Origin of the sequence: Acinetobacter calcoaceticus (genome assembly GCF_051947995.1) — a bacterium.
Taxonomy (GTDB): domain Bacteria; phylum Pseudomonadota; class Gammaproteobacteria; order Pseudomonadales; family Moraxellaceae; genus Acinetobacter.
The window spans coordinates 307,255-364,925 of sequence record NZ_JBLVVH010000004.1 but is presented as its reverse complement, the minus strand read 5'-3'; the positions used below and the strand labels follow the sequence as shown (position 1 = coordinate 364,925).

Below are 57,671 nucleotides of genomic sequence, written 5' to 3'. Positions count from 1 at the left end.
GAGCCGTAATGAGCCAACATCTATCACTACCTAAAGACAAAATCCGTTTCCTTCTGTTAGAAGGTGTGCATCAAAATGCCATCGATACCTTAAACGCAGCGGGTTATACCAACATCGACTACCACAAAACTGCGCTTGAAGGCGAAGCTTTGAAAGAAGCGATTAAAGACGCTCACTTCATTGGTATTCGTTCCCGTACTCAATTGACTGAAGAAATCTTTGCAGCTGCGAACAAACTGATCGCGGTTGGCTGTTTCTGTATTGGTACCAACCAAGTTGATTTAAAAGCGGCAATGTCTCGTGGTATCCCTGTTTTCAACGCACCGTATTCAAATACACGTTCGGTTGCAGAACTGGTTCTTGCTGAAACCATTTTGTTACTTCGTCGTGTACCTGAAAAATCGAAAGATACACATGCGGGTGGCTGGAACAAATCTGCGGTGGGTTCTTTTGAAACTCGTGGTAAGACTTTAGGTATCGTCGGTTACGGCTCGATCGGTTCACAACTTTCTGTTTTGGCAGAAAGCTTGGGTATGAAAGTGATCTACTTTGATGCTGTGACTAAATTGCCATTAGGTAATGCACGTCAAGTTGGCTCTTTAGATGAACTTTTAGAAACTGCGGATGTGGTGACTTTACACGTTCCAGATGTTCCATCTACGCGTAACTTCTTCAAGAAAGAACAGTTCGCGAAAATGAAAAAAGGCTCAATCTTCTTGAACGCAGCACGGGGTACCTGTGTGGTGATCGAAGACTTGGCGGATGCAATCAAAGCGGGCCACATTGCAGGCGCAGCGGTTGACGTATTCCCGAAAGAACCAAAAGCCAATGGCGAAGAATTCCAGTCTCCACTTCGTGGCTTAGACAACGTGATCTTAACCCCGCACGTGGGTGGTTCGACCATGGAAGCGCAAGCCAACATCGGTCTGGAAGTTGCTGAAAAATTCGTTGCATACTCAGATAAAGGTATGACGCTTTCTGCAGTGAACTTCCCAGAAATCGCATTGCCACTTTCTGATGGTCAGCACCGTTTACTGCACATCCACAAAAACGTACCGGGTGTGTTATCGAAGATCAACACCCTATTCGCTGAACAAGGCATCAACATCTCTGGTCAGTCTTTAATGACCAAAGGTGATATCGGTTACCTGGTAATGGATGTTGACGCATCTGCATCTCAAGAAGCGCTAGATACCTTGAACCATGTTGAAGGTACCATCCGCGTTCGCGTATTGTTCTAATTTATAGTTAGAAATATGCTGAAAAAGCCACAGCTGATGCTGTGGCTTTTTTATGGGCATTTGAATTATTATGTGAATATTATACCGAATGTAAAAAAATAAGATGTCTAGCCCTGTACTGAAAACACCTCTGCATGCTTTATTGCTGTTGATGATTGCCATGTTATGTGTACAAGGCAGTGGTTCTTTAGCCAAAATCCTGTTTCAAAGCTTTCCCGTACTGACAGTTTCTGCCATGCGACTGTTTTTTGGTGCGATTATTCTGGCTTTCATTTTCAAGATCTGGACCATTAATTTCAAAGTGGTCCGCTGGAAAGCCATTCTGACTTATGGTGTCGCACTGGCAGGCATGAATGCCCTGTTCTATTTATCACTTGAACGCTTACCTCTGGGTTTGGCAGTTGCGTTTGAGTTTATCGGTCCCTTAAGTGTGGCGCTATATCATGCCCGGCAAAAATACGACTTTATCTGGGTCGGTTGTGCCATTCTCGGTCTGGTTTTGCTGTTCCCTTTGCAACAGGCCCAGCAAGGTCTCGACCTGATCGGGGTATTGTTTGCTGTCAGTGCAGGTGCCTGTTGGGCACTGTATATTATTGCCGGACAAAAGCCTTCCGGCATCTCAGGCAATCATACCGTTTGCCTAGGTATGTCAATTGGCATGCTGTGTCTACTGCCTTTCGCGCTCTTCTCAGGAGCAGTCGATCGGGTATTTGAACTGCCGAATTTATATTATTTTATTGGCCTTGCAATTTTAGCCAGCGCTCTGCCTTTTACCTTGGAAATGATTGCCTTACGGAGTTTAACCCCGCTGAGCTTTGGCACCTTAATGAGTCTGGAACCTGCGGTAGCCGCACTCTCAGGCTTTATTTTCCTTGGTGAAGTATTACTTTGGAATCAATGGCTTGCTTTAGGTACGATTATCATTGCTTCGATTGGCTGTACCTTTACCACGCAACAAGCTCGACAGCAGAAAGAGGTGAAATAAAAAATGTTATCTCCTCACACCCATAACATTTACCAGCGCCTCGGATAGCTCCCATGAAAAACCACCAATTAGTCGCTGTGATGTACATGGTTCTATCCATGCTGTCTTATCAGATCAGTGCCTCATTCGCCAAGCAATTGATTGCCACACTTGACCCGCTCACCGTGACGATTTTAAGACTCTGTTTTGCCACCATTCTGGTTGCAGTGATGTTCCGTTCCTGGAAAATCATTTCCAAATTAAAGGAACTCAAATGGCGAGATTTACTGTGCTATAGCGCTGCCTTGTGCTGTATGAATATTCTGTTTTACACCTCTTTGGGCAAACTGCCTCAAGGGATTGCGGTGGGTTTAGAGTTTATTGGCCCACTCGGTTTAGCCCTACTCTCGATTAAACAGCGCAGTGACTATATTTGGGTGGCATTTGCGATTTTAGGTATTGCTTTAATGGTGCCGTGGCACGATGCCAATGCCCAAAATTTTTCCTATATCGGTGCAGCGTGTGCTCTGAGTGCCGGTTTGTTCTGGGCGCTGTATATTTATTTTGGGCATCGTGTGGTCCAGCAAAACATCGGCATGCATGCCCTGACCATTGCCATTGGTTTATCTGCGCTGACCCTGCTGCCTTTTGGGCTCTGGAATAATGCACCTGTACTTCTGGATACCCAATATTGGGGTAAAGCACTGGTGATTGCACTGCTGGCCACAGCGATTCCTTATGCACTGGATTTAATGGCCCTCAAACGTCTCAGCAAACTCAGTTATGGGACACTTTCCAGTCTTGCGCCTGCATTAGCAGCCTTAGCAGGTCTAGTCCTGCTGCATGAACGAATCAGCCTGATTCAGTGGGTGGCTTTGACCTGTATTATGGTGGCTTCGATTGGGGTCACCTTACGTGGCAGTCAGACAAGCTAGAACCGCATTATAGAATTTTAGCTTTCTTCTCCCCTGTTTTAAGATCGGCTTAAATGGGCAACTTATTCCACTGTAAATAAGCTGCCTGCACTGACTCTGAATACATTATCCAAAAATGGCATTGACTGTCAGAAAAAATACAGAGGGGCCCAGTAAACAGCCCAATCCGGTATAAAAAGTTGCGACTAGTGCGCCGTAGGGCACCAGACGAACATCGGTACCGGCCAATCCTGCTGCCGTACCGCTGGTGGTACCTGCCAGTCCACCAAAAACCATGGCTGAACGGGGACTTTTTAAATACATAAACTTTGCCAGTAAGGGTGTACCCACCATAAAGAACACTGATTTGATCAACCCAATTGCAATGGATAATGCAATCACATCTGAACTTGCACCAATGGCTGTGCCTGTAATTGGGCCCACAATATAAGTCATCGCGCCTGCGCCAATCGTGGTCATCGAAATCGGGTCTCGATAGCCCATGGCCCAAGCCACCATCACACCAATCACAAAAGGCACAATACAACCCAGTGTCAGTGCAATGAGACCCATTCTACCGGCCTTTTTGACTTCTTTTACATCGACTTCAAATGCAGTCGAAGCAATCGCCAGGTCACGGATCATGGCACCGCCCAATAATGCAAAACCAGAAAAGATGGCAATATCGGAAATACCTTTGGTACCTTGCGTATAAACGCCTGCAAAATACGCCACCACCAGTCCTAAAGTAATGGCAATTGCAGAGCTTTGCAGCTTTCCTTTGGTCAAATATTTTGAAAGCAGATGCGATACAAACATCATCAAACCTGTGACCGCAAGCGCTGTCACCAAAGCATTTTTTGTGAATACCGTAATTAACTCGTCCATTGTTAAATCCTTTTGTTATTCGTTATAGGAATGATGTTTTAGGCGGTTTTCTCAGTACCCTCTATAGTCCATTCATAGGTTTCATAATCACCACTTAAGCGATTTAAATAACGAATTACCAGCACTGTGCCGACCAGTGAAGCAACCGATACAATCAATCCCAGCATCCCGCCTGAAAGTGCAGCCACGACGTTCTGCCCAGCTGACATTGCCACCACGATGGGAATATACATACCTGACCAGTACAAGATCCCAAACTGTGTCACTTGGGGTAAATAACCTTTTTTTGCCAACAACTCTTTAGAGAGAATCAACAAAATCATTGAAATCGCGACGCCACCGACATTGGCTTTGACACCGATCAACATGCCGAGGGTATTACCCAGATAATCACCGAGCAGGTGACAAATCGCCAAAATTGCTGTTCCATATATAATCATTGTAAATCCCTCATATCCTTGGGTTACTTGGTTTTTTTAAATCATATTCCCATAGAAATCTGATTTTCCTGTTGTTTTTGCATGGCCATCCGAATGCTATCTATGCGCGTTCCCTGAAATGACAATACGGTTCCATCTTTAAATATCCGGCGTGCAAGTGTGGTAAGTACCGTGCCGGGTAAAGCTTCGACCTGTAACCGGACACCTCGTTCCCATGCAGCCTGAAGCGTACTTTCCCAATCCACAGTACGGCTCATATTAAAAGCCAGATCATCCGCGATCTGTTCTGGCTTGCGCAAGATACGTGCCGTGGTACCACTTAAATAACCAATTTTAGGTTGCTTTAGAGTCACTCCCTCCATCGTTGTCGCAAGTTGCAGTGCTTGCTGGCTTAATAATTCACAGTGCGATGGCACCGCTACATCCAGTTTCCTTGCCATGACACCCTGCTGCTTCGCCAATACAGCAACTTGATTCATGGCTTCAAAACGTCCTGAAATCACGATCTGGTTATGCGCATTGATATTCGCGATATATACCTGTGGTGTTGTTGCCGCAACCTGTTTTATCCATGCCTCAACTGTTGAACGATCTGTACCAAGCAACGCCGTCATGCCATAGCCTGCCGGATAAGCGTTTTGCATGAGTTCACCGCGATAAGCGACCAGACCGACGGCATCTTCGTACGCTAAAACGCCTGCAACCACTGCAGCTGACCAAGCACCAATCGATAGCCCCGCAACATAGTCCGGTTTTAAGTTTTCAGCACTGAGTAGCGCTGAACTGATTACGCCAGAAATGAGGAGGCACAACTGTACCGCTCGTGTCGATTGCAATGCCGCTGCACTGTCCAGCAGCAACACATTTTCTTTGAGTGCATCCGAGGCACGCTCAAGGTGTTCTTTCACCAGCGTACTTTGCGGCAGATCGTTCAGCATATTGCTTCTTTGCACACCTTGCCCTGGATAAACCCAAATTGAAGCCATGATACCTATTCCCTAATGCCATGGATTTTCGACTAAAACAGCCCCATCGGGCCGTTTTAATAGTACTTTCCTGCTATTCCGTGCCCATTCTTTTAAGGCCAATCCGCCTTGGGGGAGCTGTAGCTGGATATCCACATTCAATCCTGCCTGCTGAAAAGTTTCGAGTAGCTCAATCGCCTGCTGTTTGGCAAAAGGCTGTTCCGTGCGAATCAGCAAATCGATGTCACTTTGCGCAGTGACGGTTGCAATCCCCGTTGCCAGCTCAAAGCCAAAACTTCCTGTATATCCCCAACATCCTGAAAAGTTTTTCATAATGCTGGAAATGCTCTGCAAACGTTCTGCCAGATGCTTAAACTGATGTATATCTACCTCAGTCAGCGCTTCTGGCTTGAGTTGTCTGATGATCGTCGATCGTGGCATCACGGCGGCGTATCGTTGATGACGAAACTGACCTCTGATCCCCACCGCAACCTGATCTGCAGCAGTTATAGCCCGTCGAACCACCACCGGATCGCCACGCTGTAATACAGCCTTCACCCACAGCGGCACATCTCCAGCCAAAGCATCGGCTGACATGCCCCACAATAAATCATGGGCTTCAAGCTTAAGTTTCATGACCATTGCTCACGTAATAATTCACGCACCCGCTTAGACATTTGACGATTTTGGCCGTGAAGTCGATGTTCCAGTCCTCTCGATTGCTCGGCATTAATGGCTTGAAATGCTCGCGCAATTACCTGCTTCGCTAACAAAAGATCATCGTTTGTCGGTTGTTCAGGATTCTCAACAGATAAAAGTTCGGATAACAGTCCAAGCGAGGCATAACTCTCGATGTCATAGGCCATAGGGGCAATACTGGCCGCCAATTGTTCAAGCTCATCTACTGATCTTAAGGTGACGCGAGCTGCGGATTCTTTCCCCATGGCATGTACCATAACACCTGAGTCTTTTAAGGCAATCATACGATTGGCTTGGTAACCGTGCGCCAAAAAAGCCCCTGACATCGATTTGCCTACCAGTAAACTCACAATAGGATGTCCTGCCAGTCTGGCTCTGGCATAGCTATCTACTGCACCTGCTAATGCTTGATGGATACCCAGCAATTCTTCACGGCGCCCATAAGCCTGACTGGGTACATCCACCACACATAAAATGCCACGTTTCGTATCAGTATTTGCGTCCGCCTGAATCACCTCATCAACGGCTTTAGCCAAGTTCCAGCCTTCCACCAGCCCAACTTCACCCTGCCGTGCTCGCGGGAACGGATTATTGCTGTCCTGAACCACTGCAATGACACGTACTGCCTGTTGATCAAGCTGTCCGTCCGCCACCCAGACTGAAGCCGGGAAACCTTGAGCCACCTGAAAGCCCTGTGTGACTGCCTTAAACCAGTGTGCGCCTCGGGTGGAGGCTGTTAATGTCTCAACTGCACTATTCATGCCGACTCTCCCTGATACAAAGCCTGAACCTGTGCTGGCGTGATTTGCTCCGCAGTATCCACCTGTTGAAGCTGTGCTAAATAAAACGGGTAATTTGAACTTCGATGTTGAAGAGGCAAACCTTGCTGCAAATAATCAATCACTTGTTGTCGAATTTTATTGCGGTCATCATCCACATATGCATCGGCCAGAGCACTGGCAAAGCGTTGGCTGCCACCGGTAATACTCCAGATAAACGGACGATCTTTGGCGTTATATTCCTGTATGCCCGCTTCTTGCTCAATCACTTGCGGGCCATTGAGTCCCAAACGCCCCTCTTGTGTCATCACGATATAACTGCATAATCCGGCAGCAATTGACATCCCGCCAAAGCAGCCCACACTCCCCGCGACCACCGCAATGACGGGCTGATACTGACGTAAATTCACGATAGCAGCCTGAATCTCGGCTATTGCAGCCAAACCCAGATTGGCTTCTTGCAAGCGAACACCACCCGTTTCTAACAGTAATACGGCAGCAGTGGGAATGCCATTGAGGTTGTCTTCTACCGCCAGCTCCAAGGCACCCGCAATTTTGGCGCCACCGACTTCACCCAGGCTCCCGCCCTGGAATAAACCTTCAATCGAAACTAAGACTACAGGACGTTGTTGAATGGTCCCCTTGGCAATCACGACCCCGTCATCCGCTTGCGGCACAATATTTTGCTGAATCAGCCAAGGTGACATGACCCGTGCAAATGGATCAAGCAGTTCTCGAAAAGAGCCATCATCCAGCAAAGCTTTGGCACGTGCTCTTGCACTCAGCTCAATAAAATCCTGTTTATTGAGCAAATCCTGAATGTCAGTCATGTTCAATCTCCTCAAATGCCTGTTCCAGACGTAAGCGAACCACCCCTGGGGTAGCACCAAAATCATGGATCTCAATGTTGACGGCAGGAGGGATCTGCGCCGTAAAAATTCGTTCAAATAAATTCTTCCAGCGCGTAGCACTGCCATCCACCGACGTGACCACCTGAATAGCGGTTTTTCCGGGCTCCCCAGGTTGCATCAAAATTTCCAGGTCACCCGATCCTACACAACCGACCAAGGCTTGTTTTACAGGGGGCTCTGCGGCCATAAACTCAAAATGAAGTGTTTCCATACTCAAACTCCCGCTTTATTCCTGAACGATGATTGCTCAACACGATCGATAAATAATGTCGCGGCCAATAAATCTGCAGCACCGCCAGCGGAGGCTCTCATGCGCAGCAAGTCAATCTCTAAAAGATGTAATGCACGTCGACCTTCCAGACTTGAACTGCCGCCCAGATCCAGTACCTGCTGTGCCCCTTGTTGCATCCGTTTTAAACCCTTCGTGCCTGAACGATAAAGCACACAGGTATCGCTCAGATCCGTCATCATGGCCAGCAAGGCATCTAAACGGGCAAAGTCTTCTTTCATCGGTTTCTGGCGACTTTGCTTCAGTTGCTTTAGACCTAAATTCACAATGGTCGGAAAGCCTTGTTGTGCCTGTAGCTTTGCACCTGAAATACCTAGTTTTTGCTGTACCTGCTGCCCATGGCTTAAACCCTGCTCGGGAATAAAGCGATCCTCAAGCCGGGCAATCTGCCCTGCCAGCTGACATAATTCAACCGCAGATAAATATTGCTGCTTCGCGCGTGCCAAGGCTGCCGCAGTGACCATTAGACCTAAGGCCCAGATGGCCCCCCGATGTGTATTGACGCCCTCTGTCGCCAACATCATGGCCTTTTCACCTTGCCGACCAATTTCACCAATCTCTTCACGCAAAGCTAAACAAACTTTTCCATGATGCATGGCTGCTTGAGCCATTGCCTCGAACATGGGCTGTAAACTTTTTGCCGAACGCTCCATTAATGCCAAGGTCAGGTCAGCATGCGCCCCACTGCCACGGCGATCAACCAGTGCCGGTTTTGGTGTCAGATTGACTTCATCAATCAGAGCCTCTACCGCCATCCCTGCCAGAAGCTGACTATCGCTGAGGATTTGATATTGAACTTGTGCCATCATTACCAACTCCTGAATTTTGCAGGGGGTTGATATAAGCCATCTGACCACGTCACCAAGTCGGCAATATTTTTTGCCGCTAACAGTTCACGTGTGGCATCGGTATGGCGAATGCCTAAATCCTCAGGAAATGCCACTAAGCCTTCGCTTCTTAAACGCGCTGTCGTTTTAGGGTCTTGGCTTAAACCAATACTGGTGACACCTGCCACCGCAGCAATCATGGCTTGACGCTCTTCCTGGCTACTGGCTTTATACAGATAAGCAATGCCTTCTTCGGTCAGTAGATGAGTGACATCATCACCATAAATCATGATCGGTGCTAAAGGTAGGCCTGCTGTTTTAGCCACATCAATCGCATCAAGGCGATCTACAAAAGTCGGCTTACCACCCTCTTGGAAGGTTTCCACCATTTGAACAACTAACTTTTTACCACGTGCCAAATAGGTTTCTGTTTCATTGGCGCCCTGCAAACGCATATCCAGCCACGCTGGCGTATCGTGACGCCGACCACGTGGATCATGCCCCATGTTTGGTGCACCACCGAATCCTGCCAAACGCCCCTTGGTCACAGTCGAAGAGTTGCCCATGCCATCAACCTGCAATGTCGCCCCGATAAACAGATCAACCGCGTATTGACCTGCAAGTTGACACATCATGCGGTTGGAACGTAACGCACCATCACGGCCGGTAAAGAAAATATCAGGGCGAGCAGCAACATAATTTTCCATCCCCAGCTCGGTACCGAAGCAATGTACGCTTTCAACCCAGCCTGTTTCGATGGCGGGAATCAGGGTTGGGTGTGGATTCAGTGTCCAGTTCCGACAGATTTTCCCTTTTAATCCTAAAGACTCACCGTAGGTGGGTAAAATCAGTTCAATTGCTGCGGTATTAAAACCAATGCCATGATTTAACGATTGCACATTATGCTTTTCATAAATACCGCGAATCGCCATCATCGCCATGAGCACATGCACAGGCTTGATATGTTTTGGATCACGGGTAAACAGCGGTTCGATATAAAAAGGCTGGTCTGCCACCACCACATAATCCACCCAGGAGGCAGGAATATCGACACGTGGCAACTCTGAGACATCGTCGACCAGTTCATTGACCTGAACAATGACAATGCCATCGCTAAATGCGGCAGGTTCAATCAGCGCAGGAGAATCTTCAGTACTTGGGCCGGTATAGATATTGCCTTGACGATCTGCCATAAAGCCTGCAGAGAGCACCACGTTGGGAATCAAATCGACTACAAGACGTGAATACAGTTCAATATAAGTGTGAATTGCACCCACTTCTAACAGGCCATCTTCAATCAGCTGACTGATTCTTAAACTCTGCGGCCCCGCAAAAGAAAAATCCAGCTTACGCGCAATGCCTTTTTCAAACAGGTCAAGATGTTCTGAACGGCCTACACTCGGCATGATCATATGCAGATCATGCAATACATCCGGATTGGTTTGCGCTAAAGAACGTGATAAAAAATCGGCCTGTTTCTGGTTATTACCTTCGAGTACCACTTTATCACCGGGTGTGATCAGTGTTTCCAGGACTTTGATAATGTCTGAGGTGGGAATGACGACACCATCGGTGTAAGGCTTGACCATATCCTGCTTGAGTTGTTTGGCCTGACGTCGCTTGTTCCACACCCCTTGTTTATTCTGAACTGAACCTTCCATGTATGCTTACCTATAGATCACAGTTTTATTCTGAATCTATAAAAGCGCTTTATGAAATTTTGATCAATCAACCTACCGTGCCAGTTATTAACCTCAGGTTAATGATTGCTGAGCAAGGAGGATAATCCTAGGGCGGATAGTCTCGATGATGAATCAGCTTCCACTCAAGATCTGATAGCCCAAACGGCAAATCAAGATACTGACCAGAATCAGGAATAAAATACGGATAAAGCCACTGCCATATTTTAAAGCCAAGCGGACACCCAATAATGAGCCTGCAATATTGGCAACCGCCATCATCAAACCTAAGGCAAACAGTACATGACCTGTGGGAACGAAAAAGCTTAATGCCGCCAGATTGGTCATTAGATTGCCAATCTTTGCCAATGCCGAGGCATGTAAAAAATCGACCTGTAGAAAACGAATAAAAAAGAAAATAAAGAAACTGCCTGTACCTGGACCGAAGATGCCATCATAGAAACCAATGGCTAGACTCCCCATTGCAGCCAGTAGCAGTAACTTTGGCGTGATCTGTTGATCGACATGGACTTGCCCAAACTGCTTTTTGGCGAAGGTATAAATCGCAATCACAATCAGCATGACCAAGACAATCGGTCTTAAAATATGTGTCGGGATCAGAGAGACACAGGCGGCACCAATAAAGGAACTGATAAAGGCGAACAGTGCAATCACACCCAACAGCGACCATTGCAATTTCACCCGTCGTACAAATGAAAATGCAGCCGAGCCTGTCCCAAAAATGGATGCCAGCTTATTGGTACCAAATAAGGTGGCAGGTGCGGTTTGTGGTAAGGCACCCATCAAGGCGGGAATCTGAATCAACCCACCTCCACCGACGGCGGCATCAATGGTTCCGGCACAAAAAGCAAAGAACACCAGTGTCAGAATCAGTTCCCAATCCATGGACAATATCCTTATAGATTTAACAAACGTTTCGGTACCAGACGTTTTTTATCCGTGATTTCAGCCAGACCCAGGCAACGTTCGCCATTAAACACCAGCACTTCGGGCGCAGCTTCATGATCAATATTGCTTTCCTGACCATTGCCGAAATATTTTTCACGGCCTTCTGGCAATTGCACGCGCGGAAAATGCTCAACAGGTGCATACACCGGTAACAATAAAGCATCGCGCTGTTCTTGGGTCAGACTTTCAAGATACTCAATGGTATAGCTTGGATTAATCTCAAAATGTCCGGTTTGGGTACGATGTAACTTGGTGAGGTGTCCACCGCAACCCAAAGCCTCACCAATATCTTCACCCAATACGCGAATATAGGTACCTTTCGAACAGGTCACATCCAGCGTCAGGCTATCTTCGGTAAAATCCACTAGAGTTAAATCATAAATGGTTACTGGACGTGCTTCACGTTCAATCTCAATCCCTTTGCGCGCCAGTTCATACAATGGACGGCCTTCACGCTTCAATGCTGAATACATCGGCGGAACTTGCTGAATATCGCCTCTGAACTGTGCCAGCACCTGTTCAATACCTTCTGCCGTTAAAGCCGGTACTTCTCTCTGTTGGAGAATTTCACCTTCAACATCACCGGTCGCCGTGGTTTGTCCTAACTTGACCGTGGTTTGATAACGTTTGGTTGAATCGAGTAAATAATGTGAAAATTTGGTCGCTTCCCCCAAACAGATCGGCAATAACCCGGTCGCCAATGGATCAAGTGCCCCTGTATGGCCCGCCTTTTGCGCATTAAACAGACGACGCACCTTTTGTAGTGCCGAGTTAGAACTTAAACCTAAAGGTTTGTTTAATAGGAATACACCGCTTAAATGGCGGTAAGCACTTTTTTTCATAAAAAGAAAAGTCAAAGCATAAAGACCTATTTTAGCAAAACTAGGTCGAGGATTTAGAAAAGGATTGGCTTTTAAACATAAACAGACATAAAAAAATGCGCCAAAGGCGCATTTTTTTGCTTTACAACAAAGTTAAAATTAACCTTGTTTACGAGCTGGTAACTTTTCACGAATACGTGCAGCTTTACCAGACAACTCGCGTAGGTAGTAAAGTTTAGCACGACGAACGTCACCACGACGTTTCACTTCGATCTTAGCAACGATTGGAGAGTGAGTTTGGAAAACACGCTCAACACCAACACCGCTAGAGATTTTACGAACTGTGAAAGCAGAGTTTAAACCACGGTTTTTCTTCGCGATTACAACACCTTCAAATGCTTGAAGACGCTCACGGTCACCCTCTTTTACTTTAACTTGAACGATAACTGTATCGCCCGGTGCAAAAGCAGGGATGTCTGATTTTAACTGTGCATTTTCAACAGCTTGAACTAAAGGATGTTTACCACTCATGTGGAATCTCCAATATGTGCGGGAGAGAAGAGGTCTCTGACGCCGCTGGGAATAGAGGCTAAAGCGCATATTTCCCGTTTAACTTTCCCCTTAAGACAAACGTCTTAAAGAGCCTATTTTTAACTTAAACAATGTTTAAGTAGAACTCGAAGCAAAGCTTCTCGTTGAGTACGAAGATCAACTGATAGCAGTTTAACCTTTCGAATTTTTTAACCATTTCATTTGCTGTTTGCTCAACGCTACTTTTTCAACCAGTTCTGGTCGACGATCTAAAGTCCGTTGATAACGCTGCAAAAAACGCCATTTCTCAATATTGGCATGATGTCCTGATTTAAGTACCTCAGGCACATCCAGCCCTTCAAAATGGTCAGGCTTGGTATATTGTGGACAATCCAGCAGACCATCCACAAAAGAATCTTGGATCGCAGATTGCTCGTCAGTCATGACATTCGGCAAACGGCGAATAATACTATCCAGCAACACCATGGCAGGAAGTTCACCACCCGATAAAACGTAATCCCCGATTGACCATTCCTGATCAACATAATGCTGAATTAAACGCTCATCGACACCCTCATAACGTCCACACAATACAATCAAACCATCATAATCAACGAATTGTTGTACTGCCTGTTCATTTAAGGTTTTACCTTGCGGTGACATATACACCACTGGGGCATGAACACAGCCTGCTTGTGAAGCAAGTTGTTTGGCATGATTAATTGCTTTTGCCAAAGGCTCAGCCATCATCACCATACCAGGGCCACCACCGAAAGGACGTTCGTCCACCCGTTTGTAATTGCCCTCAGCAAAATCTCGTGGGTTAATGCAAGTCACTTGCACGATGTCACGCTTTGCTGCACGTCCGCTAATCCCGTACGCTGTAATCGCTTCAAACATTTCAGGAAACAATGTGATGACTGCAAAAAACACCGCAGACTCCTCTATTTTCCTGCTGCGCTACTTTCCCCAAAAGGATTAGTAGTCTACGCCCCAATTGACGTAAATACGACCAGCTTCAAGATCAACGCGTTGTACCACATCTTTATGCCACGGAATCATTCGCTCTTCGGCATCAACACTGTCAGCAGTCGCTTTGACCACCATGACATCATTGGCACCTGTTTCAAACAGTTCGTAGATTTGACCGAGATTGACTTCCTGTTCATCCTCTCCAAGACCCAACACGGTTAAGCCTTTAAGATCAGACCAGTAGTACTCGTCTACATCTGCTTTTGGAAGCTGAGATTTGGCAATCCAGATATTTGCGCCAACCAGATGTTCTGCACCCGTGCGATCATTTACGCCTTTTAATGCAACAACCAGGCCTTTGCCATGTGGTTTCCAACGTTTCACATCTATGGTTTGCCAACCTGCCTTGGTCTCAATGTACCAAGGAAGGTAGTCAAACATATTACTCATAGGTTCAGTATTTGAATAAACCCAGAGCCACCCATTCAATCCATAAGCTGAACGTAACTGTCCAATCTGAATACGATCTTCTGGCACATTCTGTGTCGATGTCATGGGCTACCTACTACGATTACGCAGCAGTTGCAGCTTTTTTAGCTTGAGCAGCTAAAGAAGCAACGCGCTCTGAAGGTTGAGCACCTTGAGCAACCCAGTGAGCAAAACGGTCAGCATCTAAACGAACTTTTTCAGCTTTACCTTGTGCAGTTGGGTTAAAGAAACCAATACGTTCGATGAAACGACCGTCACGTGCGTTACGGCTATCAGTTACAACGATTTGATAGAATGGACGTTTTTTTGCACCACCGCGCGCTAAACGAATCACAACCATGAGAACAACCTTATAATTTTTACGGATTATCCCTGCGCCGACCACCGGCAACACTTCAAACCCCTTTCATAGAGGGCGATATTCTACGTTAAATCGACACTGAAATAAAGATTATTTTTCGGCTTATCCACAGCTTTGAATTTAATTGATAAAATCTGCTGGCTCACCAGTCTTCCTGCCCGAGTCCACAAGCTTGAGCGGTGATATTTGCAGGTGTTTGGGTCTTACATTTAATTCCCGCACTGGTCAAAAGCAAAGAATAATTTCGGGGATTTTCACTCACCGTTTTTAAAGACCATGTTTGCGCATTCAGCGTTAAGGTCATGGTAAATTTCTGCTTGCCACTGCTTGCATCCAAAGGTAACAACAGACTGTTATTGCTTGCACTCGCTACCGAATAATAGGGTCCCTGATTGGTCGAGGTGCCTTTTAGCACAAAACCATCGTAACTAAAGTTACGTGCCCGGTGTTTTTCCAGCAGTTCTGCAACCTTAAGCATTTCCTGTTGTGCCGTAGACAGTTCTGCACGACGGATATAGACCTCATAACTCGGTATCGCGATCGCTGCGATAATTGCAACAATCGCCACCGTAATCATCAGTTCAATTAAGGTAAAGCCCGCCACGCCAAGCTTTACCAGAGCCAGTCTATGCCATTCCAAAGAGCAAGCGTGTATATCTCTCCCTCTCTTTGGAGCAAAATGATGGCATCTCTTGCTTTTATTCATTACGTTCATACCAAGTCAGTGGAACCAGTTGGCGACGCATGGTATTCGCAGATAATTTGCTACTTCCGATTTTATCCTTGGCATTCGGATTAAGTAACTGACGGGTAATTCCATTTTTGTCATTGAGTCCGATACCCGCGCCCACCATCGATTCAACAATTCCATGCCCGGCGCCAAAGCTCATCGTGCTATTTTTTACATCTTGTTCACAAACCCCAAAAGGTAAGCAATAACGTTGCACTGTCGTAGCACCATTGGCTTGAATTTTACAACCATTTCCTGCAGTGGTATTTGGATTATAAACACTGACATAGAGACTTTTGTTCATCACGACCATTTCGCCCAGAACTTTACTTCCGGCCTGGCTGCTTAAAGCCGTCTCATTGCCCTGGTCATCCAGCTCTTTTCCAACCACGCTATTGGCTTGTACATACCAGCCATTTGGAATCATGGCCTTGACTTGCACCAGATTTTTACCTTTTAGATCACTGGCTGTCAGCATCGCTTTAAGATCCGTTGCCAAAAGTTTTGGTGTGCTACTACTATTACCGATCGAAAAGTTGCTGCGCACCACATCCCGGTCAAAAAGATTATAAACCGTACTACTTGAGTTCTTATCGCTATATGGCAGGCTGCGGTTTCCTGAGGCGATACTCACCACGGCAAGAGGTTGTTCATAACCGTAAACACTAAAGTTTGGTGCTTCATAGAAACGGCTATTGCTATCTTTAAACAACATCGTATAACTGCCACATCCACTATCTTTGGTTCCAAGATCCTTATTCAAATCGATCCGCCAGACTTGTCCTCCCAAGTCACCAAAATAAAGATGATCAGCCAGTCCATCCCCGTCTCGATCCACTGCATTGATCCGGCTCACCACACTATATAAGTCTTTCATTTTCATGCCATGGTTGCTATCTCCAGAACCACATGATGTGCTTTGATTATCGCCGCCTGCATACCAGATCAGGTCACCATTGTCTGCATCGAACATATATACCATACGTCCTTTGGTGGCATTTGAAATCACTGGTGTAGTTTTTTCATATTCCATATCATAGCCACCGCCAACAACCATGACGCGTTTTGCTGCACCGTTATACATAATGCTGGTAATAGTCGGTTTAGACCAGCTTTGCCCCATCGCAGCTAAAGCCGTATTGGTTGTGGTTTTATAGGTTCCATCAGCTTGCAGACTAATAATGCGATTGCGATCCGGATCAATATGAAATTTAAGTTTGGGTTGACTGATGTCGCTGAGATCCAGGGCGTAATAACTGCGTCCTCCCATACGTAAACCACCATAGGCGATTTGCTTGCCTTTCGCGACAACTTTACCATCGCTCTTGATCTCGCCCACAGTCGCCACAATCTCACTGCTGACACTGCCACTACTTACTGCTTTCATGCCGTAAGCGTATTCGCTATACATGGTCCAGGCACCATCGATCCCATAAGCCATATCGGCTTTTACGCCAGCTGGTTTTTCCAGAAATGCTTTGCTTTGCTGGGTGTTTTCCAGCATTTCATTCGGTACGAAAGCAAAACTTTCTTCACCAGTTTTGGCATCAACGACATGCAGCACACCTTGGGTGGTGCCAAATAACATATAGTCCTTACGCTCTTTAACACTGTTGTCTGCATTAAAGACCGCTTCCTGAGTCAATTTAACCGGTGTTGAATGCAGGTTCATACCCACTTTCCAGTTGGTCCGGTTTGCTTCTGTCAGATCTGCTGTGGTTGCCGCATTCCCCACGTTATACCCCAACAGATTCATCAGCAGATAGCCTTTATCATCGGAACGGGCTGTTGTATCTGAGCCACATTTGATGTCCAGATATTTATTATTAATTGTCTTTAAGGCACCCACTTCAGTGAATTGATAGGCGGTGGTATTGTCAATTTGCTGACAGTCGCGATTAATCAGGACTTTACGCTCTGTAATGATCGGCTTGGTCGGATCTGAATTATCCGTTTTATTTTTCAGATTTTTAAGTTTGGCAAGTAACCCGCCCTTATTCCAGTCCTGTACATCATAGCTGTTTGCTGAAATATCCCAGGCATCTTTCAGCTTATTCACCGAGTTGTCTGTTTCAACGTAGTATTTTTTGAAGTTCCCGATCCAACTGGCTTTTTCAGTCGGTTCAAACATACTTTTATACACATCGTTACTCATGCGATAAGGCGTAAGCGGATCTTCAGGTATCGTCTGCAACCCAATCGGATCACCATCGGTTACACCTAAATTATCGTGAAAATCCTTAATACTTTGCGCAATATTCTGGCTATTGGCGGCGTTATACCAGCCCCCACCACCAATCACCCCCCAACGCGCCATATTCTTGATGTCTTCTGGATTACGCGGCAATAAACGATCTAACAAACTGGTAATTCCTGTGGTCAGGCCACTTCCAATCAGACTATTGGGTAATAAACCATCCAAGAGGGAACCAGTTACACCCAGCAAATCTCTTACCGCTTTAGGCACAATACCTGTTAACAACTGATCCTGTGCAACATTGGTAGTTGAAATCTGGGTTAGGCCTTTCGTATCCGTACTATTTTCTTGTCCAGCGATATATTCAGGGAGTTGTAAGAAAGAGCGATCAAGTCCAATCACGGCCGTCTTAATTGGATTGGTTTTTAATGCACGAATATCACGTGCATAGGCACCGATACACTGCCAGGTTGCGAAGTCAGTATTGTCATTTGAATTTTTATTATTACCTAGCGTGGTTGGCTTCAAGTCTGTTGAATTACATCTAAAGTTCCAACTATCATTCAAACGGCCATCTTTATATTGAACATTTAAACTCTGAGAGTTATCCAAAGAGCGCGCCATTAAACGTTCCATTGCGACCTTAGTCGCTTCGGATTGGCTGCCTTTAGGTTGTAATAAAGAGTCAGTTAAAGTCGGTGCTATTGTCGGTACGCCGCCCGCAATGACCATTAAGCCATTGGCATCGCATTGTGGGGCAGTTGAAGGTGCCTGATAAAAATTACCGTTACTTTTAATCAGTGGATTAATTGTACTGTTATTCTTTTGGCTATCAGTAAAACCGCTATATTTCGCATTTACATCAGAGCGATATTCATAATATATCTCTTGTGATCCTACACTTAATATCCCTAACACATTGAGCAAATTCGCATCAACAGATTTATAGCCATTCGTATCTAGACTACCTAGACCTAAAAAACCAACATCATCCCAAGTTGCACATGTTGTACCATCTGTCTCCCATCCAGTACATTTATAACTAGTTGGAATTCCCAACCCTCCTATTTTAAGAAGATAATTGCGTTTTCCATATTGTCTTGCTCCAGTCCCTTTGGTGGTATTGCCAAGTAAATAAGCTCCTGTTTCTGCATAAGTACTTGCCATTGGATTATTACCACCTAGCCCCAGCATATTCAAAACATCTTTTAATGCATTGTTAGTGTTTTCTAAATTTAAGAGTTCACCCACTGCATCAAATGGATTCTTTAAAACTCGCCCAAGCGTCGCCACCACATCATTCAGCAAACCACCCACCAGTTTAGGAACAATCGTCAATAAACTTTGTAAATTAAATTCACCTTTTGAGTCCATATTGGCACTGGCAATATAATCAATGATGTGCTGACGATGGCTCTGTGTTTTACCGTTATAGGTATAAACATCACTCAGTAACTTAGGTTCAAAAACAATTGCGCCAGCGCGATCATTGGCTATATGGTTATAAGGTGAAATTGATAAACCGACCATGGTGCTATCAGGTATCCGTTCCATATCTGGCAGCCCCGCCTCACCCTTCTTACCTTTTAATACATCCGTCAGTGCCATCCGGACACGCGAATTCTTATCGTAGCAACGATAAATTCCCACAGTAGATGAATTGGTAATGGATTTGAGCAAACTAATATCAATCAACGGATCGCAGGTTTCACGAATATATTGTTCTGCCGATAATCCTGTTTTTACGCCTAACAAACCATTCAATAAATTATCCAACAGCTTGACGGTTGCATCTGTGGTCACGACCGTACAAGATTGGCGAGGAAATGGATACATCGTATTCGGCTGTTCAGTTTTGATTTCAGCAATCGAATCTAAAATTCCTTGTCCCTGTCCATTGCCGAGCACACCTTTCAAAATCGCCTGATTAATCAGATCAGTGGCCTCTTTTGTGACATTAATGAGATCGGTCTGACCCGCAATTTTTATACCGAGATTTAATCCATTTTTGCCTAGTACATCGGTAACACCTTGATCTACACACAGTGGATAATCTTTCACTAGATCCAAAAGACCAGCTCCCCCCATACTACGAGACTGGTCCACCATCAGCATTAAACGTTTTTTATTACCAGCGGCAGGTTGATAAATTTCAATATCACTGGCTGATGCCACCGATGAAAGAATGAGAAGGCTGGACAATACTGTACAGCTTAACAGCAAGCCTTTAACTTTATTCTTGTGCTGACCTTCATATCTTTCTAGTTTCTTCATCTTCTTATTATTCATGGCATTTCTCCCTTATGAACCTGTTGGTTCAAAGTCAGACAAGAAACGATATTCTGCGACTTGTATGTTATATATCGGTTTTTCTGTATTTTTTTTAAGACAGCTGGCAACCTCATTGACGCCGTTATTATCTATGCTCTTGGTCAGGCAACCTTTGTCAGGATCATTGTCTGCTTTAAATAAAGCATCAGCCGTTAACAACCCTTGCATCACCGACACCACATAGACACGCAAGCGAATATTGTTCTCGGTCTTTGCCCCGGTTACCTCTGTACCACGGGATAGATCAGCAAAAGGTTGGGTCGGTGTTAACTGTCTTTTGATATAGACCTGAGTCACCACCTGTTTACGGCCACTTGAGGTTTTTGCCGAGGTTTCAGTACATGCACCCGCACCAGAGCTATTAATGTTAAAAGATTGGCTGTTTAACCGATAACCCGCTTTACTCAAGGCAAAGGGATCTGCTCCTGAAAAGCAAAATACCAGCTCTGCATCTTTGTTATTTTCATTTTTAAAGAACCCGACCACACCATTTGCAGAAGCAAGGTTCTGCTGCGTGTTTGGATCTTGAAAATACATCAGGGCTGCATCCGCATTCTGGGCCAGCAAAGTCTGGATCTGATGATTACTCACCAGCTTCAATGAACTAATACTTTGACGTATCGCCAGCGTCCCAATAATCGTAATCATTAATAAAATCATGAGTACAACAATGAGTGTCGCACCACGTTGAGCCTGAATCATGTTCCAGTCCCCCCATTTGTACAGGTCGTGGTTTTACTGCTATCACAACCTTCTGAAACCCAACCCATTGCATTGCGTAAAGAGACGGTTTGACTCACGACCTGACGTAAATAATTATCCTGATAGGCTGGTATCAGCTTGACGGAAGTCCCCAAGACCTGAAATGGTTCTTTATTGCGTTCTTTAATAATCGACTGGTTGCCCGTTTTGTCATCAGAACGAACCAGCACGCCTAATTGAATGGCATGGACATGCGGTCGGACAAGTTGTGTTACCCCATCAATATTTTTTGAAGTTGCCTTTAAAGCCATATAGTTTTTAATATCGGCATAAGCCAAGGTACTGTTGGCACTATTCAGATCACCATCCATATACCCCAAACGCACCTGAAAGAAATCGACATTGGGTAAAATGACCTGACTGTCTGCCCAGGCAAGTTTCAAACGATCTGTTGCGGTTTTTGCATCAAGTGAAGTCTGACGATATTGGGCTGCTTGGCAGCGCAGGGATTGACGTGAATCCTTTGCGGTTGATCCCACATAATAACGCTGTACCACAAATGTCCCGCTACTCACGTCTTTGCCCGAACAGTCCAGTCCGCCTTGGGGTGCTTGGTAACGGATGAGTAACTGGTCATTGGTCAGCCCCGTCACATTGGCATTGCCAAAACTGGTAAGCTGGTTATTGGCAAAGCAATCTGCACAATTCAAATCAATTTTTTCACCGACATTGTTTGAAGTCAGCAAAATTCCGGCATAACCAATCTGGTCATTGACTGCAGGTACAGGTGAGCTCAGATTGGCTTTACGGATATCATCTACAATAAAATTCAGACCTAAACTGGCGTTGTCCTGAATATGTGCCATGGCTTTTTGCAATTTATAACTGGTGATTCCGGTAATAAAGAGTTGAATGGCCGCTGCAACAATCAGTAGCCCTAAAGTGAGTGAGATCATCAACTCAATCAGGGTAAAGCCAGATTGGCTGTTGCTATAGGTTTTACAGTCTGCGAGGCTTTTATTCATTTTAATACGCCTCCAGAAACAGGCAGTGTGATCCTGAAACATACGCCCCATCTTTAATACATGAGGCAATTCCATCATTTCCTGCCAGATTGGTTTCATCCCAGGCGACATAAATACATTGTCGGTTATTACCAGTTGGGCATTGATCTACAGCAAGATTCATCCCACTGTCTTTGGCTTGTAGGGCTGCATTCTGTAAATCCTGTATCGCAATTTTTTCAGGTTTATCCGCTACATTTGATACTGACGTTTTTGGGACTTCTACCGCTGCAACCTTGTATTTTCCAGCCCGGGTTGCCTGTGGATTGGCACGCATTTTCTCTGCCAGATCACGTGCAATGGTTAAGGCAATCACCTGTTTATTGGCCTCCAGACTGGAATCCACCGCCCGTAATTGCAAGGCCGCAAAACCCAATACGCTGATCGCCAATAAGACCAGCGCGACCAAGACTTCGACCAGCCCCACACCCTGTTGTTTTATATTCATGGGCAGGCTCCTTCCGTGATAATGGTATCCCCGATTACCCCCACCCGAACACAATAAGAAAGACCTTGGCGCACCAACATAAAGTCTTTTTGTGCAGCAATACTGCCATTCGATCTAAAACTGAGACTTGTTGCAGAGGTATTGGTTTGAGACACGCCATTTTCTAAACGGGCAATAAAAATGCGTTGTGTTTCAGTTTTAGGAATCGCAATTGCAGTTGCACAGTCTTCGAGTGATAAAGATGCCAGACATAGGCCTGTAGTCTGGCGAAGTAAAACGGCTTGGCTTCTTGCTTCTGACACCTTCATGGTCAGTTCACGTACGGAGGACTCTAACTTTTGGCGGTTATACATGGCAGCAAATGAGGGAGCCGCCATTAAAGCAATGATTGCCAAAACAGCGATAGTGATGATCAGTTCAATCATCGTAAATCCCGAGCAAGGTTTAACCTGTGCACCAGATAAAGTGCGATGCTCCACGTCGTAATGGGCTTGTTGCATACAGTCCTCCATATGCACAAATCTTTTTGTTGTAACAGCGCTCTCAAGTATTTTAAGTAAGTAAAATCAATTCATTATATAAATGAGAGAAGCACTATTTTTCGTGATTGTTTTCATGTTTAGTTATCAATTTCAACCTAAAATACACGAAAAGCTACCATTAGGGGATAAAAGGTATGGAACAGCAGATAAGTGATAATTTGATCACATTTACTTGTTATTATTGTTAATAATGTTAAATGAATTAAAAAAATATTCATAAAAAAAGCAAACCCCAATGGTTTGCTTTTTTATCTGGCTATTACAGTTATGAGATTACCGACCATCCCAGTTGCTGGTTGCTGATGGAACACATGCCGTACCGCCATTCTTATCAGAACCTTTCGTCCAGCAGCGCTGCCCGCGATGGTTTAAAACCAGATGTCCATCCCCTGTCTGTGCGCCAGTTGGAGTAGCAATCAATGTCCATGTGCCTGCAGTAACATTGGATAATGCCAAAGTATATAACGCTGCACCGCCCGAAGTTGGCAGTGTGCCCGGGTGTCCGACATCGGTAATTCCTATTGGTGTGGTACCATCGGATTTTAAAAAAGTAAAATTTGCTATTCTGTAGCGTTGTAAACGTCCGGCAAGCTCGATCATGTCTGCCTGCGCATCAACACGCTTGGTTCTCCGAACATATTCTTGATATGAAGGGTAAGCAATCCCAGCTAAAATCCCAATAATCGCCACAACTATCATTAACTCAATTAGTGTAAAACCCCGGTTTTGCTTTACCATGTTGATTCGACTCCAGATCCTGAACAGTCCAAGGCAATCGTGGTATCCTGTCTTTTACAGCGTAGACCATTACTGTTCAGAACAAAACTCCAGTTTTTTGCATCAGCAGCTTGTGCTCGAATAATCCAACTTTGCCCATTAACGCCACTCGCGTAGAGCGTTTTTGTCGGATCATCACCATCTTGCACAGTAATTGTATATTTGATTGCTGTGCCTGTCGCGCCAGCAGGTAACACCACTTGATTCGTCGCCGGAGAAGCATTGGGTATGGTCGAAAAGTTAATATAATTAAAATTACGGCTTTTGTGCTTTTCCAGCTCTGTTGCTAAGCGCTGTATTTCTTGCTGCGCTTGAGAAGCCTGAGCACGGCGGGCATAGACCTGATAACTTGGTATCGCTATTGCCGCCAAAATAGCGACAATAACCACCACAATCATCAGTTCAACTAAAGTAAAACCCCTCGGTGGCGTGAATCTATTCTTTAACATGACTCATTCCTATCTTGAACGTTCATACCAACGCTGAGGGATCAGACACATTTTACTACTGCCTGCCGAGATAACGCCATTATTCGTCATCGCTCCACGGTTACCGGTTGAAACACAGTAATTTTTATTGTTTTTTCCATCTCCTGGCCCAGGCCCGCCGTTTCCGCCCCCACCACTGCATTCTTGTTTGGTCGGATCACAATCAGCAGTATCATCCACAACCGCAGTATATTGAATGCCTGCGCCTAATGAACAGCCATCACCTGTACTACAAGCAATACCTGAACCTGATGCCACAGTCTTGTCACATTGACCATATGGCATACAAAACTGATTTAAGAAACTTTCACCTTTGACACCAGCGCCACAGTCTCCCGATAAACCAGGTTTACTTCCATCAAACGTCGAGACAAACAGACGATTATTTATAGCAATAGGCGTGGCAAAAACTTTAGCACTTTGTAGTTTGTTGGATTGAAAACGATAAAACCATCCTTTCTTCGCATAAGGTGCAACCAATGTTGTATTGTCATTTCGATTGCTTGCTTTAACTTCGCCTAAATTGCCATTGTCTAAATCTGCAACCGTAACTGTCGTCGTTGCATAGCTATAACCAGAATTATATAAATTACGGGCAGCAACATCTTTATCATAAACATTATAAACAGCATCATAATCATAACCGGTAGTGCCAACCGTATAATCCTTCAATGGTGTACTTCTGTTTCCGCTACCAATTGAAACGACTGCAAAAGTCGTTCCTGCATAATCATAAATTGAAAAAGCTGGCATTTCATAGAAGCGAGGACTTGTACTTGTAGTTCCAGAAGCTTTATGTAAATTCAACAATAAACGCGGTGCTTTTGCAAAACTTGCAACTGAACTGGCTTTATTATCTAAATCGATACGGAATAATTGTCCACCTAAATCACCAAAATAGAGGTGATCAGCTAAACCGTCACCATCACGATCTTCGGTGCGAATTTCACTGACTACACTATATTTCAGATCATCTGATTTTAAACCAATTACCCCAGTTGTTGTATTGGTGGCATTGGCACTCGCCCACCACAACGGCGTACCATCATCAGCATCAAACATATAGACACCACCACCAATCTGATTGGTTTGATTATATGTATCACTTTCATAACCGCCATTATTGGCATTACCATCGGCGCCACCCGCATCGTATCCTCCGCCTACAAACATTACACGTTTACGCTTGCCAGCCCAATTTACCCAGGCAATAGTCGGTTTTGACCAGCTCTGCCCCATTTTTGCCAGTTCAGAATATGCCTTACCTGTTGGATTAGTATTGTTATAGACTTTTCCTTCTGCAGGAGAAATCTGGAACTTCAATTTAGGATCATTTATATTTTGCAGATCTAAAGCATAGTAACTTCGACCGCCCATACGTAAGCCACCATACACAATTTGTTTACCTTTCTGGTTGATTCCTTTACCAGAACCGACAGTTAGGTTACCCGAACCATCTATCACATACTCGGTATAGGCAGTCCAGGGCCCATCAATCCCATAATAAAGATTTGCCATGCCGCCGGTTGTCGTATCATATTTTTGGAAAGCTTGTTTTTGTTTCTCAATCATTTCATTTGGGACAAAAGAGAACTTTTCTTCACCTGTTTTAGCATCTACGACATGCAATAAACCCTGTGTCGTACCAAATAGCACATAATCTTCACGATTTTCTGAGCCTATAACACCCTTGGTATAAGTTACCTTGCCTTTATTGGTTACCAACAGTGGCGATGAATGCATGACTGCACCAATCTGGCGTAACTCAGGTGCTGAGCTAAGTGAAGTGGTTGTAATTGTATCTGGCTTGGCTGCGTCGACACCGTAGCCTAAAAGCAACATCAGATAACCACGATTTGCATCATTTCGATAAGTTGTGTCAGTTAAATCAGCACTCGTCACACGTCTTAAACTTGAACCTGTAACAAATGTTGCAGAAGTGCCAGTTCCACTTGCAATACGGTTGGTTAATAATTTACGGCTTTCTGTCGCCTCCCCTGCAGCAATTTTTAATTTTAGTTGAGACCAGGCTCCTCCTCTAAGCGCAAACTTGGTACTTCCTGGCGTATTTTCATCCGCATCTTTAATTGCTTGTTCATTACTTACAGCCTTAGACCACAAGTCATAGTTATCAACGATTCGTCCTGTAGTATCCGTAATTTTATTACCGCTTTTATCTTTTAAAACGCCACTAATAACATTGTATTTTTTCAGGTTTCCAGCCCAAAGTTGATAAGGTTTATCCGGTGTCGGCTGGAATTGAGGGAAATAAGCCTGCTTTTGTAGTACAGCTGGATTCAGACTATCTTTAGGAATAGTCGGTGAACCTGTCGTTACTGCTGGAATATCTGTACCCATTTCTCCTAAAAAAGCATTTACACTGTCGACAATATCTTGTGATTCGTTACCAGCATACCATCCCCCTTCAGCCTTAACTCCCCAACGTGCGGCTTCTTTTTGATTAGGAGAAGCGGTTGATTGATCAATATTTGTCAAATTTTGTTGCTGAGTTAATTGCTTACTATAAGAGGGAATTTTATTAAAACTCCCTCCAAAGCCAACAACTGCTGTCTTAAACTTAAGGGCCTTTGGGTTTTTTGTCGCATCTAAAATTGCCAAAGATAATTTACTCGTACAGTCCCATGCCGCACTGTTATCGCCGCCACTGTCATTACAAGTAAAATCTGAACCGTATGAACCCAATGCGCTTTGCATTAAGGATTGAGTTGGATCATTATAATTAGGATCACCATCCGTTAAGACATAGACACCTTGGCCACTACACTTTTTTATGTCATCTGTTTGAGTTAACGAAGTCGGGGATTCATATAATGTTTTAGCATTATTTTTTGTAGTTATATCAGAGTAATTAAAACCACTAGCACTATTTGGATCGACCCCTATATAATAAAAACCACTATATCCATTCATTGTTCCACTATTTTGTTTAATATAGCCATTGGGTACTGTTCCATTAGTCCATCCACTCCATGTTCCATTACAACTACCATTCGCAGCCCATGAATTACAGACTTTATAATAATTAGTACCATTACTCACCATCCCAAAATAAACTTGTAAGTCAGTCCTTGCAGTTGTTGTTCCCATTAAATACGAAACAACTTCTGCATAAGATCTGGCTGTTGGAGTCACGGTATTTGCAGAAAAGCCAATAATTGCATCAATTAAGATTTGTCTTTGTGTTTTACCGCTATAAACAGCATCAAGTCTTCTTGCAGGTACGACAACCGCTCCTCTGATCAGTGTTTTAGGTTCACCTAAAGTTGACAATCCTATTACCTTATCGTCAGACAATTTTTGGATTTTTTTGGTACTATTTCCATATAATAAATCTATCATTCCATCTTTCAAACGAGTAATCCGATCATAATACTTCGTACCATCACTACCTAAACACCATTGTCTTCTGTAACTAGGTCCACCTGATATTGGAGCTTCCGTTGTATAATTACGCCCTCTATCTGACACTCCTGCTGGTAGATCACAACCATATCCATTATTATTACTATAATATCGACTCATACTTCCCGAAATATCCAACATAAACATTAAGGTAATTTCACCTGATTTTGCTTCCTGATAGATATCAATATCGCTGGCTTGAGTAACACTGGTGCTCACCACTCCTGTAAACAACCCTGCAATACTCATGGCGAGTAATTTTTGACGATAAAATGTGGTTTTACGATTCTGTTTCATATTTTTATTCATCTCGTTTTACTCCCCGTTTAAGAGAAATTCTGAGTTATGTTGTATTCACTTACTTGCGTTGTGAAAGGCACATTTAAACTGGTTAGACATTCCGTAACGTTTTTCAAAGGATTATCTTTTACCGCCACAGCATTCTCATCAATTACAGGCGCCGTCGTCCCATCTGGAATAGTGAGCTCACTCATATGTTCCTGTAAGCATGTATTAATCTCTGAACGGTCAACATTGGTTAAACTGGGCATAAGCGAAACAGCAAAAACTTTGACTAGTTTTGCATCCTCAATTTGTCCTGTTTTGTGATCCACGCCTTTTGGACGACCATAAAAAGGAATATTCTGAGTTACTGTTGAAAACTTTACTGCAACCTGAGTCATGACTGTTTTACGGCCACTGGTAAACCAGTTCCCACTCGTATTGGCCGCATCACAATAGCCATCTGACCCCAAACTGTTATTGGTAGGCTTCTTCGCTCCATCTTCCCAAATCATCAAACTGGCACGATTCAAATCAAAGAAACTCGTTTGATCGCCACGAAAACAAAATACAAGCTCTTTATTCTTATCATTTGCACCGCTGATATAACCAAACATCCCATTGGCACCCAAACTTTGAATCAGCTGATCCGCTTCTTCTATATTAAAAAAAGTTGCATCTGAGTTCTGCATGACCAACTGCGAGACTTGGCTATTGGTTGCAATATTCAGTCCTACCATACTTTGCCGGATCGCAAGTGTTCCGATCACAGTAATGGCCAATAAAAAGATCAACACAACAATTAAGGTTGCGCCAGTTTGATGCTGCCTCATTGTCCTCGCTCCCCAATAACGTTACGTAAAGCAATCGTTTGCGCTACGACCTGTCTTATATACTTAGGACTACCTGCTTTCGTTTTTTTAACTGTGACCTCTTGGTCCAACACCCTAAAAATCTGGTCATCATTAATACTATTTTCTTTATTAACCGCTTGAGCCGAGCGCGCTAATATACCGATTTGTACCGCCACAATACGAGGACGTGGAGAAGAAGGCAAAGCCATATAATCTTTAAAGGTAATATAGCGACGGCTAGCTCCTGGTGCAGTTACACTATCATCTTGTATGTTGAGTAAAACCCTAAAATGATCAACGCGTTTCATAATGATTTCACCTGCATCCCCATATCCTGTGATCGCCATGGCAGGTAATGGATCTGTAGCATTTACTGGTTTTGCTGGCTCAACCGGATAGCGTCCAGCATCACAAGCTAATGCCAATGGCTGGTTAGGTTCATTTTCGTTTTTATTATTATCAGCTCTTAAAAAATAACGCTGAACGATAACCTGCTGTCCAAATTCTCCCCCTTTAGCAGGTTGGGTCACAGGGAAATTAAGTGCATTCCCTTCACAATCATATCCCCCACTCCAGATTGTCCCTGCAGAATTGAGCACATATTGCGGTACATACTGGATCACCAATTGATCACTTAAAATATCGCTGCCAGATAGTTGAACATTAGAAGGTGCTATAGCACTTCCAGACAGAAATTTAGCAGCCACATTACTGCCGGTAACTTGCCAGAAAATATTACTTAGTGGCGTACCTTGGGCATCCTTCTGAGCATTTGCTGATGAAGTTAGGATGATTCCGCCATAAGCAGTCTGGTCATTAATCACAGCTTTAAAATTGTTTAGATTTGCCAAACGGATATCTTGCGTTAAATAGTTCAAACCAAAGTTGGCATTATCCTGTATATCTGCCACCCCCTGCTGCATCGATAAACTTTTTTGTCCCGCTAAAAATAACAAGATTGCAGCAGCAGTGATAATCAAGCCCAATGTTAAAGAGAGCATTAATTCGATTAATGTGAAACCTGCTTGTTTTATCATTTTAATAGGTCTCCATAATCACACAGGTGGAAACCGGGTTATATGCATTGCCATTGGTACAGTCCCCGCTCCCTGTGCCATCAGTCGCACTTGAGTCCCCCCAAGCTACATAAATACATTGGCGATTATTGGTATCTTGACAGTTCATAATATTCATGGTCATACCTAAAGAAGCGGCTCTAGTAGCGACCTGCGCAATATCAAAATCGGCCAATTCTTTATCTGTACAAATGGATGTTCCTACACAGTTTTTAGTTGATGTTTTTTGCTTGTCCGGTGTTGAAAGCTCAGTTTTGTAAACACTGAATGAATTACGGTTTACCCGGATCCGCTCAGCTAAATCTCGGGCGAGCGTTATCGCCTGTACACGGGAAGTACTTTCAGCACTGGCTTCTAATGAACGATACTGCAATGTCACAAAACCTAACACGCCAATAGCAAGTACTAATAGAGCAACCAAGATTTCAACAAGACCAACACCACGTTGATGCTTTAAGCCTTTCATTAACATGCCCCATCTGTTGTTTGTTGAATGGTTCCCATACGTGAAATACTGACTGTTTTCGATTTATCGCCAGAACTTTTATTACAGATTTCAATACTGGTATCACTATTTACAGGAATACATTTTGCAGGTGTATTTCCATCTAAAGCACAGACCCCGCCCGTTAAATTAAAATAGACAGAAGTCGTAGAACCGGACTTTAAAACTGCTTTACCTACTGGCATCCAATTAAGTTGAGAATCCGTATTTGCCCTTGGTGCGTATGTAGAGTTTGATTTTAATAAAACTTCTACCTCTCTTCTTTCTTGTACGGCTTTTGCTCTTGCTTGATTTAACGTCAGGATTAGTTCTTGTGTACTTTTATTAAAGTTCTGGGCAAGCATGATATTGTTAAATGCTGGCACCGCCATCATCGCAATCACAGCCAGCACCGCAACTGTCACCATCAATTCAATTAAGGTGAATCCCCGAGTTTTCCCCATTTCCCCAGCACCCAATTTTTAAAAATTCACTACTCTATCTTAAATTTTATTTTTACAGAACCAATACAAAGCAGATAAGCACTAAAAAAAAACGGATGGAGTGTCATCCATCCGTTTCCAGTTCACATTTTTCTAATAAAATTAGGCTTGTATCACCTGTATACGCAACTCTTTTGGTAGACTAAAAGTGATATTTTCCTCACGTCCCTGTAGCTCTTTTGGAGGTGTTGCACCCCAATCTTGTAAACGCTGGATCACCTGTTTAATTAAAATTTCAGGTGCAGATGCACCCGCAGTCACACCAATTTTACTGTCGGCTTTGAACCAGTCTTTTTGCAACTGATCGGCATTATCGACCAGATAAGCAGATTTACCCATGCGCTCAGCCAGTTCGCGTAAACGGTTGGAATTGGATGAGTTTGGCGAACCCACCACTAATACTACATCACATTGCTCCGCCAGATCACGTACGGCATCCTGACGGTTCTGCGTGGCATAGCAAATATCGTCTTTACGCGGGCCTTGAATTTGTGGAAATTTCGCCCGTAAAGCATCAATTACTTTCGCCGTATCATCAATTGACAATGTAGTCTGGGTAACGAAAGCGACTTTATCAGGATGATTCACCATCAAGGCTTCAACATCTTCCTCGTCTTCAACCAGATAAATGGCGCCACCTTTGGTTTTATCATACTGGCCCATGGTGCCTTCAACTTCCGGATGGCCTTCATGTCCAATCAAAATGGCTTCAGTCCCTTCACGTGCATATTTAGTCACTTCGATATGCACTTTGGTGACTAAGGGACAGGTCGCGTCAAATACTTTTAAACCACGGCGCTCTGCTTCTTGCTGTACTGCTTTGGATACGCCATGGGCGCTAAAAATCACAATCGAATCATCAGGAACCTGATCCAGTTCATCCACAAAAACGGCGCCACGCTGACGCAGGTCATCGACCACAAATTTGTTATGTACCACTTCATGACGGACATAAATTGGCGGATTAAAACATTCCAGTGCCCGATTGACGATTGCTATAGCACGGTCAACACCAGCACAAAAGCCTCGTGGATTGGCCAACACGATTTCCATAACAACCTCTCTGATCAACTGAATTTTTACGCCAAACTATTTCGTTTAATGGCACGCTACACTACAATAGCCAAGATATTTTATCATATTCAGGAAAAATATCATGTCGGGTCTCTTGTTTGTCGTTTCTGCAGCCTCAGGAACGGGCAAAACATCTTTGGTCAAAGCCCTACTCGATCGAGTCAGCAACCTACACGTTTCTGTCTCACACACTACACGCGGTCAGCGTCCTGGTGAACTTGATGGTGTTCACTATCATTTTACCAGTAAAGAAAGTTTTTTAGCACAAGTCGATGAAGGTGGCTTCATCGAATATGCCGAAGTCTTTGGCAACTATTACGGTACTTCGCAAGCCAAAGTAAAAGAACAACTCCAGCAAGGTCATGATGTTTTACTTGAAATTGACTGGCAAGGTGCTGAACAGGTTCGTCGACTTTTTCCTGAATCAAAACAGATCTTTATTCTCCCGCCAACCCAGTATGACTTAAGACAACGCCTGTCGAACCGTGGTACAGATTCTGTCGACGTGATCGAGCATCGCTTGAGTTGTGCCGTGGAAGATATGCGTCATTTTGCCAGTTTTGACTATGTCATTATCAATGATGATTTCAACAAGGCAGTGCATGACCTAGAAGCGATTATTACCGCAAACCGTTTGGTAACCTTGCAACAAAGCAACCGCCACCAGCAATTAATCGAAAACTTGATTACCCTTAATCGCGAATAACTTGAGTCTTGTATAAAAGCCTTTTATACTACTCAGTCTTTCAAATGTAATGTTCAGACGAGACAACTTATGGCACGTGTAACCGTTGAAGATTGTTTAGACCATGTAGATAACCGCTTCGAGTTGGTACTGGTAGCGAGTAAACGTGCACGTCAATTGGCACGTCAAGGTATGGAACCAACTGTAGAGTGGGATAATGACAAACCGACAGTGGTTGCATTACGCGAGATTGCGGTAGGTCATGTCACTAAAGAAATTTTAAAACAACGCGACCAAGACTACCAAACATCAAATCTTGATATGGTATTGTCTACAAATTCATTAAACTTAGAAGGTTTCACTTTCTAAATCGAATTTGCTTTGCTGAAAAGCCCATTGTGAAGACACTGGGCTTTTTTGTTTGTTATAAAATTCGGCGTTATATTGGTAAAAACAATATACTTCATTGAAAAAATTTACGAGTTTTTATAATGAACAAATTGACAAGCTTTGCAATTTGCTTTTCATTAGAAGATAAGCTTATTCATTACTGAATTCATGTTAAAAAGGTGTTATATGCCAGGCGAAGAAGTCAGCCAAGCCAAGCAACAGCTCAAAGTCATCATTGAAGCCTATCTCAAGGATAGTGACGTTCAACGTGTGCTTGCTGCCTGCGATTTTGCTGATTTAGCCCATAGCGGTATTACCCGTAAAAGCGGTGAACCCTATGTATTACACCCAATTGCGGTCAGTTGTATTCTTGCACATATGCGTCTGGATGCAGATACACTCATGGCAGCCTTACTGCATGACGTGATTGAAGACACTGATTTTACCAAAGAAGAAATCGGACAGAAATATGGTCTGGTGGTAGCAGAACTGGTGGATGGCGTGACCAAACTCAGCCATTCCAGCGATAAAGAATATAACAAAGCCGCATCATTCCGAAAAATTCTGCAAGCAACGCTACAAGACCCACGTGTCATTATTATTAAACTGGCAGACCGCTATCATAATATGACCACCTTGGGCGCGCTCCGTCCCGATAAACGCGCGCGTATTGCGCAGGAAACTTTTGATATTTTTGTACCGATGGCACGTCTGGTCGGTATGAATGAAATGGCAGACAACCTTGAACATCTCTGCTATCAAAATCTTGATCTGGATATGTTCAATGATGTGCAAACCGCCTTATTGGAAACCAAGCCCAAACGTTGTGAATATCAGGCCATCTGGGAACAGAAACTGACGGATCTATTAAAAAATCATGACTTAAAAGGTCGCATTAAAAAGAAAAATAACAATATCGAATTACTGCGTCACTTTGTTAAAAATGAAATCGACCTGAATGAACTTAGCCATAGCCATGCCTTTGAAATCATTTTACAAAGCATTGCTGACTGTGACCGTCTGGTTGAAGCGCTCAAAGATAATTTTCAGGTTTTACAATATAGCGACCATATTCGCCGTCCTCTTCCGGGGGGCAACCAGTCCCTAATGATCAAGCTCAAGGGTGAGAAAACCACGCTTTCTCTAACCATTCAAACCGAGCTGATGCGTAAAGCTGCGCGTTTCGGGGTGGTGCTGGGTGAAAATGCACCTCAAGCCTGCCGTTCCGCGATTCAGGCGTCGATGCAGAATCTGAATACCTTGATCGATAGCGGTTGTGCCAAAACCACATTTAGCGACTTGCTGGACTATTTGCATCAGGAAAAAATCTGGGTCTATACCCCACACGGGCAATTGCACGAATTACCACAAGGTGCAACGGTGGTTGATTTTGCCTATTCAGCCAGCCTATTTTTAGGTAACCATGCGGTGGGTGCCAAAGTCGATGGCGAAATCCGTCCTTTATCGACACCCTTGCATAGCGGACAGGTGGTCGAGATCATTACCGATGTACTTGCCACCCCCAATCCGGACTGGCTCAGCTTTATCAACACCCAGAAAGCCCGTCGCGCCTTACAGAACATGCTGCGTGAACAAGATATTGATGAACAGCGTCTGGTCGGTCAGCAAGCCCTGAACCGGGCCTTAAAACTGTTCCAGCGTTCGATCAATGACCTGTCGCAAACCGACTGGATTAACGTACTTGAATGGCGTCACTTAAGTAGCAAAGATACCCTGTTTGAACAGATCGCAGTCGGTGATTTGCTACCACAACTGGTGGCCAATCATTTATTCTCGCAAGACTATTCACAGCATCAGGAAACGTCTGACCGCTTGATCGCGGGGACTGAAGGTGTCGATGTCAAATATGCGCATTGCTGCAATCCGGTTCTGGGCGATCCGATTCAGGGACACTTATCACGACGCGGTTTAATCGTGCATCGTTCTCGCTGTCGTAACTTATTGCATGAACAGCATCTGCATCCAGAAAATATTATGCCGCTCAACTGGCAATCTGAAGAAATTGATGATGTCCGCTTCAGTGCCTATCTATGCATTCATATGGAAATGAATGATGAACAAATCTCTGACCTGATCTATCAATGCCGTAAGGCCAAAACAGGGGTTGAGATGGTTCATTCTCAAGACCAGAAAACCTATGTCAACATCGTCGTCAGTAACCGTAACCAGATTGCCCAGATCATTCGTGACTTACGCATGCACTTCGGTTTCCCGCGTATTGAACGCCTGAATATGCCAATTGTGCAGCCTGAAGTCGCCAAAGTTGCAACCGCCAATTAAGTAGCAGTTACAAGCCAGCCGATAAAATTACCCGCATATAATCGTCGTCAAAAACTCAGGAATAGATTCAAACAAGAGCGACTAAACAGTATTCAGCCCTTTCGTGTCTGCACTTTTGTGTTAAAGTCGCATTGTTTAAGAGAAAACATAGGACTTAGGAGAGCTTAATGTCACGTCAAGTTATTCATACTGAACACGCCCCTGCTGCTATCGGAACATATTCTCAGGCAATTCTTGTTGGCAACACGCTCTATCTCTCAGGCCAGATTGGTTTAGATCCGTACAGTATGGAACTTGTAGAAGGCATTGAAGCGCAAATCCGCCGTGTATTCGACAATTTGAAAGCGGTATGTACTGCTGCTGGCGGTAGCTTGGCGGATATTGCTAAACTGAATATTTTCCTGACCGATCTTTCACACTTTCAATTGGTCAACCAAATCATGGGCGAATATTTTGCCCAACCCTATCCAGCGCGTGCCGCACTAGGTGTTGCGAGTCTACCAAAAGGTGCACTGGTCGAAATGGATGGCATTGTGATCATTGCATAAGATATTTTTAACTTATAGTTATCAATAAGATAAAAAACAATCAAAATACCGCCGATCAAGCGGTATTTTTTTATTCAAATTCCCAATAAACTTATTCTACCGCTTAGAATGAAATTTATTGACAAACGATAATAATTATCAATAATATCAATTATCGCATTTATATTTGTGGATCACTCCCATGTATGTCTGTTTATGTCGTGGAATTACAGATCAGGATATCAAAGACGCTGTTGCAAACGGTGCTGAAAGCTATCGTGAAATCCGTGACCTACTCGACCTAGGTACATGCTGTGGTCGCTGTGCACCTGAAGCACGCGCAATTATTAGTGATGAGCTTGCTGAAATTGCAGCCCGTATCTCCATTGCTGCCTGATTTAATTTAAAACGACACATTCATGTAAAGTATCTTTTACGACTCCGCCGCTTCTTGCAGAACCTCAAAGGTTCCTCATCCAGCGGTTTTTTTATGAAAATCACATCCCTATAATCATCTTCGGTTGTTTCAAATACTCCTCTTATGATTGTGATTTTCATTTGCCGTTCTATAAATTACTCGCCATAACATTATTTGTTGATTAATATAAGATAAATTGCCTTAGCTACTAGGGCATCAACACTTGGTGTTTTTGGAGTAAACGCAATGAAAGGCAATCGTGAAGTTATCAACCAACTGAATCAGGTGCTTTACCACCATTTAACCGCCATCAACCAGTATTTCTTACACTCGCGTATGTTTAATGACTGGGGGATTGAACAGTTAGGTTCAGCTGAATACAAAGAATCGATCCGTCAGATGAAACATGCTGATAAAGTCATTGAGCGTATTTTATTTCTGGAAGGCTTACCGAATTTACAACATTTAGGCAAACTCTATATCGGCCAACATACCGAAGAAGTGCTGAACTGTGACATTCGTAAAGTGAAAGAAAATATCGAAGCGATCAAGCAAGCGGTTGAGCTTGCCGAAGCCCAACAAGATTATGTCACCCGAGATCTGGTTCAGGAAATTCTAGAGAAAGAAGAAGAATATTGGGACTGGCTCGATACCCAACTTGATCTGGTTGAAAATGTGGGTATTGAAAATTATATTCAAAGCCAGATTTAAACCTACACCACATAAAAAACCAAAGCATTGCTTTGGTTTTTTTATTGCAAACAGTCTGGCTTAAGACTGTTTTACCTGTGTCTTATTATTTAATTCGATAATCTCTGCCAGACTCAGCTTTTGCTTATACAACTGCCTCAAAACCACCAACTGTTGCTCTGCTTCCTCCAACTTGTGATTGTAGGCCAGTAACTGCGCATACTTCTTCAGGTTGTACGGCGTAGCTTTATTCTTGACCATTTCTCCCAACAGGCTTAGCTCAGCCTCAGACATTTTGGTTTGCGGTTTTAAAGCAATCCAGTCAAGACGTTGCTGGAACTGGGTCAGTACTATAATTTTAGAACTGCCCAGAATTTCTGCTGTAGGTGCTTGGTTTTTAAAGACCAGACGGCTATTGTCCTGATAAAGCTTATAATCACGCCAGATCAGTAATACCACGATCAGTGCAAGCACTCCAATACAGCGAATGACATTGTTATTGACCGTTATGCCTTTTAGTTTTGGTGTTTGGCCCTGAATCAATCCTAGCAAGAAGCCCATAGGTAGCAGGAAATAAGCATATCGTTGTGGAAACTCCAGCATGGCATGAATCAGGATGGCACAGACCATCAAAATTGCAATGATCGAGGTCATATCCTTGGTATTTTTATTGAGCCAGAACAACCATAACGAGATATAGACAATAATCAACAGCCCGAGTGGCACACCATTCCAGACCAGCAGATCCAGCAGTACATTATGTGCGCTGTTAAACCAGACCTGTACGGTATTAAACTGAATACTCTCGAACACCGCAATACTGGTTTGACTCCAGCCATAACCAAACCATGGCTTCTCGGCAATGGCATGTAATATCTGCACCCACATACCCAGGCGCTCATGCCCCGACCCTGCACGTTGCGCAATCGATGCTGTCTGAGTCACACCGGTATCAATGCCCGAGCTTAAGAGTTGGCTCAGCACAGGGAGTAAGTAACCAGCAATAACTAAATACAATCCGACCCACAGTACTAGCCTCGGAAAATTAAATCGAGGTGAGTTTTTATATTGCTTATAAATCCAGTAAAAGAACAGGAATATACACACCACCCAGGAAGTTCTGGATTGAGTCAGCGTGATGGCAAAGAGCGTGACCAAGCTTGCTGGGATTAATAACCATAAGGTCAGTCTTCTTTTTTCATATAAATATAAGCTACCCATCAGGCCCATAATTAAAAAGGTGGCCAGATTATTCGGTTGCCCGAAATTGGCATAAGGTCGGCTGGTCTTGAGCTTTATGATTCCATCAATATAGGCTTCGAGATTTAACCATTGCACGATGGCCATAATCGCACTGATGAACGACATACTCAGCAACAAATAGCTCACACCTAGCATGACCCGTTCGCGTTGCTCTGCTTGCAGGCTTAAGTTATAGCCCGCAATAATCATTAACCAGAACACAAACAGGTAACCGAAGCTCAGGAATGCGGTACTAAAATCCGTAATTAGGTCAAAAGCCCACTGGCATAGTGGAATAAACGCAATGCCCAACATCAAAATTTGAGGACGTGGGATTTTTACATTTTTATTGAACAGCAGAGCCAGTAACGCCAAGCCACCACCAAAGCTTGCCAGTTCACTGGAAAAGGTCACCCAGGGATAGGTATGGACTGGAGATAGCCAGGCAAAACTAAACAAGATGCTGGCAAGTAAAAAGCATAAAAATTGCATAGGTCATACATGAAAAAAGGCCTAGCGAATTATATCGTTAAGCCTTGGGATAGAAATCGAATATTAGACAAAAACTACAATTTACTTCCACGGACGTAAGTCAACAATTTTAACTACTTCGCCTTTTTCTTTGTTAATGAGAACGGCCATGTCCATACTTGTCGAGCTTAAAGGTAACCATGCATCTGCTTGCGGATATTTTTTTATAATTTCTTCAACGTCATGCTTCTGATTAAACGCATTTAATGCTTCAAGAGGATGAGCATTTTTTTGTATTTGTTGCTTGTTCATTTCAATGGCTTGATAAAGCTCTGGACGCATCGCATTAGAAATTCCGGTTGTCACCGCTTGAAATAGATTCTTATTGCGCTCTTCAACCGTATTTCCCGCATTTACAGCAACAAATTGAGGTCTAAACCAAGACGGTGTCTGATATTGTGCCTGGGCTTTATCAAGATGTTCTTTATTAATATCGTTATTACGGATCAGTTCAAAACGCTCGCCATTCTGTACAATCCAGACAGGGCGCCCTTGTGTAATACTATATACACCATAAGTAAGCGCAGCTAATTGAATGACAATAATTATGGTCAAATCCATCTTGAGCGTTTTTTTACCTTCTTTATAAACCAACAAGCCTAGTACTGGACCAATGATCACATCAATCGCTAGCATCATTAAAAAGATATTGGTAACCCCTACTGCTTTTGCTAAGGGGCCCGGATACCATAGAAAGAAAACCACCCCAATAACAATTAAAGCAATAAAAAAAGAAATGGCTAAATGACTAATAAAAAAGTTGATGCGTTTTGACACAAATACTATCCATAAAATTGTGTGGTAATAAATTATATATGAATGGTTTACAATTACTCTATCTAAAACAACACCATAAAATATGATGTGATCTAACAAAAATTGTCATCTTTCTGCCATTTATTACCAATCCAAAACATAAAAAATAAAATAAACTATTGTTTCACAACAACTTTAAATATAGGCATGGTTTTTGCGTATATAAGCAATCAGGTAACGAGAATATATTATGCAAAAGGGATTTACCTTAATTGAGTTGATGATTGTAGTTGCAATCATTGGTGTTTTAACAGCAATAGCTATTCCTGTTTATCATCTTTATACTGTTAAAACACGAGTTCATACCGCCATGTATGAAATTTCTGCTGCAAAACCAGCTTATGAAATTATCGTTACTCAAAGTGCCCCAGCAACAATTACACCTGAAGATTTATCTATACAATCCGAAACTAGTCTATGCCATATTAATGTAGCTGTACCAGATTTTAATCTTCCTGAAACTAAAGTATTGAGTTGTATAATTAAAGAAAAAGCCTCACTACAATCCTCTGCTGAAATTTATCTTACACGCACTCCTTTAGGAAAATATAGCTGTAAAACGATAGGGATACCCAACTATCTAATTCCTAAAGAGTGCATCTAGCGCGAAGAATATGTTTGAACAAGATTTAGATAAACTTTCATCTTTGTCCGATCATACTCCATTTGTCCTTTTGCAGCCTGCCCACCAGATAAAAGAACTACAATCCCGCCATATTCATCCACAACAACTAAGGAAGTTGCACCTAATAAAACACCATCTCTAAAATAGACTTTTAAACTCTTTTTATTCTGCTGATAAGGCAACATGGCATAACTATAACAATCATGGAGTTTTGATAAATCACAATCACGACTAGGCATAGCTAGAATATTAGGTGCAGACTTTTGAATCATTTTTTGTACTTGATGCGCTAAAGCCACTGCACTTCCAGAAAGCCCAGCAGATGAAGCCAGCGCTGAATAATCAAAGGCAGTATAGATATCACTATAACCTGTCAATGATATATCATTATAATAATATTTAGCCTCATCCTTAAAACGCTTATTTTCTAGAAATTGAATCTGTTCCTTATGAATCTTTGCATGTGTTTTAATATAGTCTTGATAAGTTGTCTTATTTTGATACGCAATTATTTCACCAAGCAAACAATATCCCAAGTTTGAATACTGATACACTGTATTCGGATCCGCACTTAACTGCATTTGTGATAATTTTTCCAGATGATTTGGACAAAAGGGCTTGTTAGATTGAAACATCTCATCCCCTATTAAACCTGTACGACTAAACCCGCCTCGATGCAATAATAAGTCTTGTACTGTTATTTTAGTGATACGCGCATCTTTGGGTTTAGGAATAGCTGGTAGTAGCTGTAGAATAGGTGTTTCTAAATGAATTTTGTTTTCTTTAACTAAATCTAAAATTGCATCACTGACCCATAGCTTAGAAACACTGGCATAACGAAAACGAGTATTTTCATCTACTTTTTTTGAGAACAGTGGCCAACCCAAATAACCACTTTCACAATGATATAAATTTCCATTTGGATCCAAATAGGCAATCTGGTTATTCGGTGCCTGATGTGTCATTGTTGTTTCTAAAATCGTATCTTTCAACCAAGCTGGACTATTTTTAGAGCATTGTATCGCTTTTTTTTCAAAATATGCTTGTACTGGATACAATTTAACAATCAGCTTATTTCGTTCAATCGTATTGACATAAAAATAAATAAAGACCACAACCAAAATAAGTAAAAATATCACAAGAATATATTCAGAAACTTTCAACTCTCTAGACATAAAATATTCTCAAATTTTAGATATATAGATATTTATATTAAACAAATAAAAACACCTCTCATTTGAGAGGTGTTTTTTTATTAAAAATGTTCTTATGGATTAGAAGCAGCTGCAGCTGGACAACCCGCTGGTGCAAATTTCTCAGCAATTTCACCTGCGCTACAACTCCAAGAACCACCTTTATCATCAGACGCACGAGTCCATGTAATTGATTTATCTTTTAATGCACCCGCAGCTGAAACACCAAATTTACCCACAATAGTACCAGCACCAGTTTCCATATCGAAAGCCAATTTTGGCTGCGTTAATCCATCTATCGTTTCACCACCGGTAGGCATTTTACCATCAGATCCTGCCGCACCTAATAAACTAGATCCAGGAACGTTAAAGTTACATTCCTTACCATTTGTTAAACACAAATCGACTAAAGTACGAAGAGTACCTAATTCGCCTACTACACGTGTTACTTGTGACTTAGTCACATAGTTTTGATATTGTGGAATCGCGATTGCAGCCAAAATACCAATGATCGCTACAACGATCATCAATTCGATAAGAGTAAAACCCTTTTGCATTGATTTCATAACATTTCTCCAATGGATATTTTTTATAAGCTTTTTTCAGCTACTTAGTATTTAGCATGTTTTATGCCAGTCCTTAGCTTAGCCAATTTTACTCTAAAAAAACAGGGACTTAAAAAATTTTCATGTTGTATAAAAGCAGAGCAATTTAGACGTTTTAAGAAAAAAAATGACAAATAACGTCAGCTTTACTGCTTTATTATTCATTTTTTTAGATATCAAATTTGACTACTTTCGAATTGTATTTAAATTGAGCGACCTGAATCACACAAAATTTATTTCAATTATTTTTTATTATTTCTTGCCGTTTATCGGAAGCTGATAAGAAGGCTTGCGATTCAGAAATTTATCTATACAGAATGGTCTGCACAATAATTTATTTTTTCTAAAATAACAAGCCAGATTTTTGATGAAAAATTAAAAACCGAACTTAATTTAAAATGATCGGCTCATTTGGCAGTTCATTTTGATCATTCAAGTCTGATTTTACATAATACTGATCTAGAATCTGCCCAATTTCTGTCACCCCGTTGGTCACTGCTTGCAGATATTGCTTCTGGGCCAACAATAAAACAATGCTTTGACAAATGCCATTCCAGATTTCAGTCTGGGTTGCGTTCTTTAAACCACGATCAATTACGATTTCAACTTTACGTTCGCATAGGTTCAAATACAACAACACTCCGCTATTCAACTCAGTATCCCATACACCCAGTTCAGCAAACAATTGCTGCGCCCGTAAGCGAGTATTCTGCTGATAGGCTTGAGAACATGGGATATGCCCTTCGATCACCACCTGTATTTCACCCACATGGCCCTTTTCTGCCTGCTGTACCGCTTTGGCAATCTCGGTTCGGTCCTGCTTGCTAAAATAACGGTGCGCCGATGAGACATAGAGGAAATGTTTGAACCAGCGTTTTAAACTCGGTTGCACATGCTCTTCCAGTTTCGGCTGGGTAATAATCTGTGTTGTATCTGTCTTGGTTACCATGAGCCTGATGCTCCTCCCCCGCCAAAGCTACCACCGCCACCGCTGTAGCCACCGCCGCTGCCGCCAAAACCTCCACCACCACCGCCTCCGCGGCCGCCACCTGACAAGAACATCTGGAAAATCAGTTGCGCCAGTGAAGTAATCAATAAAAAGAACACACCGACACCGAGTAACAAGCTCATCACCAGACCTGCACCATTGACCAAGCCAGCCACTGTTGCTGCCACGGCGGCGGTTGAGGCACTTAAGCGCTTACCGATAATAAATGAACCGACCACACCCGCAATCAGGATAAATAAGGCCATCATGAGGGTATTGTCTTTGGCTTGCTGCGCATGTAAGGCCTGCTCATGTCGGTCTTTCAACTCTTGAGCCGCCTGCTGGGCAATTTCAGGGTCTAAATTCACAATACGGGTGATTTCATCCAGACCCGCTGAAATGCCCTGTGCATATTGGCCCTGTTTAAAATAAGGCGTAATCTGGTTGCGAATAATCCGGCTCAGCACCAGATCAGGCAGTACACCTTCCAGACCATAACCGGTCAGAATCTGGATATTACGGTCATTCACCGCAATCGCCATCAACAAACCGTTATCGCGTTTGGCTGAACCCAGTTGCCATTTTTCCCCAGCACGCAGGGCAAAATCAAAAATCGCTTCCTGCCCGGTGGTCGGCACGATAATTACACCAACTTGAGCCTTCCCTTGCTGATACAGATTCAGAATTTTCTGATTGAGCTGCTGCATTTCTGCATCACTCAGGATTTTGGCCTGATCAATAACGGGCTGGTTTAACGTGGGTAAGCCACGAATGGACTCACCCTCCGCCATATCATCGGCGACTTTAGGCAATACCGGTGTTTCAGCATTCGTATTGCTTGCAGGTGCGGTTTTATTGTTTTGCTGTTCCTGAATAATTTTGCCTGCAACCACCAGATCACTTTGATCCGTTGCGGTTGCAACCTCGGCCCAGACCGTATGTTGAAAACAAAATGTCGCAAACATCAGCAACAATGCAGCCCCAAGCTGCTGTTTTAATCTTTGCGGTAACATTGCAAACATACGGTCACTCCCCAGCATTCAAAAACAATTTCAAAACTTAGTTAAATGAAACTGTTGGCGCCTGTTGGGCAGACTGTTCCGCCTTGAAGTTTTCCTTGGTTTTCATACCAATCACTTTAGCGGTCAAGGCTTGAGGGAATTGACGCACATAGCCATTGTAGTCCTGAACCGTTGTAATATAACGGTTACGCGCAACCGCAATACGGTTTTCAGTGCCTTCTAACTGCGCCTGAAGATCACGGAACTGTTCATTGGCTTTCAGGTCAGGATAGTTTTCCGAAACGGCGATCAGACGTGACAATGCACCGGTCAATTGACTTTGTGCCTGTTGGTATTTCTCAAATAATGCAGGATCTTCCAGCACTTCTTTATCGACTTTCAAGCCCGCCACATTCGAACGTGCCTGAGTTACCTCAGTGAGCACCTGTTCTTCGTGTTTGGCATAGCCTTTTACCACATTGACCAGATTCGGCACCAGGTCAGCACGGCGTTGATACTGGTTCTGTACTTCAGACCAAGATGCGTTCACCGCCTCATCTTTCACTTGTAAAGTGTTATAGCCACACCCTGTGAACAGAAGCGTGCTTGCCAATACGGTTGCCAATGCGGTTTGTTTCATGACTTTCATAAAAATTTATCCTCAAGTTTTTCTTTATATTTTTGCGTTAGTTCATTGTAATGGGATTTTTTGCCTGCTGTGTAACATTTATTAAAGTTGATGAATGAGACTGTTTAAATAAAAAAGGCATTACTCAAGCCTGTTGATGTAATGCCGTGCTAAGCAAACTTTATTTTAAGAGGGAATTTTAACTATACAGCTGGGGTGTGGTGCCCTCCTGAAAACTGGCCATGTCATATTCATCGGCCATACGTGCTTTCCAGTAATTGACCAACTGCGTGTAATCATGTTTTGCCGGATGAAAATCCGCCTGATAATAGGACAAATATTCTGGAATCAGTTGGATTAACATTTTTGCCAGTAGATAGGTCCCGAACAGATTGCCCCCCAGTTTGGGCAGGCTTTTCCATTTGTCCTGCCAGATCAACCGTGACGTGGCGTAAAAAGTCAGGCTAGCAAAACCTGTGGTCACGCTACGCATCAATAGACGGCGGATACGGTCATCACCATAGACTTGCTGATAGACATCGAAAGCCACAGAACGATGCTCAATTTCCTCAATCGCATGCCATACCCATAGTTTCATGGCATCCTCATCCAGGGTGCTTAAAATTTCTGGATGTTTCAGGATATAGCCGCCCAGCATGGCAGTAAAATGTTCAAAGGCACAGGTCAAGGCCAGTTGTAATTTAGGATGAATATTGCGAAGTAGCTCATCGCGTTTCGCGAGCCATGCCTGAAAACGGTCTAGATTATAGTCATCACGTCGCCATGCATCATTAAATTCGGTATGGGCCTTGGAATGCATCGCTTCTTGCCCGATAAAAGCCGCAATTTGTGCCTGTAATTGTGGATCTTTTACTTTGTCGCGAACATTACGGACACTATTGACAAAATACTGCTCGCCAATCGGAAAAGTGGAAGACAGTGCGGTCAGCAGATGCGACATCACAGGTGAATTGGCAAAATAATGACGTTTGATTTTTTCTGGGTTAAATTGCAGACGACGTACAGTAATCCCCAATGCCTTGGGACGACTTAAATAGCTTTTTCCTACATTCGCATTTGCAAGTGCCATCGTGATTACCTTGTTCATTTTATAGTCCGTGTTCGAGTATTGCGCTGTAAAAAACTCTAGGACAGGGCAAAAAAGCTTAGAAGATTTGCCAAAACTACCAAAATGATGACTGGTCTATGACGATGAAACAGGCGCGACACATTCTTCTGGTTTAATTTTTCTCAAGCTCAGCATGCCTATAATAAACAGTCCCCCCATGATAACAACCACACTGTGAAAGGCCAATAACTGGGCTTGAGCCATAGAATAATGCAAGCTTGTCACCGCCCATTTGATCATAAACGCAGTCAGCGTACCCAATACTGCTATCCCAAAAGTTAGACCTAGTTGTCTGAGCATATTTAAAATTGCCGCAGCAAAACTGGCATCTGCCTGCGATACCGCATGCAAGCTCAAGGTACTGGAACTAGGTACAATCAAGCCAATACCGGCCCCCAGCATGCCGCTGAAACCAATAAACAATAGATAAGAAGCGTTACTCTGAAAACTGATCATTGCGATCAAGGCGATTCCCGAAATGAACAACCCCATTTTGAGTAAGGTCAATACGCCATAACTTTGCTGTAAGCGACCAAAGCCAATAGAAACCACGGCCTGCATCAGAAATTGCGGGGTGATTAACCAACCCGCCTGGGCAGCACTTAAATGCACCTGCTCCTGATAAAACAAGGCAAAGACAAATAAGGAACTATAGCCTGCAAATCCCAACAGAAAGGAGATCAGATTAAAACGTAAAAAAATACGGTTATGGAATAAATGACGTGGAATGAGCGGATGAGAAGCCGTGTTCTGATGTCGTATAAAAATCAGCGTAAACACCATCGAAAGCAGGAAACTGAAGACGATCAGATAGCCAATATGCGCTTGCTGTACCATGATGATGCTATAGGTTAAGCTGGCAATTGCAACTACACTATAAATCAGTCCCAAATAGTCAAACCTAATGCTTTGCTGCTGCTCATCGGCAACAATGCCTTTCCAGCCTAAAAACAATGCCAACAATCCAACCGGAAGATTTAACCAGAAAATACTTTGCCAGCCCAGATAATGCACCATGAGGCCACCCATCAAGGGCCCAACAATCAAGGCAAAGGCACTGAATGAACTCCAGTTGCCAATTTCCCGTGCCTTGCGATTAGCTTGGGTAAAATGATGCACAATGATCGCCAAAGTCAGGGGAATCAGCATCGCCCCTGCAATGCCCTGAATTACGCGTCCCACAATCAATACGTTAAAAGCAGGTGCTGCGGCACAAATCACTGAGCCGAAAATAAAAATCACAACACCAGCCAACCATAAGCATTTACGTCCTAGCCACTGGCTTAAAGCACCCACCGCGAGCATCAAGCTCGACATGCTCAAAGCATAACTATCAATCACCCATTGTAGATCGGCAAGATGACTATTGAACTGCGTCTGGATTGCAGTTAGAGCCAGATTGACACTACTCAAATCGACCAGACAGAGAAAGGTACTGGTATACAGTGCGGCAATTAAAAGCCTGTCATTAAGTTTTGATGTCATTATTTTATCTACTTTTTTAAAATGAGAATTATTATCATTTAAAGAATAGCAATTTATTGCGCTTTTATTCAAGTCTTTTCATTATTCTGCTTATTGCATAGATGCTGACTATCCATCGCTTTTATCCAACGCCTTTAATTCATATAAAAAAATGCCCAAGCATGAGGCTTGGGCATTTAAAACTAAAATACTGAAAAAGAGCTTACACGCCAAGATAATCCAGAATACCTTCCGCTGCTTGACGGCCCTCCCAGATCGCAGTCACAACCAGATCAGAACCACGTACCATATCGCCACCGGCAAAGATTTTTGGATTCGAAGTTTGGAACTTGAACTCTTGTTGTTCCGCTGCAACCACTCGGCCTGAACCATCTAGACTTACATTGGCGCCACCAAACCAGTCTGCAGGACTTGGGCGGAAACCGAAGGCAAGCAACACTGCATCTGCAGGCAAGATTTCTTCAGAACCAGGAACAGGCTCAGGGCTACGACGACCACGGCTATCAGGCTCGCCCATTTGCGTAGTCACGACTTTAACGCCAGTCACTTTACCGTTTTCACCGACAATCTCGATCGGTTGGCGGTTGAACAGGAATTTGACGCCCTCTTCATAGGCATTCTTCACTTCACGTGCAGAACCCGGCATGTTGCTTTCGTCACGACGGTAAGCACAGGTTACATCATGCGCGCCTTGGCGTAATGAGGTACGGTTACAGTCCATCGCAGTATCACCACCGCCCAATACGATGACTTTCTTGCCATCGACACTGATGTATTCGCTTGGATCTTTTTCCCAGCCTTGGCAACGGTTGACATTGGCAATCAGGAAGTCTAAGGCATCGTAAACACCATTCAGGTCTTCACCTGGGAAACCACCTTTCATATAGGTATAGGTTCCCATGCCCATGAACACTGCATCATATTCAGCAAGCAATTGTTCAATAGTGACATCGACACCAATCTCGGTATTTAAACGGAACTCAATGCCCATACCGGTAAAGATTTCGCGACGACGCTTCATCACATCTTTTTCCATTTTAAATTCTGGAATACCGAATGTGAGCAAACCGCCAATTTCAGGACGTTTATCAAACACCACTGGCTTTACGCCACCACGCGCCAGAATATCTGCACAACCTAAGCCAGCTGGGCCTGCACCAATAATCGCAACTTTTTTATTGGTCCACTTTACCCCAGACATGTCTGGACGCCAGCCCAAAGCGAAAGCGGTATCATTGATATATTTTTCAGCATTACCAATGGTCACTGCACCAAAACCATCGTTTAAAGTACAGGCACCTTCACACAAACGGTCTTGTGGACATACACGACCACAGACTTCTGGTAAGGTGTTGGTTTGATGACACAGTTCAGCGGCCTGAAAAATCTGGCCTTCTGCAATCAGTTTTAACCAGTTTGGAATGTAGTTATGTACCGGACATTTCCATTCACAATAGGGGTTACCACAACCTAAACAGCGATGGGTCTGATTTGCAGCCACTTCCGCAGTAAAAGGTTTATAAATTTCCACAAACTCTGCCTTGCGGACAGTAATATCTTTTTTCTCTGGATCTTGGCGTGCTACATCCAGAAATTGAAAGTCATTATTAAGGCGCTCTGCCATGTCTCTCTCCGTGGGTAGGCGCAGCGATGTCCCTCATCTCTGCACCTGCCTATGTCTATGCAGTCGTGGAATTATTGTGGATCAGCTTGGGTGGTTTTCAAAAGCGTCTGTAAATTAGCAGCTTTTGGTTTCACCAGCCAGAACTTACGACTATAGAAGTCGAACTCATTACGGATCTTGTAAGCCCATGCACTACCCGTTTCCTGAATGTGCTCATCCAGGATACGCAGTAGGTTTTCTTTATGGTCTTCCATCGCTTCTGTAGAGATACGATTCAGATCAATCAGTTCGTGGTTATAGTAGTCGACAAAGTCATTATCAAGGTCAAGGACATACGCAAAACCACCGGTCATACCTGCACCGAAGTTATGGCCCACTTTACCTAATACGGTTACCACACCACCGGTCATGTATTCACAGCAGTGGTCGCCCGCACCTTCAATGACTGCAAATGCGCCTGAGTTACGAACTGCGAAACGCTCACCGGCAGTTCCCGCAGCAAAGAGTTTACCGCCAGTCGCACCATATAAGCAGGTGTTCCCGATAATAGCCGTATTTTGGGTCTGGAACGGCGAACCTTTTGGCGGGAAGATCGAGACACGACCGCCTGCCATGCCTTTACCGACATAGTCGTTGGCATCACCTTCAAGCTTGATATGCAGACCACCTGCATTCCATACCCCGAGTGACTGTCCCGCAGTCCCGATCAGGTTCATGACCACCGGATTATTTTCCATACCCAGATTGCCATAACGACGGGCAATCTCACCTGAGATACGCGCACCAATCGAACGGTCACAGTTACCGACAGTGAAGTTGAATGAACCCCCTGTACCCGCTTCAATTGCTGGCAACATTTCTGCCACCATTTGCTCAGCCAAGACTCCTTTATCAAATGGTGCATTGCCCTGAACCTGGCAATATTGCGCCTTACCTTCAGCAGCAGGATGTGAGGTCAATAATGCACTGAGATCAAGATGGGCATGTTTGTCTGTTTCACCTGGTAAAACTTCAAGCAAATCAACACGACCAATCAAGTCTTTCAATGAAGCAACACCCAATGCAGCTAACCATTCACGGGTTTCTTCTGCAATAAACTTGAAGAAGTTGATCAGCATTTCAGGTTCACCAATATAGTGTTCCTGACGTAAATGATCTTGCTGTGTTGCAACACCGGTTGCACAGTTGTTCAAGTGACAGATACGCAGATATTTACAGCCCAATGCGATCATTGGCGTAGAACCAAAACCGAAGCTTTCTGCACCTAAAATAGCCGCCTTGATCACATCCAGACCGGTTTTCAAACCACCATCGGTTTGTACACGAACCTTGCCACGCAAGTCGTTAACACGAAGGGCTTGATGCGCTTCGCTTAGACCCAATTCCCACGGTGAACCCGCATGGTGAATCGATGACAGTGGGGATGCCGCAGTACCACCGTCATAACCTGAAATGGTAATGAAGTCGGCATACGCTTTTGCAACACCCGCAGCAATGGTTCCCACACCCGGCTCAGACACCAGTTTGACCGAGACCATGGCTTGAGGATTGACCTGTTTCAAGTCAAAGATCAATTGTGATAAATCTTCAATCGAATAAATATCATGGTGCGGTGGTGGTGAAATCAGGGTTACACCCGGCACCGAGTAACGTAAACGTGCAATTAAGCCATTCACTTTACCGCCCGGTAACTGACCGCCCTCACCTGGTTTTGCACCTTGTGCCACTTTGATCTGCAACACTTCAGCAGAGGTTAAGTAAGCTGGCGTTACCCCAAAACGACCAGAAGCAATCTGTTTGATTTTCGAGTTACGAATCGTGCCATAACGCGCAGGATCTTCACCGCCCTCACCCGAGTTAGAACGGCCACCAATAGTGTTCATGGCAATCGCAATTGCTTCATGTGCTTCTGGTGATAATGCACCTAAAGACATACCCGCAGAGTCAAAACGTGGCAGAATCTCTTCAATCGTTTCAACCTGATCAAGCGCAATTCCAGCAGTGGTTTTTAACTTGAACAAGTCACGAATAGTCGCCACTGGACGGTTATTCACCAGTTCTGCATATTCTTTAAAGTCTTGATACTGGCCTGAACGTACCGCTTTATGCAAGGCATTGATCACGTCTGGATTAAACGCATGGTACTCTTTACCAAATACGAATTTAAGCAAACCACCTTGATCAATCGGCTTACGGTTCTGCCAAGCTGTGGTTGCCAATTTCTTCTGGTCATTTTCCAAGTCAGCAAAAGTCGCACCTTGAATACGGCTTGGCACGCCAAGGAAACATTTATCTACCACTTCAGAAGATAGACCGACCGCTTCAAATAACTGACCGCCACGATAAGAAGCAACCGTCGAGATGCCCATTTTAGACAGTACTTTCAGTAAGCCTTTCTCAATTCCTTTACGGAAGTTGGCTTGCGCATGGATTGGGTCACCCAATAATTCGCCTTTTGCAACCAGATCATTGATGACATCATAAGCCAGATATGGGTAAACCGCAGTCGCACCAAAGCCAAGTAATACCGCGAACTGATGTGGATCACGTGCAAAACCGGTTTCAACCATAATGTTCGCGTCAGTACGCAAACCGGTCTTGATTAAATGGTGATGTACCGCACCTGTTGCCAAGGCAGCGTTTGCAGGCAAATACCCTTCGCGGAAGTTTTTATCGGTTAATACAATCAGTGTTTTACCATCACGAACCGCCTGTGCCGATTCTTCACAGATACGCTCAATCGCGGCCTGTAAACCTTCAGCCTCTGCATAGTTCAGGTCAATATCCACTACGCCATAGCCTTCGCGATCTTTTTCTACATCACGAAGCTGCTGCATTTTTGAATTCGACAAGACTGGGCTGGAAATAATGATACGATCCGCATGCTCTGGGCCTTGTTCGAAGACATTCTGTTCACGACCTAAACAGGTTTCCAGTGACATCACGATCGATTCACGGAGTGGATCGATTGGCGGGTTGGTGACCTGAGCAAACTGCTGACGGAAATAGTCAGACACATGGCGCACTTGACGAGACAATACCGCCATTGGGGTATCATCACCCATTGAACCAACCGCTTCCTGACCACTTTCAGCGATCGGACGCAACAGTTGATCACGCTCTTCAAATGTCACCATGAACATTTTTTGTGCTGCTTTTAACTTATCACCGGTTAAGCCTTGATCGACCAGTTTCTCTTCAAGCTGTGGATTGGCCTGCAGACGAATCGCATGATCACGCAACCATTCACGATATGGGCGCATGTTCTTGAGGTGATTGCTGACATCCTTGGTATCCAGCACTTTGCCTGTCAAGGTATCAACAACCAGGATTTGGCCCGGACCGACACGGCCTTTAGATACCACATCTTCTGGCTCGTAGCCCCATACCCCGATTTCAGAGGCAAGGGTAATGTAATCATTCTTGGTGATGACCCAACGCGCTGGACGCAAGCCGTTACGATCCAGCATACAGATCGCATGACGACCATCCTGGATCACCAGTCCTGCCGGACCATCCCAAGCTTCCATATGCTTCGAGTTAAATTCATAGAAAGCACGCAAGTCAGCATCTAAGGTTTCAACGTTTTGCCATGCAGGTGGAACCAGCATACGGAGTGCACGGAACAGATCCATGCCACCCCCGACCAGAATTTCAAGCATGTTATCCAGACTAGATGAATCTGAACCGGTCCGGTTGACGATCGGATTCAGCTCAGTCAGGCCAGGCAATAACGGGTTTTCAAATTTCGGAGTACGTGCCAATGCCCAGTTACGGTTTGCAGTAATGGTATTGATCTCACCATTGTGCGCAAGGTAACGGAAAGGTTGTGCCAAAGGCCAACGTGGCAAGGTGTTGGTCGAGAAACGTTGATGGAACACCACAATATGCGATTTTAAACGCTCATCGGCCAAGTCGGTATAGAAGTCCGCAATCGCAGCTGGCATCATCAAGCCTTTATAGCTGATTACGGTCGAGCAAAGCGTGGTCACATAGAATGACGGATCGTTTTGTAATTGTTGTTCTGCACGACGGCGTGCCAGGAAAAGCTTACGGTTAAACTCAACCTCACTCACCCCCATTGGACAGTTCACAATGACCTGTTCAAACGCAGGCAGGGATTGCAGCGCAATTTCACCGAGGACGTCATTATTGGTCGGAACCACACGCCAAGCCAGTACGCGTAAACCATCTGACTCGATTTCTTTGGTTAAAATATTTTTGGAATGTTGCGCTAATGCCGGATCTACATTTAAAAATACGGTACCCACAGCAAAAATTTCACTCAGTGTAATATCACTCAGTTTTTTTGCTTCATCACGGAAAAATTGCTTTGGCATCGCCAATAATAAGCCGCAACCATCTCCCGTCTTGCCATCTGCGGCAATACCACCACGGTGCGTCATGCAACTTAAACTGTGAATCGCGGTTTCTACAAGATGATGACTTGATTCACCCTTCATGTGGGCGATCAGACCAAAACCACAGTTATCCTTAAACTCGTCAGGCTGATATAAACCTTGAGCGGGAGCTACAGTATTAGGCGATGGCATGTGCATAGCGTACCCTTCTTTCAACATGGCTCTTTCGAGCAACAAACATTCAATTCATTTTCTGCGATATTGCCGATCAACTCATTTAAAGTTCAATGCTTCGCGAAAACATTTTTAATGGCGGATTTGCAATATACGCCTTTCTTTTTCAAGACGCAGTGCATTTCGCCATCTAAAGTGCTTTCAGTTATTACACCCTCAAAAAAGTTTGTAAAGCACAAAAACTTTCCATTTCACTAAACTAATGAATCATTTAGTCTCAAAAGGCGCAATGAGCAGACAAATTAGCACCACAAGGATGCAAAAAACATGCCATGTAAAATAGGATTTACTAAATCATTAAAAAAATTAAAATAACTTTAAATTATAAGGGACAAGCTACTTGCCCCTTTTTATAAAATGCACCAAAAATAACCAGGGTGCTATAAAAAGAATCATGTACGCACAATTTTAGTGCATAATTAATTAAACGGATCACTCACTTCACGTTTAGAAGAATCTGAATTTTCTTTTATTTTTTCAGGATTTGCTGCTGTAGGCGGCGCAGACTGGCTTTGTTTGACATTCACCACATTACCTTGTGCATCACGTTGAGTCACTGTCGTTTTCACTGTTGTGGATGACTCAGACGTCCGATTGCCCGTTACTGGTGCTCGATTCATTAACAGGGTTTCATCAACTTTAGGCAATGCAGCAGGTCGGAGCTGGACTGCATAGAGCTGATTGGTCGCCGATTTCATTTCATCAGAGCCTAAATCATTGACGAATGCGGCATATGTTGACAGCTGCTGTGCTTTAGGTTTCACCGAATCAGGCAGTGCCAGATTGAGCTGTGCAAATTGACGGGTAGCTTCTTCTGCATTAGAAAAAGCACCATAGCCCAACACATATTGCTCAACCTGATCTTCGCCGCTAAGACGGAAATACACAAACTTCTTGCGATCAGTCCGATTGAGCAAGAAATTTTTAATAATTGCCTCATCCGAACTACGGAAGATTTCCGTGGTCCACAGACGTTGATTATCTTTAATATATTTGGTTCCGCGGAATTCAGGTGCATGATCATTGGATACCACAACCCGCGTGGTTAAATCCAGTGGCTTCACTTCATCCGAGAGCGCGCCCAGATGGGCAGTCGCTGCCACCTTTTCAGGTTGAATCTGGACCTGTGTTTCGGTTTCAGCGGGCTGTTGCTCTTTGACCAATGCCTTAGTATCGGTAACGCCCCAGAATATCAATGCAGCAATTAAACAAGCTAGCGCAAAAACCAGCCAGCTATATTGTTGAATATTTTGCCAAATTGATCGTGACACAGCCATGCTTTACCCAAATAATTAATTACGCAGATTGATTTGCAAGAATAGATTGTTTCATTAACTCAACGTCAAAGTCTTTGGTAATGACGGCCTGACCTAAGGTTTTTAATAAAACCAGACGCAACTGCCCGTTTAAGACTTTTTTATCATGTGACATATAAGCCAAGAATTCATCTAATGGAATTTTTGGACATGATATCGGTAAATTGGCACGTTGAATGATATTTTTTGTACGTTGCACATCTTCGGCTGAAATCCAGCCTAAACGATGAGACAAATCTGCGGCCATCACCATACCCGTAGCCACCGCTTCGCCATGTAGCCAGGTGCCATAGCCCAGATAAGATTCTATGGCATGTCCAAAGGTATGTCCAAGATTGAGTAAGGCACGCTCGCCCTGCTCTTTTTCGTCATTGGCCACAATCCGCGCTTTATGAGCGCATGAACGATAAACCGCTTCTGCCAATAAATTTGCATCACGTCCGATCAATCCATCCATGTTTTGCTCTAGCCAGACCAGAAAATCAACATCACCTAATAAGGCATATTTAATCACTTCTGATAGTCCCGCAGACAGTTCGCGATCTGGCAACGTCTCCAGCTGCGCCATATCTGCCAGCACCACTTGTGGCTGCTGGAAAGCCCCCAGCATATTTTTGCCCAAGGGATGATTAATACCGGTCTTGCCACCAACACTTGAGTCAACCTGTGACAATAATGTTGTCGGTACCTGAACAAAATAAACGCCACGCTGGAAACAGGCTGATGCAAAACCAGCCATATCCCCAATCACCCCACCGCCCAACGCCAGTACGGTACAGTCACGGTTAAAACCGGCTTCAAGCAACGCATCAAAAATAAGATTCAAATGCTGAAGATCTTTATATTGCTCACCATCGGGCAAAATACATTGCGCAACCTGTTTATCCAGCTGGATCAAGGCATCGATATAATGTTGTAAATACAAAGGTGCAACTGTTGAGTTAGATACCAGCATGACTTGTCGACCATGTAAATACGGTTCAAGCAATGCTTTCGGATCTAAATGACTGCCAATAAATATGGGATAACGACGATCACCCAACTCAACATGTAACGTTTGCATAATAACAACCAACCAGCGATTACTTAACTTGTTTAGATAAAATGACGTGCAAGATACGTTGTGCCAAATCCCGTGCCGCACCTTGATTTGTTTCAATGACGTAATGGGCGACTTCGCGATATAAAGGATCGCGCAGGGCCAATAAGTCACGTAGTTTTTGCTCTGGATTTTCGACTTGTAAGAGAGGGCGATTTTTATCACGATAGGTGCGCTGTAGCTGTAGCTCTACAGGCGTATAAAGATAGACAACGATACCACGCTGTTTAAGAAATTCCCTGTTTTTGACTTGGGTGACTGCGCCACCGCCTGTGGCCAATACCAATAATGGACGAGAGGTTAAGTCATTCAATACATTGGTTTCGCGTAACCGAAATCCGACTTCCCCTTCTTTTTCAAAAATCCATGGAATTGTGGCACCTGTTTTACGTTCGATTTCATGATCGCTATCAATAAAATCACGGCCTAGCAATTCTGCTAAATGCCGGCCAACTGTTGTTTTTCCTGCCCCCATTGGCCCTACCAAATAGATATTTGGTAGGGTTTCAAACGCTTTGCTTGGCAACGCGCCACCTATATGAATTGCGATTATTGAAAATATATTAATGATTTCTGGTCAAAGTGTCATTAACAATTCTCGGCGTAATAAAAATAAGCAGTTCACGTTTATTGTCTGTTTTCAGGTCACGGCGGAATAAACGTCCGACATAAGGCAAGTCACCGAGGAACGGCACTTTGACCTGAGAACTGATATTTTCCTGCTCAAAAATACCGCCAAGCACCACGGTTTCGCCATTATCGACCAGTACATTGGTATCGATCTGGTTTTTATTGATGGTGAGTTGGCCTGTCGGGGTCGGAGTACTTTGCGAATCCTTGGTAATGTTCAGTTTCATCATCACCTTACCATCAGGAGTAATGCTTGGTGTTACATCCAGACTTAAGGTTGCATCAATAAATTCTGTTTTAGGTACCGCATTCGCACCACCACCCGTTGATGAGGTATACGGAATTTTCTTACCCGATTCAATTTTAGCTGCCTGCTTGTCTGCGGTCATGACTTTCGGTGTCGAAATCACTTCACCATAGCCATCGGCCTGTACTGCCGAAAGCTCCAAGTCCAACATAAAGTCTGACAGACTGATTAAACCAAAGGCAATACGGCTTGCCCCAGGGGTAACTGCACCCAAGTCGACATTCAGGTTATCCGGACGTTCAATTTCATATTTCCAGCCACCTGTGTCACTGTCTTTAGTCGGTTTTCTTAAGTTCCATAAGGTTGTATCGCTACCACCGACCAATAGGTCATTATTACTGGTAATCCCCTGCGACAGGATGCCCCATTTCACCCCCATCTCTTTGGTGAAATCGGTACTGGCACTGACAATACGTGCTTCAATCATCACCTGTTTCACTGACACATCCAGCAGATCAACCATCTTACGGATCTGGTCAATCTTTTGAGAAGTATCATTTACAATTAAGGTATTGGTCCGTGGATCAATCGAGATGGTTCCTCGTGGACTTAACAGCCCACCAGCCAAATTATCATTGCTGATTGAATTGGAAGAATTACCATTATTGGTATTTGCATTTTTGCCTTGGGTAATCAGCTTTTCAATATCCGCTGCTTTTGCATAGCTTAAGGTAATATACTCGGTTTGTAGCGGTGCCAGTTTCACACTTTGCGCCTGCGCTTTGGCTTCTTCTTCCTCTGCCTTAATCAGTTCTGAAACCGGTGCAATCCAGATCACATTGCCGTTACGACGCTTGTCCAGATTCTTGGTTTTCAGGACAATATCCAGAGCCTGATCCCACGGCACATCTTTAAGACGTAAGGTGATGTTGCCCTGTACGGTATCTGCCGCGACCATATTGATGCCGGTAAAGTCGGCCAGTAACTGCAATACACGACGTACTTCAATATCCTGGAAATCTAAAGAAATCTTATTACCGGTATAGGTTTGGGTCTTGGCCTTGGTTGGCGACTTATCTTCAGGGCGTTTTAAACTGATGGTCAGTTTATTCTCTGCCTGATAGGCCATATATTCATAGCTACCTGCAGACTGAATCGTCACCACGCCATTGCCTTTATCGTTATAGGCATC

The 57,671-nt window shown here is 43.8% G+C and carries 54 protein-coding genes (1 of these 54 running past the window's edge); 10 read left to right on the top strand and 44 right to left on the bottom strand.

Translation table 11 applies throughout. The features are described 5' to 3' along the window. The first annotated feature begins 8 nt into the window (after window positions 1–8). The 3 genes from serA to ACNQO6_RS10380 all read left to right on the top strand — a co-directional run bounded on the left by serA (window position 9) and on the right by ACNQO6_RS10380 (window position 3,140). Window positions 9–1,241: a phosphoglycerate dehydrogenase gene (gene serA, locus ACNQO6_RS10390; protein WP_343580753.1), complete on the top strand. Its 1,233-nt coding sequence runs from the start codon at window positions 9–11 to the stop codon at window positions 1,239–1,241. Between the two features lie 103 nt (window positions 1,242–1,344). Further along, a complete protein-coding gene (locus ACNQO6_RS10385; protein ID WP_440208907.1) occupies window positions 1,345–2,226 on the top strand; it encodes an EamA family transporter in 882 nt (293 codons plus the stop codon). A gap of 53 nt (window positions 2,227–2,279) precedes the next feature. Beyond that, complete coding sequence (locus ACNQO6_RS10380) at window positions 2,280–3,140, top strand: EamA family transporter (RefSeq protein ID WP_440208906.1); 861 nt, start codon at window positions 2,280–2,282, stop codon at window positions 3,138–3,140. A 105-nt stretch (window positions 3,141–3,245) separates the two neighbouring features. Here the strand turns inward: ACNQO6_RS10380 and madM are convergent, their stop codons facing one another. The 29 genes from madM to ispH all read right to left on the bottom strand — a co-directional run bounded on the left by madM (window position 3,246) and on the right by ispH (window position 31,693). Continuing rightward, window positions 3,246–4,007, bottom strand: a complete 762-nt coding sequence (madM, locus tag ACNQO6_RS10375; protein ID WP_343580017.1) for a malonate transporter subunit MadM — start codon at window positions 4,005–4,007, stop codon at window positions 3,246–3,248. 38 nt (window positions 4,008–4,045) lie between these two features. After that, window positions 4,046–4,447, bottom strand: coding sequence for a malonate transporter subunit MadL (madL, locus tag ACNQO6_RS10370; RefSeq protein WP_262765777.1), 402 nt, complete (start codon window positions 4,445–4,447; stop codon window positions 4,046–4,048). A gap of 41 nt (window positions 4,448–4,488) precedes the next feature. Next, window positions 4,489–5,433, bottom strand: a complete 945-nt coding sequence (gene mdcH / locus ACNQO6_RS10365; protein WP_440208905.1) for a malonate decarboxylase subunit epsilon — start codon at window positions 5,431–5,433, stop codon at window positions 4,489–4,491. Between the two features lie 12 nt (window positions 5,434–5,445). Next, complete coding sequence (locus ACNQO6_RS10360; RefSeq protein ID WP_440208904.1) at window positions 5,446–6,054, bottom strand: malonate decarboxylase holo-ACP synthase; 609 nt, start codon at window positions 6,052–6,054, stop codon at window positions 5,446–5,448. Continuing rightward, the gene (mdcE, locus tag ACNQO6_RS10355) at window positions 6,045–6,872 is read right to left on the bottom strand and encodes a biotin-independent malonate decarboxylase subunit gamma (protein WP_440208903.1); all 828 of its coding nucleotides are present in this window, start codon (window positions 6,870–6,872) and stop codon (window positions 6,045–6,047) included. Before mdcE ends, ACNQO6_RS10360 begins: the two co-directional genes overlap by 10 nt. Continuing rightward, window positions 6,869–7,720, bottom strand: a complete 852-nt coding sequence (locus tag ACNQO6_RS10350; protein WP_440208902.1) for a biotin-independent malonate decarboxylase subunit beta — start codon at window positions 7,718–7,720, stop codon at window positions 6,869–6,871. Before ACNQO6_RS10350 ends, mdcE begins: the two co-directional genes overlap by 4 nt. Then, a complete protein-coding gene (locus ACNQO6_RS10345; RefSeq protein WP_343580022.1) occupies window positions 7,713–8,012 on the bottom strand; it encodes a malonate decarboxylase subunit delta in 300 nt (99 codons plus the stop codon). Before ACNQO6_RS10345 ends, ACNQO6_RS10350 begins: the two co-directional genes overlap by 8 nt. Window positions 8,013–8,014: 2 nt before the next feature. Next, entirely contained in the window at window positions 8,015–8,899 is an 885-nt protein-coding gene (locus ACNQO6_RS10340) for a triphosphoribosyl-dephospho-CoA synthase (RefSeq protein WP_440208901.1), read from the bottom strand. Beyond that, a complete protein-coding gene (gene mdcA, locus ACNQO6_RS10335; protein ID WP_440208900.1) occupies window positions 8,899–10,578 on the bottom strand; it encodes a malonate decarboxylase subunit alpha in 1,680 nt (559 codons plus the stop codon). The genes ACNQO6_RS10340 and mdcA overlap by 1 nt, the downstream gene beginning before the upstream one ends. Window positions 10,579–10,731: 153 nt before the next feature. After that, window positions 10,732–11,502, bottom strand: a complete 771-nt coding sequence (locus ACNQO6_RS10330; protein ID WP_440208899.1) for a sulfite exporter TauE/SafE family protein — start codon at window positions 11,500–11,502, stop codon at window positions 10,732–10,734. 11 nt (window positions 11,503–11,513) lie between these two features. Continuing rightward, on the bottom strand, window positions 11,514–12,407 hold the full coding sequence (truB, locus tag ACNQO6_RS10325; RefSeq protein WP_032873703.1) for a tRNA pseudouridine(55) synthase TruB: 894 nt from the start codon (window positions 12,405–12,407) through the stop codon (window positions 11,514–11,516). 138 nt (window positions 12,408–12,545) lie between these two features. Further along, window positions 12,546–12,917, bottom strand: a complete 372-nt coding sequence (gene rplS / locus ACNQO6_RS10320; RefSeq protein WP_004657502.1) for a 50S ribosomal protein L19 — start codon at window positions 12,915–12,917, stop codon at window positions 12,546–12,548. 192 nt (window positions 12,918–13,109) lie between these two features. Continuing rightward, complete coding sequence (gene trmD / locus ACNQO6_RS10315; protein ID WP_005282761.1) at window positions 13,110–13,850, bottom strand: tRNA (guanosine(37)-N1)-methyltransferase TrmD; 741 nt, start codon at window positions 13,848–13,850, stop codon at window positions 13,110–13,112. 45 nt (window positions 13,851–13,895) lie between these two features. Continuing rightward, entirely contained in the window at window positions 13,896–14,444 is a 549-nt protein-coding gene (gene rimM, locus ACNQO6_RS10310; RefSeq protein WP_343580027.1) for a ribosome maturation factor RimM, read from the bottom strand. A 16-nt stretch (window positions 14,445–14,460) separates the two neighbouring features. Further along, window positions 14,461–14,718 (bottom strand): 30S ribosomal protein S16, encoded by a 258-nt coding sequence (gene rpsP / locus ACNQO6_RS10305; protein ID WP_004776006.1) that lies wholly within the window; start codon window positions 14,716–14,718, stop codon window positions 14,461–14,463. Between the two features lie 163 nt (window positions 14,719–14,881). Continuing rightward, window positions 14,882–15,316 (bottom strand): type IV pilin protein, encoded by a 435-nt coding sequence (locus ACNQO6_RS10300; protein ID WP_440208968.1) that lies wholly within the window; start codon window positions 15,314–15,316, stop codon window positions 14,882–14,884. A 121-nt stretch (window positions 15,317–15,437) separates the two neighbouring features. Further along, window positions 15,438–19,955 carry a pilus assembly protein PilY gene (locus ACNQO6_RS10295; protein WP_440208898.1) on the bottom strand — a complete coding sequence of 1,506 codons (4,518 nt, stop codon included), beginning with the start codon at window positions 19,953–19,955 and terminating at the stop codon, window positions 15,438–15,440. A gap of 12 nt (window positions 19,956–19,967) precedes the next feature. After that, window positions 19,968–20,699, bottom strand: a complete 732-nt coding sequence (locus tag ACNQO6_RS10290; protein WP_324621095.1) for a pilus assembly PilX family protein — start codon at window positions 20,697–20,699, stop codon at window positions 19,968–19,970. Further along, window positions 20,696–21,724 (bottom strand): PilW family protein, encoded by a 1,029-nt coding sequence (locus ACNQO6_RS10285; protein ID WP_440208897.1) that lies wholly within the window; start codon window positions 21,722–21,724, stop codon window positions 20,696–20,698. The genes ACNQO6_RS10290 and ACNQO6_RS10285 overlap by 4 nt, the downstream gene beginning before the upstream one ends. A 1-nt stretch (window position 21,725) precedes the next feature. Beyond that, entirely contained in the window at window positions 21,726–22,211 is a 486-nt protein-coding gene (gene pilV, locus ACNQO6_RS10280) for a type IV pilus modification protein PilV (protein ID WP_396514407.1), read from the bottom strand. After that, window positions 22,208–22,711 carry a GspH/FimT family pseudopilin gene (locus tag ACNQO6_RS10275; protein WP_440208896.1) on the bottom strand — a complete coding sequence of 168 codons (504 nt, stop codon included), beginning with the start codon at window positions 22,709–22,711 and terminating at the stop codon, window positions 22,208–22,210. Before ACNQO6_RS10275 ends, pilV (ACNQO6_RS10280) begins: the two co-directional genes overlap by 4 nt. A gap of 315 nt (window positions 22,712–23,026) precedes the next feature. Beyond that, window positions 23,027–23,491: a type IV pilin protein gene (locus ACNQO6_RS10270; RefSeq protein ID WP_440208895.1), complete on the bottom strand. Its 465-nt coding sequence runs from the start codon at window positions 23,489–23,491 to the stop codon at window positions 23,027–23,029. Then, on the bottom strand, window positions 23,485–23,979 hold the full coding sequence (locus tag ACNQO6_RS10265; protein WP_440208894.1) for a type IV pilin protein: 495 nt from the start codon (window positions 23,977–23,979) through the stop codon (window positions 23,485–23,487). The genes ACNQO6_RS10270 and ACNQO6_RS10265 overlap by 7 nt, the downstream gene beginning before the upstream one ends. A 9-nt stretch (window positions 23,980–23,988) precedes the next feature. Beyond that, complete coding sequence (locus ACNQO6_RS10260; RefSeq protein ID WP_440208893.1) at window positions 23,989–27,750, bottom strand: pilus assembly protein; 3,762 nt, start codon at window positions 27,748–27,750, stop codon at window positions 23,989–23,991. A gap of 17 nt (window positions 27,751–27,767) precedes the next feature. Beyond that, window positions 27,768–28,556: a pilus assembly PilX family protein gene (locus ACNQO6_RS10255; protein WP_440208892.1), complete on the bottom strand. Its 789-nt coding sequence runs from the start codon at window positions 28,554–28,556 to the stop codon at window positions 27,768–27,770. After that, a complete protein-coding gene (locus ACNQO6_RS10250) occupies window positions 28,553–29,614 on the bottom strand; it encodes a PilW family protein (protein ID WP_440208891.1) in 1,062 nt (353 codons plus the stop codon). Before ACNQO6_RS10250 ends, ACNQO6_RS10255 begins: the two co-directional genes overlap by 4 nt. Window position 29,615: 1 nt before the next feature. Continuing rightward, the gene (gene pilV / locus ACNQO6_RS10245; protein ID WP_440208890.1) at window positions 29,616–30,119 is read right to left on the bottom strand and encodes a type IV pilus modification protein PilV; all 504 of its coding nucleotides are present in this window, start codon (window positions 30,117–30,119) and stop codon (window positions 29,616–29,618) included. After that, the gene (locus tag ACNQO6_RS10240) at window positions 30,119–30,601 is read right to left on the bottom strand and encodes a pilus assembly FimT family protein (protein ID WP_436869491.1); all 483 of its coding nucleotides are present in this window, start codon (window positions 30,599–30,601) and stop codon (window positions 30,119–30,121) included. The genes pilV (ACNQO6_RS10245) and ACNQO6_RS10240 overlap by 1 nt, the downstream gene beginning before the upstream one ends. 141 nt (window positions 30,602–30,742) lie before the next feature. Beyond that, window positions 30,743–31,693 carry a 4-hydroxy-3-methylbut-2-enyl diphosphate reductase gene (ispH, locus tag ACNQO6_RS10235; protein WP_009506613.1) on the bottom strand — a complete coding sequence of 317 codons (951 nt, stop codon included), beginning with the start codon at window positions 31,691–31,693 and terminating at the stop codon, window positions 30,743–30,745. A gap of 103 nt (window positions 31,694–31,796) precedes the next feature. Here ispH and gmk point away from each other — a divergent pair, with 103 nt between their 5' ends. The 6 genes from gmk (at window position 31,797) to bfr (ending at window position 36,746) form a co-directional block, all read left to right on the top strand. Next, window positions 31,797–32,420 carry a guanylate kinase gene (gene gmk / locus ACNQO6_RS10230; RefSeq protein WP_004776023.1) on the top strand — a complete coding sequence of 208 codons (624 nt, stop codon included), beginning with the start codon at window positions 31,797–31,799 and terminating at the stop codon, window positions 32,418–32,420. Window positions 32,421–32,489: 69 nt separating this feature from the next. Then, complete coding sequence (gene rpoZ, locus ACNQO6_RS10225) at window positions 32,490–32,768, top strand: DNA-directed RNA polymerase subunit omega (RefSeq protein ID WP_004657467.1); 279 nt, start codon at window positions 32,490–32,492, stop codon at window positions 32,766–32,768. A 207-nt stretch (window positions 32,769–32,975) separates the two neighbouring features. Next, window positions 32,976–35,090, top strand: coding sequence for a RelA/SpoT family protein (locus tag ACNQO6_RS10220; protein ID WP_343581193.1), 2,115 nt, complete (start codon window positions 32,976–32,978; stop codon window positions 35,088–35,090). 167 nt (window positions 35,091–35,257) lie between these two features. Further along, on the top strand, window positions 35,258–35,638 hold the full coding sequence (locus ACNQO6_RS10215; protein WP_005227623.1) for a RidA family protein: 381 nt from the start codon (window positions 35,258–35,260) through the stop codon (window positions 35,636–35,638). A 181-nt stretch (window positions 35,639–35,819) separates the two neighbouring features. Continuing rightward, on the top strand, window positions 35,820–36,014 hold the full coding sequence (locus ACNQO6_RS10210) for a bacterioferritin-associated ferredoxin (RefSeq protein ID WP_004776027.1): 195 nt from the start codon (window positions 35,820–35,822) through the stop codon (window positions 36,012–36,014). 267 nt (window positions 36,015–36,281) lie between these two features. Next, window positions 36,282–36,746 carry a heteropolymeric bacterioferritin subunit Bfr gene (bfr, locus tag ACNQO6_RS10205; RefSeq protein ID WP_005227625.1) on the top strand — a complete coding sequence of 155 codons (465 nt, stop codon included), beginning with the start codon at window positions 36,282–36,284 and terminating at the stop codon, window positions 36,744–36,746. 60 nt (window positions 36,747–36,806) lie between these two features. Here bfr and ACNQO6_RS10200 read toward each other — a convergent pair whose 3' ends face one another. Continuing rightward, window positions 36,807–38,459, bottom strand: a complete 1,653-nt coding sequence (locus ACNQO6_RS10200; RefSeq protein WP_440208889.1) for a Wzy polymerase domain-containing protein — start codon at window positions 38,457–38,459, stop codon at window positions 36,807–36,809. 81 nt (window positions 38,460–38,540) lie between these two features. After that, window positions 38,541–39,275: a TfpX/TfpZ family type IV pilin accessory protein gene (tfpZ, locus tag ACNQO6_RS10195; protein ID WP_440208888.1), complete on the bottom strand. Its 735-nt coding sequence runs from the start codon at window positions 39,273–39,275 to the stop codon at window positions 38,541–38,543. Window positions 39,276–39,504: 229 nt separating this feature from the next. Between tfpZ and ACNQO6_RS10190 the strand changes: the two genes are divergently transcribed. Further along, window positions 39,505–39,918 (top strand): pilin, encoded by a 414-nt coding sequence (locus tag ACNQO6_RS10190; RefSeq protein WP_440208887.1) that lies wholly within the window; start codon window positions 39,505–39,507, stop codon window positions 39,916–39,918. Here ACNQO6_RS10190 and ACNQO6_RS10185 read toward each other — a convergent pair. From ACNQO6_RS10185 to pilQ, 13 genes are all read right to left on the bottom strand, one after another. Then, on the bottom strand, window positions 39,915–41,114 hold the full coding sequence (locus ACNQO6_RS10185; protein ID WP_440208886.1) for a serine hydrolase domain-containing protein: 1,200 nt from the start codon (window positions 41,112–41,114) through the stop codon (window positions 39,915–39,917). The two genes, ACNQO6_RS10190 and ACNQO6_RS10185, sit on opposite strands and share 4 nt — an antisense overlap. Window positions 41,115–41,206: 92 nt before the next feature. After that, window positions 41,207–41,689, bottom strand: coding sequence for a pilin (locus ACNQO6_RS10180; RefSeq protein WP_440208967.1), 483 nt, complete (start codon window positions 41,687–41,689; stop codon window positions 41,207–41,209). A gap of 436 nt (window positions 41,690–42,125) precedes the next feature. After that, window positions 42,126–42,686, bottom strand: coding sequence for a TPM domain-containing protein (locus ACNQO6_RS10175; RefSeq protein WP_262754814.1), 561 nt, complete (start codon window positions 42,684–42,686; stop codon window positions 42,126–42,128). After that, the gene (locus ACNQO6_RS10170) at window positions 42,680–43,747 is read right to left on the bottom strand and encodes a TPM domain-containing protein (RefSeq protein ID WP_440208885.1); all 1,068 of its coding nucleotides are present in this window, start codon (window positions 43,745–43,747) and stop codon (window positions 42,680–42,682) included. Before ACNQO6_RS10170 ends, ACNQO6_RS10175 begins: the two co-directional genes overlap by 7 nt. A 37-nt stretch (window positions 43,748–43,784) precedes the next feature. After that, on the bottom strand, window positions 43,785–44,375 hold the full coding sequence (locus ACNQO6_RS10165) for a LemA family protein (protein ID WP_005227639.1): 591 nt from the start codon (window positions 44,373–44,375) through the stop codon (window positions 43,785–43,787). Window positions 44,376–44,553: 178 nt separating this feature from the next. Then, entirely contained in the window at window positions 44,554–45,444 is an 891-nt protein-coding gene (locus ACNQO6_RS10160) for a metal-dependent hydrolase (protein WP_440208884.1), read from the bottom strand. A 114-nt stretch (window positions 45,445–45,558) separates the two neighbouring features. Then, on the bottom strand, window positions 45,559–46,968 hold the full coding sequence (locus ACNQO6_RS10155; RefSeq protein WP_440208883.1) for an MFS transporter: 1,410 nt from the start codon (window positions 46,966–46,968) through the stop codon (window positions 45,559–45,561). A 202-nt stretch (window positions 46,969–47,170) separates the two neighbouring features. Beyond that, entirely contained in the window at window positions 47,171–48,592 is a 1,422-nt protein-coding gene (locus tag ACNQO6_RS10150) for an FAD-dependent oxidoreductase (RefSeq protein ID WP_004776047.1), read from the bottom strand. Window positions 48,593–48,663: 71 nt separating this feature from the next. After that, a complete protein-coding gene (gene gltB, locus ACNQO6_RS10145) occupies window positions 48,664–53,145 on the bottom strand; it encodes a glutamate synthase large subunit (RefSeq protein ID WP_440208882.1) in 4,482 nt (1,493 codons plus the stop codon). Between the two features lie 461 nt (window positions 53,146–53,606). Further along, window positions 53,607–54,464 carry a hypothetical protein gene (locus ACNQO6_RS10140; RefSeq protein ID WP_440208881.1) on the bottom strand — a complete coding sequence of 286 codons (858 nt, stop codon included), beginning with the start codon at window positions 54,462–54,464 and terminating at the stop codon, window positions 53,607–53,609. Window positions 54,465–54,483: 19 nt separating this feature from the next. Then, window positions 54,484–55,566: a 3-dehydroquinate synthase gene (gene aroB, locus ACNQO6_RS10135; protein ID WP_343581392.1), complete on the bottom strand. Its 1,083-nt coding sequence runs from the start codon at window positions 55,564–55,566 to the stop codon at window positions 54,484–54,486. Between the two features lie 19 nt (window positions 55,567–55,585). Further along, complete coding sequence (aroK, locus tag ACNQO6_RS10130) at window positions 55,586–56,155, bottom strand: shikimate kinase AroK (RefSeq protein ID WP_104021896.1); 570 nt, start codon at window positions 56,153–56,155, stop codon at window positions 55,586–55,588. 10 nt (window positions 56,156–56,165) lie between these two features. Then, window positions 56,166–57,671, bottom strand: partial view of a type IV pilus secretin PilQ gene (gene pilQ / locus ACNQO6_RS10125; RefSeq protein ID WP_440208966.1) — the 3' portion only. It continues 630 nt past the right edge of the window; 1,506 of the gene's 2,136 nt are visible here — the last part of the coding sequence; its start codon lies beyond the right edge, outside the window — the gene reads right to left on this strand; the stop codon is at window positions 56,166–56,168.

What these genes read in the sequence shown, in the direction of transcription:
- serA (WP_343580753.1), top strand. Translation starts at nt 9, where the DNA reads ATGAGCCAACATCTATCACTACCTAAAGACAAAATCCGTTTCCTTCTG.
- ACNQO6_RS10385 (WP_440208907.1), top strand. Translation starts at nt 1,345, where the DNA reads ATGTCTAGCCCTGTACTGAAAACACCTCTGCATGCTTTATTGCTGTTG.
- ACNQO6_RS10380 (WP_440208906.1), top strand. Translation starts at nt 2,280, where the DNA reads ATGAAAAACCACCAATTAGTCGCTGTGATGTACATGGTTCTATCCATG.
- madM (WP_343580017.1), bottom strand. Translation starts at nt 4,007, where the DNA reads ATGGACGAGTTAATTACGGTATTCACAAAAAATGCTTTGGTGACAGCG.
- madL (WP_262765777.1), bottom strand. Translation starts at nt 4,447, where the DNA reads ATGATTATATATGGAACAGCAATTTTGGCGATTTGTCACCTGCTCGGT.
- mdcH (WP_440208905.1), bottom strand. Translation starts at nt 5,433, where the DNA reads ATGGCTTCAATTTGGGTTTATCCAGGGCAAGGTGTGCAAAGAAGCAAT.
- ACNQO6_RS10360 (WP_440208904.1), bottom strand. Translation starts at nt 6,054, where the DNA reads ATGGTCATGAAACTTAAGCTTGAAGCCCATGATTTATTGTGGGGCATG.
- mdcE (WP_440208903.1), bottom strand. Translation starts at nt 6,872, where the DNA reads ATGAATAGTGCAGTTGAGACATTAACAGCCTCCACCCGAGGCGCACAC.
- ACNQO6_RS10350 (WP_440208902.1), bottom strand. Translation starts at nt 7,720, where the DNA reads ATGACTGACATTCAGGATTTGCTCAATAAACAGGATTTTATTGAGCTG.
- ACNQO6_RS10345 (WP_343580022.1), bottom strand. Translation starts at nt 8,012, where the DNA reads ATGGAAACACTTCATTTTGAGTTTATGGCCGCAGAGCCCCCTGTAAAA.
- ACNQO6_RS10340 (WP_440208901.1), bottom strand. Translation starts at nt 8,899, where the DNA reads ATGATGGCACAAGTTCAATATCAAATCCTCAGCGATAGTCAGCTTCTG.
- mdcA (WP_440208900.1), bottom strand. Translation starts at nt 10,578, where the DNA reads ATGGAAGGTTCAGTTCAGAATAAACAAGGGGTGTGGAACAAGCGACGT.
- ACNQO6_RS10330 (WP_440208899.1), bottom strand. Translation starts at nt 11,502, where the DNA reads ATGGATTGGGAACTGATTCTGACACTGGTGTTCTTTGCTTTTTGTGCC.
- truB (WP_032873703.1), bottom strand. Translation starts at nt 12,407, where the DNA reads ATGAAAAAAAGTGCTTACCGCCATTTAAGCGGTGTATTCCTATTAAAC.
- rplS (WP_004657502.1), bottom strand. Translation starts at nt 12,917, where the DNA reads ATGAGTGGTAAACATCCTTTAGTTCAAGCTGTTGAAAATGCACAGTTA.
- rimM (WP_343580027.1), bottom strand. Translation starts at nt 14,444, where the DNA reads ATGACATCGACACAGAATGTGCCAGAAGATCGTATTCAGATTGGACAG.
- rpsP (WP_004776006.1), bottom strand. Translation starts at nt 14,718, where the DNA reads ATGGTTGTGATTCGTTTAGCGCGCGGTGGTGCAAAAAAACGTCCATTC.
- ACNQO6_RS10300 (WP_440208968.1), bottom strand. Translation starts at nt 15,316, where the DNA reads ATGATTACGGTGGCGATTGTTGCAATTATCGCAGCGATCGCGATACCG.
- ACNQO6_RS10295 (WP_440208898.1), bottom strand. Translation starts at nt 19,955, where the DNA reads ATGAATAATAAGAAGATGAAGAAACTAGAAAGATATGAAGGTCAGCAC.
- ACNQO6_RS10290 (WP_324621095.1), bottom strand. Translation starts at nt 20,699, where the DNA reads ATGATTCAGGCTCAACGTGGTGCGACACTCATTGTTGTACTCATGATT.
- ACNQO6_RS10285 (WP_440208897.1), bottom strand. Translation starts at nt 21,724, where the DNA reads ATGAATAAAAGCCTCGCAGACTGTAAAACCTATAGCAACAGCCAATCT.
- pilV (WP_396514407.1), bottom strand. Translation starts at nt 22,211, where the DNA reads ATGAATATAAAACAACAGGGTGTGGGGCTGGTCGAAGTCTTGGTCGCG.
- ACNQO6_RS10275 (WP_440208896.1), bottom strand. Translation starts at nt 22,711, where the DNA reads ATGCAACAAGCCCATTACGACGTGGAGCATCGCACTTTATCTGGTGCA.
- ACNQO6_RS10270 (WP_440208895.1), bottom strand. Translation starts at nt 23,491, where the DNA reads ATGGTAAAGCAAAACCGGGGTTTTACACTAATTGAGTTAATGATAGTT.
- ACNQO6_RS10265 (WP_440208894.1), bottom strand. Translation starts at nt 23,979, where the DNA reads ATGTTAAAGAATAGATTCACGCCACCGAGGGGTTTTACTTTAGTTGAA.
- ACNQO6_RS10260 (WP_440208893.1), bottom strand. Translation starts at nt 27,750, where the DNA reads ATGAATAAAAATATGAAACAGAATCGTAAAACCACATTTTATCGTCAA.
- ACNQO6_RS10255 (WP_440208892.1), bottom strand. Translation starts at nt 28,556, where the DNA reads ATGAGGCAGCATCAAACTGGCGCAACCTTAATTGTTGTGTTGATCTTT.
- ACNQO6_RS10250 (WP_440208891.1), bottom strand. Translation starts at nt 29,614, where the DNA reads ATGATAAAACAAGCAGGTTTCACATTAATCGAATTAATGCTCTCTTTA.
- pilV (WP_440208890.1), bottom strand. Translation starts at nt 30,119, where the DNA reads ATGAAAGGCTTAAAGCATCAACGTGGTGTTGGTCTTGTTGAAATCTTG.
- ACNQO6_RS10240 (WP_436869491.1), bottom strand. Translation starts at nt 30,601, where the DNA reads ATGGGGAAAACTCGGGGATTCACCTTAATTGAATTGATGGTGACAGTT.
- ispH (WP_009506613.1), bottom strand. Translation starts at nt 31,693, where the DNA reads ATGGAAATCGTGTTGGCCAATCCACGAGGCTTTTGTGCTGGTGTTGAC.
- gmk (WP_004776023.1), top strand. Translation starts at nt 31,797, where the DNA reads ATGTCGGGTCTCTTGTTTGTCGTTTCTGCAGCCTCAGGAACGGGCAAA.
- rpoZ (WP_004657467.1), top strand. Translation starts at nt 32,490, where the DNA reads ATGGCACGTGTAACCGTTGAAGATTGTTTAGACCATGTAGATAACCGC.
- ACNQO6_RS10220 (WP_343581193.1), top strand. Translation starts at nt 32,976, where the DNA reads ATGCCAGGCGAAGAAGTCAGCCAAGCCAAGCAACAGCTCAAAGTCATC.
- ACNQO6_RS10215 (WP_005227623.1), top strand. Translation starts at nt 35,258, where the DNA reads ATGTCACGTCAAGTTATTCATACTGAACACGCCCCTGCTGCTATCGGA.
- ACNQO6_RS10210 (WP_004776027.1), top strand. Translation starts at nt 35,820, where the DNA reads ATGTATGTCTGTTTATGTCGTGGAATTACAGATCAGGATATCAAAGAC.
- bfr (WP_005227625.1), top strand. Translation starts at nt 36,282, where the DNA reads ATGAAAGGCAATCGTGAAGTTATCAACCAACTGAATCAGGTGCTTTAC.
- ACNQO6_RS10200 (WP_440208889.1), bottom strand. Translation starts at nt 38,459, where the DNA reads ATGCAATTTTTATGCTTTTTACTTGCCAGCATCTTGTTTAGTTTTGCC.
- ACNQO6_RS10190 (WP_440208887.1), top strand. Translation starts at nt 39,505, where the DNA reads ATGCAAAAGGGATTTACCTTAATTGAGTTGATGATTGTAGTTGCAATC.
- ACNQO6_RS10185 (WP_440208886.1), bottom strand. Translation starts at nt 41,114, where the DNA reads ATGTCTAGAGAGTTGAAAGTTTCTGAATATATTCTTGTGATATTTTTA.
- ACNQO6_RS10180 (WP_440208967.1), bottom strand. Translation starts at nt 41,689, where the DNA reads ATGCAAAAGGGTTTTACTCTTATCGAATTGATGATCGTTGTAGCGATC.
- ACNQO6_RS10175 (WP_262754814.1), bottom strand. Translation starts at nt 42,686, where the DNA reads ATGGTAACCAAGACAGATACAACACAGATTATTACCCAGCCGAAACTG.
- ACNQO6_RS10170 (WP_440208885.1), bottom strand. Translation starts at nt 43,747, where the DNA reads ATGTTTGCAATGTTACCGCAAAGATTAAAACAGCAGCTTGGGGCTGCA.
- ACNQO6_RS10165 (WP_005227639.1), bottom strand. Translation starts at nt 44,375, where the DNA reads ATGAAAGTCATGAAACAAACCGCATTGGCAACCGTATTGGCAAGCACG.
- ACNQO6_RS10160 (WP_440208884.1), bottom strand. Translation starts at nt 45,444, where the DNA reads ATGGCACTTGCAAATGCGAATGTAGGAAAAAGCTATTTAAGTCGTCCC.
- ACNQO6_RS10155 (WP_440208883.1), bottom strand. Translation starts at nt 46,968, where the DNA reads ATGACATCAAAACTTAATGACAGGCTTTTAATTGCCGCACTGTATACC.
- ACNQO6_RS10150 (WP_004776047.1), bottom strand. Translation starts at nt 48,592, where the DNA reads ATGGCAGAGCGCCTTAATAATGACTTTCAATTTCTGGATGTAGCACGC.
- gltB (WP_440208882.1), bottom strand. Translation starts at nt 53,145, where the DNA reads ATGCCATCGCCTAATACTGTAGCTCCCGCTCAAGGTTTATATCAGCCT.
- ACNQO6_RS10140 (WP_440208881.1), bottom strand. Translation starts at nt 54,464, where the DNA reads ATGGCTGTGTCACGATCAATTTGGCAAAATATTCAACAATATAGCTGG.
- aroB (WP_343581392.1), bottom strand. Translation starts at nt 55,566, where the DNA reads ATGCAAACGTTACATGTTGAGTTGGGTGATCGTCGTTATCCCATATTT.